Here is a 57671-nt window from a genome sequence, read left to right as displayed (position 1 = left end):
CGACTGTTCAAATCATTAATAGTTGGATCCATCACATACAGCTTGCGCGTATAATTGTTTACCCGATGATGTAGTGCATCTAAATTATCCTTATTTTCAGCACCGATATCTGTTGCTACCAGTTTTGCCATCGCGGTGGTAATGCTCATAGATTGACGACTGGTCGTACGTATTGCCACATCAATCCATTGCCCGACTTTTTTATTTTGTTTAAAAAATCTGGGATCAACCAAATTAAAACTACCGATATAACCGATGTATTCATCAATGACCACGATTTTGCGGTGATTGCGCAAATCAGAACGCTTAAAGAGCGTCTTAAACAAACCCACTGGCAGCGATTGATGGACGAAGACGCCTGCTTTTTCTAGCATACGATGTTCTTTGCTATTGAAAAAACTAAAACTTCCCACGCTGTCAGCCAATATATGGCATTCCACACCGCGTTGTGCAGCGGCTGATAACGCCGCTATCACGTCTAATGTCTGTCCTTTAGGATAAACGATATAGAACTCCATAAGAATAATACGCTGCGCTGTATTAATATCCTCAATCAATCCTTGAAAAATAGAGTTGGGATCAGTCAATAATTGCATTTTGTGTTCAGGAAAAACACCAAGCCCTGTCCAACGTGTGCCTATTTGACTCACACCGCGATAATTGGCTGGTAGCAACTCCTGCCCTTGATCAAACACCAGATGTTCACGCTTTGCCATATCGTTCATCATCATCCCTGCTTGATCCACTCGATTACGATAACGCCGCCCAATCATCGGCTCACCCAACAAGAGATAAGCAATAAAGCCAAAAAGAGGCAGGGTATAAAGCACAGCGACCCAAGCAATTGACACACCAATATTGCGCTGCACCGTCACAACTCTTAGCGTCATTACTATCATCAGAATGATATGCAGTACCAGACCTAGTCCAGCCACGTCTCCCAACGACCATGTAGTAAAAGTGTCTATGCTTGCCTCCGCTTAACAAGATAAAAGTACAGTGTGAATAATAAAGCATCAATAGTATAGTAGCTTTTGGCTACCGAACAACAGATGACATTTATAAACGTCATGGTAACCACCCTATCCATCGCAAACTTAAGTTATTGTAAATATTACCATTAGGTAAATATCTTCGATTATTTGCGAAAATATTTAAAATAGTGTTTGACAGCCATGCGTAATTCTATATAATACACACCCACAGCAAGGGGACTTAAACAACCCTAGCTGATTAAGTTAACTTAAGTGTGACAACTTATATTAACGAAGTAATATAGAAATTCTATTTAAAGAATTTTTCTTGCAGAGCTAAAAAAGCAATGCTTTTTTTATACGCTCTTCAGGGTGATTAGCTCAGTTGGTAGAGCGTCTGCCTTACACGCAGAATGTCGGCGGTTCGAATCCGTCATCACCCACCACTTATTAGCAAGTGTTTAAAGAAGCTAAAACGACCTAAGCAGCGGTAGTTCAGTTGGTTAGAATACCGGCCTGTCACGCCGGGGGTCGCGGGTTCGAGTCCCGTCCGCTGCGCCATATTTAAAACGAATTTAAACTGTCCAGTTTAAGCAAGTTTCGCCTCAAGTATTAGTTTACTTGAGGTTTTTTTGTGTCTGCTATATCATATTGGTTTTTAATATCTCTCTATTTATTATTTTTACTTCACAAAGAAGGCAATCCACTTTCTCTTTTCTTATCTTTGAAATCAACTGTTATATAAACGCTCTGCCTTTTAAATTGGTTGCAATGTTTTAACCAAAATTAATGAAGGTTAATTGCACTATCCCACTCTCTTTACACAAACCATTATTAATAAATTCAGCAATACGCTAAGAACAGCTTTATTAGATAATATATCCATTAAATATTTATAACGCCTTTCCACAAATAATAGAAAATAAGGAATAATGATGATTAACGCCTATGCAGCAACAGAAAAAGGTGGCAAGTTTGCGCCCTACCAATACGAACCTAGCGCTTTAGGTGATCACGAAGTAGAAATCGAAGTACATAGCTGTGGTATTTGTCACAGTGATCTATCTATGTGGCAAAACGAATGGGGCATGACTCAATACCCCTTTGTCGGTGGACATGAAGTGGCAGGAAAAGTGCTGGCAAAAGGTAAGCATGTGAAGCATCTTGAGCTGGGCGATAAGGTTGGCCTTGGCTGGCATAAAGGCTATTGTAACGTTTGCGACCTATGTATCGGTGGAGACCAAAATCTATGCCCTGAACAAGAAGGCACCATCATTGGCAACCATGGCGGCTTTGCGGACAAAGTACGCGCAAAGGACACCAGCGTTATAAAAATTCCTGAAGGCCTTGATTTTAATTCTGTAGGACCGTTACTGTGTGGCGGTGTCACTGTGTTTAACCCGCTTATGCAATACGATATCAAACCAACCTCTAAAGTGGCGGTTATTGGTATCGGTGGCTTAGGTCACTTGGCGCTGCAGTTTGCTAATGCTTGGGGATGTGAAGTCACTGCTTTTACCAGCAGCTCAAAGATGGAAGAAGCAAAAGAGTTGGGTGCTCACCATTCTTTAAATTCAAGAGAAGATAGCGAAATCGAAAAAGCAGCGGGCTCTTTTGATTTAATCATATCAACCGTGAACGTCGATATGAACTGGGATCTGGTGATCAAAACCTTGAAGCCAAAGGGTAAACTACACTTTGTTGGTATACTAGAAGCACCGCTAGAGATAGCAACGGCACCCATGATTATGGCTCAAAAAAGTCTATCAGGTTCGCCAGTTGGTTCACCATCAACCTTGCGAAAAATGCTGGATTTTGCCGCTCGACATAATATTCAACCAGTCACTGAAACCTATAAAATGTCTGAGATAAATGAAGCATTTGAAAGACTAGAAAGCGGCAACGCTCGCTATAGAGTGGTGTTAGAAAAAGACTAGCGTTGGCTGATATTTGCCAATCTTAATCAAAGTAGTGATAACTCATCTGATGGATGGCGTATCACTACTTTTTTTATGCGTCATAAATACAGTTAATTGACGTTAAAAACAAGACTGTGCGACTGGGATGAGTTTTTCGCAGTCTCTGTATTAGTAGCATGCAAGGAAATTTATACCAATCGCACGTAGCTATTAAAGTATCGATTTTACATCGTACTAACTCTAACGGATACCTTTACATACGCGGTCATTTCATTTTTAACCTGAGTGAAAAATAGCAATAGCTACACTGCAAACAAGGCATTTAAATGCTCTTGATACCTTGCAATATCACTATCAATAGTTGGGTTTTTGATGACATCATTATTCATAAAGGTTGTCAGCGGCTGCATACCCAAAAACTGATACGCCTTATGGGTAGCAAGATATACCCCATCTACTCCAACACCTTCAAAAAACTGGTTTGGATCGGTAAAGGCTGCCTCAGGTGCATTCCACGTTACTGACAGCATATACTGCTTACCTTGTAACAAACCACCAGAGCCATACTTATTTTCTGAATTATGACGAGAACGTCCATCACTTTCATAGAGACGACCATGTCCAATCGTAAAAATCTCATCGATATATTTTTTAACGATCCATGGCACGCCCATCCACCAAGCAGGTGTCTGCTGGATAACCACATCTGCCCATAGCCATTTTCTAATCTCTTCTTCTACATCATAACCTGCATCAATATTGGTTACTTTTACGTTATGGCTCAATTCAAGTAGTTGCTGCTCAGCGACTGTCGTCATGGTGTCATTAAGCTCGCCTGTTGAATGGGCGAAACGCTTACTTCCGTTTAATATCAATATATTCTTCATTATAAATTGCCTTTTACAAATTTTCCGATGAAAGCGAATGGGTTTATCAATTGTGATTGGCAGAAATTATATATAAGCTGATACTTGATAAGAAGGCACAAATATTCAAAATACTTTTGCGTAGGAGTCAATAATGAAAGTCACGATTAATGAGCTGGTCACTTTCATTAGTATTGTCGATGAAGGCACTATCAGTCAGGCAGCTGAGCACTTAGATGTCACGGTTTCGGCCGTCAGTAGAGCATTATCACGATTAGAAAAAAAGCTAAATACGGCTCTTTTTAGGCGTACTACAAGGCGCTTGGAGTTGACGCAAGAGGGTGAAAAGTATCTCGTGCGAGTACGCAGCATTCTAGAAGAGTTAGAAGCGGCCGAAAATATGCTGATCATGAATAAAGAAGTTCCCTCTGGCAAACTACGAATTGATGCGGCAACCCCTTTTATGCTGCACGTCATTGCACCATTAATTGATAAGTACAGCAGCGCTTACCCACAAATTGACATTGAGCTGATAAGCAATGAAAACTTAGTCGATTTGTTAGAACAGCGAACAGACATCGCTGTGCGCATCGGTGAGTTAAAAGATTCCACACTGAGCGCAACCCCACTCGGGTTAAGCCAGATTCGAATACTGGCCAGCCCTGCCTATCTAAAAAAACACGGTACACCTCAGAATCTAGAAGAGTTAACACAACACCAGTTATTGGGTTTTAGCTCGTTAGAAAAACTAAACGACTGGCCTATTTATGATGCTTTCAATAATTTATTTCATGTTGATACAAACATAAAAACCGATAGTGGTGAGACGCTAAGACAGCTTGCGTTATGCGGGACAGGTATCGTTTGTTTGTCAGACTTTATGACACAGCAAGACATTCGAGAAGGGCGTCTGGTGCAAATCTTGATTTCTAGTACGATAAAAATGCAGCAACCCATCAACCTTGTTTATTATAAAAATAGGAAATTATCAGAACGGGTTAGCTCATTCATTGAGTTTTTGAAGGCAGAAATGCCCTCTCACAAATAAGTTGGCTTTAAACATAAAGAAACCTATTCACCTTAACGTCTTCTTAACAGGCAACTTGTTACCGTAAGGACCTACATTCCTTATCACTCTGTTGAGAAGACCGTTTATGTCACTATCTCACGTGTTTATCACTCATACTGCGAAAGTTAAAGCCCCGACCAATAAAGGCGACATAAACAAATTCTATAATCGACCAGTCAACCTCAATCATTTGATTATAGTCGTTGCCCTCTACTTAGTAGCGACTGCAAATATTAGCTTTTTTAAGCACATGCTAACGATTTACCCTTTGAGTAATAACCTTGGTTTTCTGATTTCTACCGCAAGTTTACTATTTGCTTTGATATGGCTCGTCTGCCAGCTACTGTGTTACCGCCCAATAGCAAAAATAGTATTGATTGCCTTAGTATTGATTGCGTCTGTATGTAGCTATTTTACGGATGGCTATGGGACGATATTTGATCGCATTATGCTAATTAACAGCCTACAAACTGATCAAGCCGAAGTGATTGGACTGATGGCACCGAGTTTTTTTGTGCATTTGCTATTGTTAGGTGTCTTACCTGCTTTTGTGATCAGTCAAATTCGTATCAAACACACTACTTGGCGTCGAGCCATACTACAAAAAACCGCCAGTTTGGTAATGGTAATTGCACTGATAGGTCTTTGCCTACTTCCCTTTGGTGACCAATATGCCAGCTTTTTTCGGCAGCATAAAATGGTTCGAAGTTATGCCAACCCTATTATGCCCATTTATTCTGTTGTGAAGCTCGGTCTCGACTATGCCGATGAGCTGCGCCGTCCTGATACGTTGATACTGCATGCGACAGATGCGAAGCGAGTAACGCCCGTTGTTACCAGCCGTAAAGGTAAACCCAAACCCAAACTTATGGTGTTTGTCGTAGGTGAGACAGCGCGTGCCGACCACATTAGTTTCAATGGTTATAAGCGCAACACCATGCCATTACTTGCTCAGCAATCAAATATTTATAGCTTCACAAAGGCGACGTCTTGTGGCACCTCGACCGCTTACTCCGTACCTTGCATGTTCAGTTATGCCAATAGAGAAAACTATGACACTGATAACGCTGCCTATAACGAAAATGTCCTCGACACCTTACACAAGCAAGGCGTCAATGTGATTTGGCGAGACAATAATTCAAGCGCCAAAGGCGTCGCCGATCGAGTGACTTTTGAGGATTACAAAACGCCTGATAACAATCCTATTTGCGACAACGAATGTCGTGACATCGGTATGCTAAATGGCTTTGGTACTATCATTCATTCAGATGGCGCGCCCAAAGACACCCTTATTTTGTTACATCAAATGGGTAATCATGGCCCCGCTTATTACCAGCGCTATCCCAAAGCATTTGAGACCTTTAAACCTGTATGTAAGACCAATGAGCTGTCCAAATGCGATGCTCAGTCAGTTATCAATGGTTATGACAATGCTCTGCGCTATACTGATTATTTTTTGAATAGTGTGATTGAGACACTAAAGCCTTACGAGCAGACATATGATGTGGTGATGGTCTATATGAGCGATCATGGTGAAAGCTTGGGCGAAAATAATATTTATTTGCATGGTTTGCCTTATAGTATTGCACCCGATGCCCAAAAGCAGGTACCTTTGATTATCTGGTCACCTAGTGATAATGGTATTGATGCTAAGAGTAACGATAAGAGCAGCCTGACCAATATGATTAATCAGCCCGTCTCTCATGATTTTATTACCCCAACGTTGCTCAGTTTTTTTAATATTACAACGGACGAGGTAGCAGCAGCACCTACCTTTTTTAAGCCTACCACTTAAGCTTTTTTATCATCGCATTGCTAACACTGATGCACGAGACATTTATGTACAAGATACTCGTTATTGAAGATAACCCCGATATCGTAGCCAATATTTATGCTTTTTTTGAACCAAAAGGTTTTGAGTTAGACAATGCTCACAACGGTTATAGTGGACTGACACTGGCCTCGAACAATCGTTACGATGTCATACTGTTGGACGTGATGCTGCCTGGTATGAACGGCACGCAATTGTGCAAAAAACTTCGAGAAGAATTACACGATAAAACCCCCGTATTGATGCTGACAGCGCGTGATACTATTTTGGATAAAGTAGCAGGGTTTGATAGTGGCGCTGACGATTATCTTGTAAAACCCTTCTCTTTAGTTGAATTGGAGTCGCGTATTAAAGCTCTAATACGCCGACATCAAGACAGTCACTGTGAGCAAAGTCTCAATGTGGGTGGATTGTGTTTAAATATTGAAGAGCATACGGTGGTGCGCGAAGGTAAATCGCTTAAATTGACCCCCACTGGATTTAAGATATTACAGATACTGATGAGTGCATCGCCTAGGATGGTCAGTAAAAATGAGCTAGAAGAAAAGGTATGGGCTGATGATATCCCTAGTAGTGATGCGCTACGAACCCACGTGCACAGCGTACGAGCACAAGTCGATAAGCCATTTGCCAAACCTATGGTAATGACCGTGTCGGGCGTTGGTTATCAGCTTATTGATCCAGATAAAGCTTAAAATAAAATAGCAAATAGCAAATAGCAAATAGCAAATAGCAAATAGCTATCTTATCTCCTACCTCTCACTATGAAGTAAATACCATGTTCAGTATCGACTCCATTGCCAATAAGTTTCGACTGTCGTATTTTTTATTTGCCATACTGCTTTGCGCCACTTTCGTCAGTATTTTTATGTATGCTGAGGTTAGAATGGAGCAAGAGCTGGTCAAAGGTCGCTTGCTGCAACAATTAGAACTCAGTCAAGAAAAACAAGGTGAGCAGCCTATTTATATTGCTGATCCAGGTATTAAAATCTACAACTACGATAATGCCCCAGCGCATTTAAAAGCCGAGGCTACTGAAACGGTTCAAGAAATTCCTGTCACTGTGAATACTGACACAGGTAAAACGTCAACCAACCTGCATTTTTTTGTCTACCATCAAGACAACCAAAGCTACATTTTAACCTACTTAGAAGACACAAAAATGGTAATGGCCAACTACCCCGTTTTGGCCATCTTTGAGCAGTTAGAAGATATCTTTGCCAATGCGTTAAGAGTTGCTGTCATTTTGAGCCTACTCATCGCTGCTATTTTTTCTCAATTATCCTCTAGGCAAATCACCAAGCCTTTATTAGACTTAAAAAATGCTGTCGAAACAGATCATCAAAATCTCACTCAGTTAACGCATTTGCCCTCTGAAGTTGGCGTCTTGGCACGAGCCGTCGATGAAAAAAACCATAAACTTGAGCAATACTTAAGACGTGAGCAACTCTTTACAGGAGATGTTAGTCACGAATTACGCACGCCCTTAACCATTATTATGGGCGCATCAGAAGTGCTGGCATCACAATTACAAGATAACGAGCGTTTGAGCGAATTTGCCAACCGCATCAGTAACACTGCAAAAGAAACCTCTGAGATTATCACCGCTTTATTGTTGCTTTCTCGCTCACCTGAAAAGCTGGACGCACCGCCAACGTCTATCAACAACGTGGCTATCAGCGAGGTGAACCGCTTAACATACTTGCTTCGCCACAAAGCCGTAACATGCACCGTACTGGCTGATAAAGACTATGTGGCCAATGTCCGACCTGAGCTACTAAAAATGGCATTGGGCAATTTGATAAAAAACGCGTTTCAGTATACCGATGAAGGCGAAGTCACTGTTCGTATTGACGCAGAAAAAATCACCGTCACCGATACGGGTCTTGGGATTCCTGAGGACATGATGCCGCTATTGTATGAGAGATTTGAACGTTTAGAGCCACAAAATACTGACACAATTTTGCATACCAATGTATTACCAAGCGATAGCGCAGGCTATAAGATTGAAGGATCGGGTTTAGGGCTCAGTATTGTACAACGTATTATGGCTCATATGGATTGGCAATTAACCCATCAAACCAATGCATCAGGCGGTAGCACCTTTAGTATCTATTACAATAGCCGCTTGTCATAAGATAAGCCAAATACCCCTAAGTCTTAACACTTACCATGCCACCCTACAGCTCCAGTCATCCCTCCTGCCTTAACGCTTTCTTAATGCACGCCGTTTTATACTCAAAGCCTGGTAATCCCATTAGAGCCTTTTTAAATAGCTCGAAACTCTTGCCTACTTTGATATTAAGCAGTCACTATGAAAAAAATCCATTCTATTACGCTTAAAACCAAACCATATCAGGGTGATCCTCTACGCTCAGCTGCTCATAAAGACTCACTGTCAGCTGACAGTTTTGCGAGTCAAGCCAAAGGTAAAACAGGAATGTCTCGTATTATAAAAGCGGCGGGGTATTCACTAGACGGGTTTCGAGCTGCTTATCAGTTTGAGGCCGCGTTTAGACAAGTCCTTTGGCTCAACCTCATTTTATTATTGACACTGATATTCATGCCTTTTGCTATCAGTATAAAAATGCTGCTGATTATTGCCTCTTTTTTATCTTTGATTGTTGAGCTGCTAAATACTGGCATCGAAGCGTGTGTTGACCATACCTCAATGACAAAACATCCATTGGCAAAAATAGCGAAAGATGTGGGTTCTGCAGCACAGTTTTTGTCTTTGCTACTTCTATTTTCTTTGTGGACGATGGCGCTTTCAAGCCTTTTACGTTGAACCATTTTTAGACCTTCACAAATAAATGCCGTTTATGGAATGCCTCAATGAATACCAACCATCATGTGACTGACTGGACTTGGCTCAAACTCCTGTGCTCAACCATTATTGCGACAGTAGCATTGGAGCACAGTCAAATAGACCTACTTATCAGTAAGCTTTTTTACCTAAACGGTCAATGGCTTTTGGAGAAAGGCGCACAACCTTATGCACTCATATTTTATGATGCTCCCAAAGCGCTATTAATTTTATTTGCGACTTACTTGATGATCGTTTTAGCGATTAAATACAGAACGCCTTTGAATGCTGACTTTTCATTAAATCATTCAAAACGCAGCAAATATATTTTGCCTTTAGCTGTCCGTGAGATAAGCTACTTGCTAATTGTTATCATAATCGTCCCTACGACTATTGCTACCCTCAAAAGCGTCACTCACGTCAGCTGCCCCAACCATTTGATGCTATTTGGTAGTGATATGCCTTATCTTGATCTTTGGCAAAGCATCGTGGCGAAGACGCCAGCCAAATGCTTTCCAGCTGCACATGCCAGCGCAGGATTTTCCTTATATGGCTTAGCGTTCCTCCCCACATGGCGCAAGTATCGCTATAAAATTTTTGAAGCAGTGACCGCTTTGGGATGGACGATGGGACTATATAAAATGCTCTTCGGTGATCATTTTTTTAGTCATACCTTGGTATCAATGTTGCTATCATTGACCATTGCTTGCGCATTGGAACATATTTTTTTTAAGCGTTTTGATGAAAATAAAAATAGCCAATTTCACCCGACCAAACCTACCCTAGCAGATACTCAAAAACGATAACCCTTCTTCATCTTTATACTTTCTTTATACCTCGCCTTGTTATCTTGACAACACTTTTATACCTCGCTTGGCATACTGTTTCCATTAATAAACGATTAGTCAATGAACGATCAGTCAATGAATGCGTTGTCAGTGATAGAGAGCAAGATACAACCAAGCGATGATCGACACCTCCTACCAGTGAAGGTCATGCTAAGCCCTCCATTTATACCCTATCTTTACTGCTGACCAACGACTCATAGCCGATCTTCATTATTACTTTTGGAGCGTGTTATGGATGTTTTTGCAGGATTTCTTGCCTTCGGCTTATTCCTCTATTTGTTATATGTCCTGATTAAGCCGGAGACCTTCTGATGACCATGTATGCATTATCACAGCTGGTTATATACCTGCTTATTCTGTTTGTTTTGGGATACTTCCTATCAGGCTACATGCTTCAGCGCATGCAAGCACCTGTCTCTGCCCTTGAGTCACGCCTCTTTAGTGTGCTTGGTATGATCGGTCAAGACAGCAAGGGCAATCGTGCTTTTGGTATGAATTGGAAGCAATATGCGTTAGCCATTGTCCTATTTAACTTTATTGGGTTTTTGGCGTTGTTCTTTTTGCAGTTGGCGCAAGGGCGCTTACCACTCAATCCAGCAAACATGACAGGTGTTACGTGGGACTTGGCGATGAATACCGCCATCAGTTTCATGACCAATACCAACTGGCAAGCCTATGGCGGCGAGAGTAGCATGAGCTACCTGACGCAAATGATGGGCTTATCTCTACAAAACTTCTTATCTGCTGCCACCGGTATCGTGGTGGCTTTTGCGTTGATGCGGGGTTTGGTACTCAAGCAAAGCGCTCATCTAGGCAATGCGTGGATAGATTTATGGCGATGTAATATTTATATCCTACTGCCCATTGCTGCGATCATCGCTGTACTATTGATGAGTCAAGGAGTTATCCAAACGCTATCGACGTATATGGATGTACAAACCTTACAAGGCGACACGCAGACCATCGCTTTGGGTCCTGTGGCCTCACAAGAAGCCATCAAAATGCTAGGCACCAATGGTGGCGGATTCTTTAATACCAATTCCGCTCACCCGTTTGAGAACCCCACGCCTCTTTCTAACTTTATTCAAATGTTGGCCATCTTTTTGATTCCAACCGCGCTTTGTTTTTGTCTTGGCAAACTTAGTGGCAACCTAAAACAAGGCTTGGCTATTTTGGGCGCGATGACGGTCCTGTTCGTGGGCATGTATTCATTGACGGTAAGTAGTGAGCTTGCTGGCAATCCTTGGCTGGCAGCGCAAGTTCAAGGACTGACCGATGCCAGCGTGAGCGGCAACATGGAAGGGAAAGAAATACGCTTTGGTATTGTGGCTTCGTCGCTGTTTGCCACTATCACGACGGCGGCATCATGCGGCGCAGTAAATGCAATGCATGATTCCTTCACGCCCCTCGGTGGTCTTAGCACCATGCTACAGATGCAATTGGGTGAAGTGGTGTTTGGTGGTGTGGGCGCAGGCCTTTACGGTATGTTGCTCTTTGCTATTTTAGCTGTGTTTGTTTCAGGCCTTATGATTGGCCGTACGCCTGAATATCTTGGCAAAAAAATCGAACCTTTTGAGATGAAAATGGTGGTATTGGCCCTATTGGCCGCGCCTCTTATGGTGTTGCTCGGCACTGCGATTAGTGTGATGACGCCTTCTGGTCAAGCAGGTATTTTTAATCCAAGTGCTCATGGTTTTAGTGAAGTGCTCTATGCCTTTAGTTCGGCTGCCAACAACAATGGTTCCGCGTTTGCAGGCTTGGGCGCGAACTCCCTGTTTTATAACTTTATGCTTGGTCTTTCTATGTTGGTTGGACGCTTTGGTGTGATTATTCCTGTATTGGCTCTGGCAGGATCGTTGGTGCAAAAGCCTAGACTCGAAGTCAATAGCGGGACCCTACCCACCACCACGCCTTTGTTTGTCGGGCTTTTGGTCGGCACTGTCCTTATGATTGGCGCCTTAACCTTTGTCCCTGCTTTAGCACTTGGGCCCATCATAGAGCAGATTTGGATGCTGGGCGGCTAGCCGCTTTATATCGGCCAGCATCGAGTCATCTTATTCATCATAGATTGACTCTATACCTAGCAGTGAATCGCCCCATTTTTATGATTATGTGAGGAATACCAACATGAAGGTTATATCAGATCCTAACGAGCAGTCCACCAATTTGCAGTCACAACAAGATCCCAATCAGTCAGGCTCGCCCAAAAAACCTGCGCAAGGACTACTTGATCCTGCCTTGATCAAGCCAGCGTTAAAAGCCGCGTTACTTAAACTTGATCCAAGAGTCCAATGGCGCAATCCCGTGATGTTCGTGGTTTATATCGGCTCATTGCTGACCAGCATTTTAGCCATCACCATGCTGACTCAACCCCAATCAGGCGTTGGTTTTACGCTAGCCATTACTTTTTGGCTGTGGTTCACGCTGTTGTTTGCAAACTTCGCTGAGGCATTGGCAGAGGGTCGCAGCAAAGCGCAAGCCGCCAGTCTCAAACAAGCACGCCAAGATGTGCAAGCTCGCAAACTGACGAATGCTGATAGACACTCAGACCCATTGATGATTCAAGCCACAGCGCTAAATCAAGATGACATCGTGTTAGTCAATGCAGGCGAAATCATTCCTGCTGATGGCGAGGTCATAGAAGGCCTAGCCTCAGTAGATGAGTCAGCGATTACTGGTGAGTCAGCCCCTGTCATTCGTGAAAGTGGTGGTGATTTTAATGCAGTGACGGGCGGCACCAAGGTATTGTCCGATTGGCTAATGATTCGTATCACGCAAGCCCCGGGACAAGGGTTTTTGGATCGTATGATTTCGTTGGTAGAAGGTGCAAAACGTACCAAGACCCCCAATGAGATCGCCTTGACCATTTTATTAGTCGCACTGACCCTGATATTTTTGATGGTGTGTGTTACGTTATTGCCTTTTTCGCAATTTGCCGTACTGTCTTCAGGCACTGGCGAGCCGATATCTATCGTAGTTTTGGTCGCATTATTGGTCTGTTTGATACCGACCACCATTGGCGGTTTATTATCAGCCATTGGCGTTGCCGGTATGAGCCGCATGATGCAAGCCAACGTCATCGCAACTTCTGGACGCGCGGTAGAAGCAGCAGGTGATGTTGACGTCTTACTACTCGACAAAACGGGCACCATTACTTATGGCAATCGCCAAGCGGCGTTATTTGTTCCTGCCCAAGGCGTAACAGAAAGCCAGCTTGCCGAGGTGGCTCTCATCAGCTCTTTAACCGATGAGACACCAGAAGGTCGAAGTATCGTCAAACTTGCGCAAAGTCGTTTTGATATCGACGATGAGGTATGGAAAGCGCGTTCGTTTGACACGATTGAATTTACCGCACAAACGCGTATGAGTGGCACAGATATTGATGGTCGCCGTATTCGTAAAGGCGCTTTTGATGCAATCATAAAGTGGATTGAATCTCAAGGTGGCAAACTTCCCAACAATCTAGATCAACAAGTCGCAGAAGTCGCTCGCCGCGGTAGTACACCACTGCTTGTGGCCGACAGCGGACAAATACTTGGCATCATAGAACTAAAAGACGTCGTCAAATCGGGCATAAAAGAGCGTTTTGCCGAACTGCGTAAGATGGGCATTACCACCGTTATGATCACTGGTGACAACCCCCTAACCGCTGCCGCTATTGCGGCCGAAGCAGGCGTGGATGACTTTATGGCGGAAGCCACGCCAGAACAAAAACTGGAGAGAATACGCAGTTATCAACGTCAAGGCAAACTGGTCGCTATGACTGGCGATGGTACCAACGACGCACCTGCTCTGGCTCAAGCTGATGTAGCGGTCGCTATGAATAGCGGGACTCAAGCCGCCAAAGAAGCGGCCAATATGGTTGATTTGGACTCAAATCCGACCAAGCTCATTGAAGTGGTACAAACGGGTAAGCAGATGCTGATGACTCGCGGTGCCTTGACGACGTTCAGCCTTGCAAACGATATCGCCAAGTATTTTGCGATTATCCCAGCCGCCTTTGCCAGTACCTACCCAGCGCTTGGTGTGCTCGACATTATGCACTTGGGCAGTCCCAAAAGCGCCATTCTGTCCGCCATTATTTTTAATGCGTTAATTATTGTGTTTCTTATTCCCTTAGCGCTGCGTGGCGTCACTTATAGACCTGATTCTGCCATCAATCTATTACGTCGTAACTTAATGATATACGGCTTGGGCGGACTGCTTTTACCCTTCGTCGGCATCAAACTGATTGATCTTATTATTAACGCACTGCACTTGGTATAACCACAATACGGATGATAACGACTATGCAATCTAACCACTCCCTACCTTCTAGTAACGCGACGCAACCTGCTTCTCCTATGAACGCTGAACACTCACATATTGATGATAATCACAACGATAATGACAATGGTAAGGACAACGAAAGCCCAAAACTTGATCAGACGGCCACTCGCATGCCCATGCTCAAACCCGCGTTGTCATTATTTATCGTCTTAGCCATCACTTTAGGTTTATGCTATCCCTTATTAATGACAGGCGTCGCGCAAGTAACAATGCCGAACAAAGCCAACGGTAGCATGATAGAGCAAAACGGCAGCTTGGTTGGCTCTACGCTCATTGGCCAGACATTTGATCAACCAGAATACCTATGGACTCGCCCATCAGCCGCTGGAGATGGCTACGATGCGGCGCAATCATCGGGCAGTAACTTAGGTCCACTGAATCCTGAATTGGTCACCAATGTAGAGACGCAAGTACAAAAACTTAAAGCAGCCGATCCACAAAACACCACGCCCATTCCTCTTGACTTGGTCACCATGTCAGGTAGTGGATTAGATCCACATATCTCCCCTGCCGCTGCCGAGTGGCAAGTGAATAGAGTGGCACGTATACGAGGCATCAGTAGCGAGCAAGTACAAAAAGTGATTGATGCTCATACAGAAGGTCGTCAGCTTTATTGGCTGGGTGAGCCGCGCGTGAACGTATTGGCTGTCAACTTAGCATTAGATGAGATGTCTCGTGCCAATTGATTTACACTAAGCAATAAGCAACAGGCAGTGCGCGCGGTGATAAGTGGGCGCGATAATAAATGAGCGCCATGATAAGTGAGTGCCTTAATGACGAACATAGACATGAGTGATCAGCGACCCAATCCAGAAGATTTATTGCAGCAAATAAAGCAGCAAGAAGACACGCTGAGTAGAGGTAAACTAAAAATCTTTTTTGGATCTTCGGCAGGTGTGGGGAAAACTTATGACATGCTCTCTGCTGCTCAAAGAGATCAAGCGCATGGACTCGATGTCTTAGTCGGTATCGTAGAAACGCATGGTCGTAGTGAAACAGCGGCGCTGCTAAAGGGACTACCGATACTGCCATTACGCCAGATTGAGTACCGAGCCCAAACCTTGCTAGAGTTCGACATTGATGAGGCGTTGGCGCGTAGTCCTGATATTTTATTGGTGGATGAGCTGGCCCATAGCAATGTGCCAGGATCTCGGCACCCAAAACGTTGGCATGATGTCAATGAGCTCTTAAAAGCCGGTATCAGTGTTTATACCACGGTTAATGTCCAACATTTAGAGAGCCTAAACGATGTCGTGAATCAAATCACAGGCGTCGTGGTACAAGAAACCATCCCTGACTGGTTCTTTGATCAAGCAAACGAAGTGGTATTGGTTGACTTGCCAGCTGATGAGCTACTAGCACGGCTGCACGAAGGCAAGGTATATATTCCCAGCCAAGCAAAACACGCCATAAAAAACTTCTTTAGAAAAGGCAATCTGATTGCCCTTCGAGAGCTGGCCTTGCGTCGAACGGCTGATCTAGTCGATGCTGATATGCGTGACTATCGCAATCAATCTCGCATATCCTCTATTTGGAATACGACCGATCAGCTCTTGGTCGGTATCAGTACGCGCGAGCATAGCGAACGCCTTATTCGACATGCGGCAAGACTTGCCAGCAGCTTACATTCTCAGTGGTATGTCATTTATGTAGAGACGCCTAGAAGCCCTTATAAACGCGCTAAAAATAAACAAAACGTGTTAAATGCCCTACGCTTAGCAGATGAGTTAGGCGCAAAGACAGAGATCATCAGCGCTATTACCGTGGCTGAGGGCTTGGTCAGTTATGCACATCAATTTAATATTGGACGTATTATCATCGGACAAAACCAAGGTGCTTCTTATTTTAACGGCTCATTGGTTAAGCAAATCTCAGAGCAAGATTTGAATTTAGACTTAATACTGGTCAATCAAACCAAAAAGAAAAATAAGCTGACAGCCGAGCGCCAGCCACCTTTTTGGAACATCTCCGACTTATCTTCCACAGACAACCGTACGGGTTATTTGATGGCGATGTTAGGCTGTACGCTTGTCACCGTTAGCTTAGTCGCCCTGACGCGTTGGTTTGATTTGGCCAATGTGGTGATGCTCTATTTATTGGTTATTGTATTTATCTCCGTGCGCTTTGGCCGCGCCCCTGGAATATTTGCTGCGCTTTTGAGTGTGCTAAGTTTTGATTTATTTTTTGTGGAACCGAAGCTTTCTTTTAGCGTGAGCGATGTGCAGTATCTTGTGACTTTTGCCGTCATGCTCATTGTCTCTTTAATCATTAATAACCTAGCAGTAGGCTTACGTTTTCAAGCTCAAAATGCGCGTAAACGTGAGCAACAAGCCATCTCGATGAGTCACTTGGCACAAAACTTAAGTGCTGCTCGTAAAAATGACGAAATCATCAGTCAATCCATCGTGTGGCTGAACAAGCATATCGCCAGCAAAGCCCTCATGGTGATGCCAAATGCCGATGGTAAGCTGCTTCTTGTTTCAGAGACACACGCCCCAGCGGACTTTAATTGGACGGTATCGCAGTGGGTGTTCGATCACAATGAAAGCGCGGGGCTGGCAACCAATACCCTACCTGCCAACACCATGCATTATCGAGCGCTTGCGACCTCAAGTCGTGTGCTAGCGGTATTGGCATTGAAACCGACAGATAACGATAATTTTAATCAGCCCGAGCAACAGCGAACGCTCGATGTGGCACTTGCGCAAATTACGCTCGCATTAGAGCGCGTGCATTACGCAAAAGTTGCCCAAAACGCCCTTATCAGAGTGGAATCAGAGCGCCTGCGTGGCTCACTACTATCAGCCTTATCTCATGACATTCGTACGCCCATTACCGTACTGTCAGGACTTGCCACTTCGCTTGCCACCCAACCTTTAGCACTCGATGAACAAAAGCAGTTGGCAATCGACATCGAACAGCAAGCTCGTGTCATTCAGCGTTTGGTCATCAATATTTTAGACTATGTGGCACTCCAATCTGGCGGGATGAAGCTGAACAAGCAGTGGGTCAGTTTGGAGGAAATCATCGGCAGCAATATTCGTCAACTCGACCCCTATCTACAAAATCGACAGATTAAAATAGATATTCCTCATGCGGTAGATTTTATCTATACGGATGAGCTTATTTTGTCGCGGATTTTAAACAATCTATTGACCAATGCGATTAACTACACCCCAGATAGTGCGACTATTGAAATTCAAGCCACACTTGATCAACCATCACATATTCAAAGAAACCAAAACTCGCAACGTCATCAAAGCCCTCTACATAACCAAAACCTGCCCCACTATCAAATAACGGTAACGGATAGTGGCCAAGGCTTACCGATAGGTATGGAGGAAAAAATATTTGAACGCTTCACGCGCGGTGATACGGAAAGTAGTACAACAGGACTGGGATTGGGTCTGGCATTGAGTCGAGATTTGGTTAAACATTTAGGCGGCACGCTAAGCGCACACAATATCCAGCCGCATGGCGCACAATTTGTTATAGTGCTACCGTGGGAACCTTTATCAGAAAAAGATATGTTCGATGACAAGTTTGTACTCGACGCGTCAGAGATGACAGCACATTCAAAAAAATAAGGCACTATGAAGACCATTCTAATTATCGAAGACGAAGCTCATATTACCCGATTTATAAAATCTGCTATGGAGCAAGAAGGCTATCAAGTCTTCACAGCAGACAGCTCAAACAGAGGGTTGATAGAAGCGGCCTCTCGGCGTCCGGACTTGCTTATATTAGATTTGGGCTTACCCGATGCAGATGGTTGCGACGTAATCTTGGATATTCGAACTTGGTCATCGCTTCCTATATTGGTATTGTCGGCGCGCAGTGATGAGCAAGATAAAATCAAAGCATTGAATCTGGGCGCAGACGATTATCTGGTAAAACCCTTTAGCATGGGCGAGCTGATCGCTAGAGTAAACGCTCACATGCGGCGCTGGCAAGTAGGATATGAGACGTCCGTTGAGTTGACACTCGGCAACGTCAGTATTGACTTGGCGCAAAGACAAGTCAGTAAAAATGGTGACAACATTCATCTCACCCCGATCGAATATCGGCTACTGACAGTATTGATCAAAAATGCTGAAAAAGTCATGACACATCAGCAGCTACTGACAGAAGTATGGGGCAAAGGTCACAATCACCAAGAGCACTATGTGCGGATATTTATGTCCAACTTACGGCAAAAACTCGAAGACAACCCCTCTAGGCCAAATTATTTTTTAACCGAAATTGGTGTGGGTTATAAGCTTCATATTCCAAAGCCCTAATTTCTTGATACTTTGATATCTTGATGACGTGATATCACAAAAACTATGGTCTTAATGACGTCTAAAATAAAAGGATTGCTGTCCCTATTTCTCATCACGTTATCTTAACGAACGCTGACTCATGCGGCTGACACTCGCAATCAAAACCACCATAATAATGCCAACGATGATAAGAACACCTGACATCATGTGCGCGGCTTCATAATTAAGCGCCTCGACTTGCTCATATATCGCAATCGATACCACTTTGGTCTCCCCTGAGATACTGCCGCCGATCATCAACACCACACCAAACTCACCAATCGTATGAGCAAAGCTAATCAAGCTCCCAAGCACAATACCTGTGCGTGCCTGTGGTAAAACCACTCTGATAAAACGCTTTAGAGCGCTAGGTTCGAGTAAATAGGCCACGTCCATGACATTGCGTGGAATACGCAAAAACTGAGCGTATACAGGTTGAATATAAAAAGGCAGTGAGTAAATAATTGAGCCGATGACAAGACCTTCAAAAGTAAAGATCAATGAGCTGATGTTATGTTCGCTTAGCCACTGACCAATACCCATATTCGGGCTGAGTAATAGTAAAAGATAAAACCCGATGACAGTCGGCGGCAATACGAGTGGCATAGCAATGACACCCATGAGTAGAACTTTAAAACGTGCCACTCCTTGATTACGACTGGGTTTAGCCAGCCAATACGCCACAGGGGTCGCAAACAGTAATAAACACAGAGTAGTAATGCTGGCAAGCTTAATGCTTACCCAAAATGGACTCAGCATGTCTGACATAAGCGACTGATCTATCATAATGTCACTGCTCGTCTCATTGGTAGAGGTATTATTATAGGTGAAGGTTTGTCTTAGAAAACGGATCGTACCAGATGCAGCGGCTACTTAAACTGCCGTCATAAACCGTAAATGCAGCCCATTTCTGCTTAGTCTGCTTAGCTGTGATGACTTAGCCATTGTTGCTAAGCCATTTCGAGGAGTCTCCCTCATAATACTCTTGTTTCCAAACGGGGATATCTGCCTTGATGGTATCCAATATCCAGCGGCACGCATCAAATGCCGGATAACGATGCGCAGAAACCACCCCAACCCATACTGCCACATCACCAATCTCTAAAGCACCGATACGGTGTATCGCAATGGCATGCGTAATCTCAAAACGCTTTTTGGCTTCCTCTATGATCGCGCGACCTTGATTGAGTGCCAAATCTTCATAACCATAGTAAGTCAAACGCTCAACACTCTCAGCATTATTATGATTGCGCACGCGACCCTCAAAGCACACAAACGCACCACAACTATCATCATCAAGGGTGTTTTTGAGGCGATCTTCGTCAATGGCCGTGTCTAATAGCGCAAAACCATCACGTTCAGCAATCTGATAAACCTCATCCACACTGCGCTTGATGGTCATGGAATGGCTATGAACGTTGTCTGTCATCTCTTATCTCTACTTGCCGTTATATTAAACATAAAGCTTTTTTTATTGATTCACTCTATAAGCACCCTACTACTAGGACAAATTTTCCGCAGTAGCATAAGGCTATCTTCTTATAATTTTTTTGATGCTAATGTTGTCAAAAACTACCCACCAGCCACTGGGGTGATAAATACCACATTATCCCCATCAGAGATAGAATCTGTCCATTTTGCAAAATAATCATTAATGGCAACTCGCAGTTCTGACTGTGGACGACTAAAACGATGCTTTTGGCACAGATGCTCATACAATTCAATCAGTGACGTCGATTGCTGTACGGTGACCGTTTCTTGTTGACAATTGGCTTCGTCCGCTAGGCTCGCGAAATACAGAACGTTAATATCCATTGTCGCATCAGCAGAACTTGCCACGGCAGTATTACTCATAAATCCTTCCCTTCTAAATATCTATAGTCGATTCTAAATGACGACAGCATTTGGCTTTAAGTCTTACGGTTTTAAGTACGGTTGCTTTAAGCGTGGTTGTAATCTGATTTGCCGCCTGTCTTATTGATAAGGCGAACATTATCGATCACAATATCGTGCGACAAGGCTTTGGTCATATCATAAATGGTCAAACAAGCAACGCTGACAGCCGTCAACGCTTCCATTTCAACCCCTGTCTTATGCGTAACTTTTACCGTACCACTGACAATGATGCTATCAAGCGCATCATCATAATCAAAGGTTAAGCCAATCTTATCGAGTGGCAATGGGTGGCAAAGCGGTATCAAGTCATACGTACGCTTAGCAGCCATAATTCCCGCAATGTGCGCGGTTTGAGTGATACTTCCTTTTTTGGTCATCCCATCAGCCGCTTTGATTTGCTGATATATCACACTTGGAAATCGCACTTGACCGACCGCAGTAGCCTCTCGCGTCGTGGCAGTTTTACCACTGACATCGACCATAGTGATGTCACCATCACTGTCTAAATGAGATAAAGTCGATTGCCTGACTTCCTGATGGCTAGCTTCTTGAGGATTATTTGTCTGACTGTCCATATTCATTTATATTTCTCTTGATAACGCTGTATTTATATTTCTCAAAGCCTCGCAGGCATGCATAAACTCTGCGGGCGTATTAAAATTGGTTAAAGGCTGCCACTGTTTCAAAAATTGCACCGTCTGGACAACGGGATTAATAAATGACATGACTCTACGCTCACCACTATCAACATAAGCCTTTAAGTCAGGCTCAATACTGACTCGGTAAATGCCCAACAATGGGTACAAATGATTCTCATCCGCTAAGCAAATGACTTTTTTATCCCTAGCATTATCTATCAAGGACTGTAAATTCTGCCATAACTCCGTCGCGGGTATTAAGCTATCACAGCTGATCACCAGCAACCACGACGATTGCAATAGTAACTTGTTTTCTAAGGCAGCTGAGCTATTTAAAGTGATCAGTGTTTGCAATGCCGATTCAATCGCAACCAGTGCCCCGCCCGTCTTACTTTTTTTATTGTTCTTAACAACTTCATAATCAGCAATATGGATAATAGGCGGCTGTGATTCATTGTCCATTAGTACTGAGTCGACCTCAAGACCACGTTCATTGTCTGCAATCATTACAGGCACATGTAAATTTAACGAATGGCGGACATGATAATCGAGCAGCTGCTCATTCGTTGGTAATGTCAGCGTCGCTTTGGGTGTGCCCATTCGTATAGATGCACCGCCTGCTAAAATAACCACGCCTGCCAAGTTATCTTGAAAGTTTGAATAGTTAGTCATGGTCATGACTGGGGTTTTGTGCCATAAAGTGCGGTACAAAATTACAAGGACGCGTGCGGCTGTCGAACTGCTCTTTTAGGATATTTTCCCAGCCAGTACGACAAGCACCAGACGAACCTGGTAAACAAAAAATACCCGTGCCATTTGCCATGCCAGCCACTGCACGCGACTGTACGGTTGACATACCAATCTCATCTTTTGAGATTAAACGAAACATTTCGCCAAAGCCATCAATGGATTTATCAAACAGCACTTGCACCGCTTCTGGCATGCTGTCTCTGATAAAAAATCCTGTGCCGCCCGTGGTTATCACTGCATGAACGTTTGGATCAGCAATCCAGCCACTAATAACGGCCCTTATTTGATAAATATCATCCGTAATCAGCTGACGGTCTGCTAAATGGTGCCCCGCTTCGTTCAAGCTATCTGCCAAATACTGTCCCGATGTATCCTCCGCGAGTGTGCGACTGTCAGATACGGTCAATACAGCGATATTTAATGGCGTAAATTGTGCAGCGGGCTTGCTCATAGAGTTTCCTTTATAAAGTGCTTGTTCAGTAAAAAAGAGACAGTTATTAGTGATCTTGAACCAACCTAACCACCAATGATTGACAGATTGTGCATAATTCCACTATTAGCGTCATGTAGGTGATGATGCTCAGGTTTAATCGGCATAAAGCTGTGCAAAGTATTGACCAATCCTGCGACATCATCCTGCTGTAGATGCGGGCGAATATCATAATTGCCTTGGTCAAATAAGCACAAATGCACCTTACCTTGGCTACTCACCCGCAAACGGTTACAAGTGTCGCAAAAATGCGCAGCATAGGGCGCAATCATACCGATACGACCGACATAATCTGGATGACTATATTCGACTGCTGGCCCATCGGAATGGCCTCGCTCATTTGGCTGCCAGCCATGCGCCAATAAATAATCGATAATGGTGTCAGACTGAGCGTGCTGCGCAAAGAACAAATCACTATTATCGCTTGTCTGCATAAATTCGATAAAACGATAAGTGACCGCTCTGTCTTTGACATAATCAATGGCTTGCAATAGATTTTCAAAGGCAGTTTCCGCCATCAAAATACTATTGATTTTAAGTTTGATATCTGTGGTTTCTAACAGCTCATCCATATCTGCAAGGAGTTGTGGCAACGTATTAAAACCCGTCATCTTATGAAAGGTCGCCGCGTCAAAACTGTCCATGCTGATGTTTAGCTGATCCAATCCCGCGGCTTGCCAACTGGCCAAATGCTTACCAAGCTTATAACCATTGCTCGTCATAGCAACGGTTTCTATACCTTTGGTTTGTTTGACCGTTTTAATAATATCAACAATGTCACGGCGGATAGAAGGTTCACCACCCGTAATTCTGACCTTTTTGGTGCCGACTTGGGCAAATCCGCGAATTAATGTGGCAATCTCCGGCACACTCAACTCATCATCAGGACGTTTGCCTTGATAACCATTTGGCAAGCAGTACTCACAGCGAAAGTTACAAAAGTCCGTGATGGATAGACGCAAATAAGTCAAACGACGAGAAAACCCATCAGTCAAAGGCTCATAGGATTCGACTGCCTGATCGGTAGGTGCCATTATAGACAACGATTGATAAGTCTCAACCGTATCTACAGCAGACACTGAGGTAGGCGAATACCACTGGGTACTGTCTAATTTGACGCTATTATCACTCATATTTTATTGCCATTAGCAGTGCTGATTGGCAACACTGCTTTATTATTCGCGTTTAGCTTACCATTGTAAGGCTGATTTTCTATTTTTCCTCAGTTTTTCTGTAGTCATCTTATAGCAAATTAGCAACCGATGAATTAGCGATACAGCCATGGAAAAGGTTGTACAGTCACCATATTATTTGCTGAAACACTGCCACTGTCTTTATCTAAAACAACAAAACAATTGGCACGGCTGAGCTGCTTGATTCTATGAGATTGTTGACCCGAAAAACACTCAACTTGATAATCGCCTGCTTCATTTTGAGACAAAAAACCGCGCTGAAAGTCTTTGCGGCCAGGCGATTTTTTGACATCATTGGTCAGCGTCGCTTTTACATTCAGTACCATAGGCTGCTCTGCCACGCCTGCTCCTGACATCTGCCACAGTGCCGGTATGACAAACTGTAGTGCGCCAACGACCGTAGACAAAGGATTACCTGGCAATCCAAAATACAGTACAGGTTTATCAAGCCCTTGATTCAATTCGCCAAATACAAACGGCTTACCTGGTTTCATTGCTACTTTATAGTGATTGATTTGGCCCAGTGCTTCAATGACATTGGTCAAAAAATCATAGTCGCCAACCGATACCCCAGCTGTGGATATCAAGACATCACAGTCTTGCATGGCTGTATTTACAGCAGCCGTTGTCTGCGCCAAATCATCAGGAATAATGCCGTAATCGCGAATACTGATAGGTATATCTGACAGTAAGCTCTTAAGAGTTGGGGTGTTAGAGTTGTATATTTGTGCCAAGCTTGTCAGCTCTTTGCCAATAGCAACGAGCTCATCACCAGTCGCCAAAACACCTACTACCAGTGGCTGAAAAACACGGACTTCACTGACACCCAAGTTGGCAAGTAAGCTGATATCAGCAGGATTGATACGTTTGCCTACCGCTAACACGGCTTCACCCGACTCAATCTCTTCGCCCTGTTTACGAATATTGCTATCAGTCTGAGCCGTTTGTTTGAGTGTTATGGCATAAGGTTGTGACTTATCGATTGTGTCTCTGATTTCTGCAAAGTTGGTATTCTCTTGCATAATCACGGTATCACAACTGTCTGGTACAACAGCGCCCGTAAAAATACGAACCCCTTGACCCGCTGTGAGATGACCGGTGTACGCACAGCCCGCTTGTGATTCGCCAATAATGTCGATCGAGCTGTCTTGAGTAAGCTCGCTACCTTGACTAATCGCATAACCATCCATGGCAGACACATTTTGTCTTGGTACATCAAACGGCGAGACAATATCTTGAGCCAGCACTTGATTACAGCTGTTCAATAGCTCGCAGGTGTTGGTCGCTCTAACGTGTAACGGAAAGTCATTATTATTATAGTTCTCTATGCGCTGCTTTATCGCAGATTGTAATGCTTCCATGGTAATCATAAAGGTATACTCTTCTAGTTATTCTCATTATCAATTTATCAAAATCATCTTGTTTAGAGTGTAGCATTCACAGATCAAACTTTCTTGTACCAATACTGTCTTTAGCGTTTGACAGGGATAATCGTCTTTTGAAATTGGCATAACCATTCACGCATCTACTTTTACTCTAATCAGTTTAAGCACATTTCTAGTTTAAGCACATCTCGACACGGTTATTTTGGCAATTTTAATAAATGCCCAAAAAGTGGTTATAGAGTAAAGCAAAAAAGCACCCGAATAAGGTGCTTTTTTGTTGTCGCTACGAGGCCACAATTTTTATAGTAATCATTGAGCCTTGATGACAATTCTAACTTTTAAAAACAAAGCTGTTCAACCAGCCATGATATCAATCTACTTCACCATGAGGCTAATGAAGAGGCACTACGCTGCGTGATAAAACCGTCTGGCGTTTGACCATTGTCTGCCTGCCAGCGCTGAAATGCCTTACGAGTATTCGTACCAACAATCCCATCAGCACCTTTAGTATCATAGCCTGAGCTGGTCAAACGCTGCTGTAAATTGCGCACTTGAGCAGTCGATAATGGACGCTCATAACGCGGCCAAGCGGTTCGCAATCCACTTTGTCCAGCAAGCGCTTTACCAAGCAAGCTAACTCCTAACGCATAACTTGAAGAATTATTGTAAACCTTAATCACATCGAAGTTTGGGCTGAGTAGTAATACTGGGCCATCCTTGCCAGCCGGTAGCCACAACTCCATCTGTGTGTTGGCATCCAAATAGACATCCGCTATGGTGTCCACACCCATGGCCGCCCATCTTGCTGCTGGCTGTTTAGTGCCCACCACTGAGTAATCAAATGAGGCAGGAACCGTAACTTCATAAAATGGCGCTAAGCCACGAACCCATCCTGAATTACTAAGATAGTTTGCGGTAGACGCTAAAGCATCTGATGTTGCCCAAGGGTTACGATGTCCATTGTTATCGCCATCTACGCCCTGTTTGAGCCATGTATCAGGAATAAACTGTGTTTGCCCCATACCGCCTGCCCAAGAACCATCAAGCTGCGACCAAGATACATCGCCACGCTGTAACAAGGTTGCCAATGATAATAATTGAGTTTCGGCAAACTCTTGACGACGACCATCATAGGCAAGACTGGCAAGAGAGCTTGGTATACTGCTGTTACCCGTCACTGCTCCATAAGAGGACTCCATACCCCATATTGCCGCGACAATTTCTGCATTGACGCCATACTGTGACTCTAACTGCGACAAAAACGCACGTTGCTCAGCAAATTTTCGTTTACCTGTACTTACTCGACCGTCTGATACAGCAGAGTCCACATATTCCCAAGGCATTTTAGAGAATTCTGGCTGTCCTGAGTCCAACGAGATAACCTGTTGATTCAAATACGCAGAATCTAAAAGACGACGAACTGTCGCAGCATCATGGCCTGACGAGATTGCTCGCATTGAGAAGTCTGACTTCCAATCAGAAAAGCTGTTGTAGCTTGGCTTGGCAACGGGCTGAGGCTTGACAACGACTGGACGTGGCGTTGGTTTTACCTGAATGGTTTGAGTCTGTGTGATCTCAACATTGCCCTGGCGTACAGGTTTGCTTTGTTTCTGCATGGCCTGTTGGCTCGTACACCCGACCATCACTAGGGCAGGAAAAAGAGCGACATAATGCTTTTTTATAATCATAAAAATTCTCAGGTGTGAATAAGTAAACTGACTCAAATAAAGCAACATCATCAAAAACGTTAACATCAACCCGTTTTAAATACGTTGCCAAATCAACCAAGCCATTCAAAATATCAGGTTGAACTTAACGCCCTAATACTGCACGCGGGTCAATAGGATTGCCATTTAAGCGTACTTGAAATTCCAATCCTACTTGATTGGTTTGACCACTGTTACCCATATTGGCAATACGCTGACCTTGTTGTACCGTATCCCCTTCTTTAACCAGTAGTTGGCTGTTATGAGCATACGCCGTGATATAATTATCGCTATGGCGAATCATAATGAGATTGCCATATTCTGGCAGACCACTACCTGAGTAAAGCACAGTGCCAGCTTGACTGGCAAGCACAGGATCACCAACATTACCAGCAAACCACATACCCATATTGCCAGCTGCTGCGTCAAAGTTGCGAGTCACCTGATTGCGACTTGGATACTCATAACCTGAGGTTGAGTTCGCAGTTACCTCATAGGCAGGACTTGATGAATTATTTGTAGGCACGTTCGTAGCGGGTGGCGTATAGGTATAAGCTGGTTGTGAGACAGTCGGCGTAGCGGTATTGTAGCTATTGTTGTTACGAGGGTTGTTACCTGCTGCTTGATTTCCTTCCCATAGCTTGAGCCATTGCCCACTATAAATCGTATACTTACTGTCTAGACCATTCATTGCGCCAATTTGACGATAACTGAGGCGATAACGCTCGGCAATCTGACTGACCGTATCACCACGTTGTACGCGATGATAATTGGGAACGCCTTGAGCATTGGTGATGATTTTAGGCCCAGCTTGGTTGGCTGCTTGGTAAGTAGGTTTTGTAGCACAGCCCACCATCGCAAGCGTCGCCACTGTCATCGTACCAATCAATGCCGCTGTTGCAAAGCGCGATCCCGCCATAAGCTTTTTCATACAAAATTTCCTATTCTTTGTGTTGCTCACAAATGCCTTGTGTGACTCAAAAAGCATTTGTTAACTGTTATACCGTTTAGTATTGAGTAAGTACCACCATGATAATTTTATAGCCGGTACCCTTTCTCAGCGTTCGCTATCAATAAGGCTGTACATATCTGATATCGTCTATCTACAAAGCCAATGCCGAAAGTCTATCCAAAGCGGCACTTGGCGTATGATGTAGGCGTACGGGCGACAAACTAATGTAACCTTCTGCCACCGCTTCATCATCTGTCAATGGTATAGCAAATGACTGATCTTTTTGGTCTAGCTCATCTTTAGCAGATAGTGATACATTTTCACTGTCTGCGAGCACTTCAGGTGGGGCTTTACGTAAAGACAACCAATAAGCATCTCGCCCGCGTGGGTCAATCAAGGGATGTACAGGACGTGCAACTTTCCTGTGACCCAAAGACGTTATTTTTCGGCCTTTGATATCATCGACGCGCCCAACATCAGGAATATTAACGTTTAATACGTGATAGGGCAAATTTTTACACTCACTCAATATCGAGGTTTCTACCAACAACTTAACAATTTCATCGGCAGCTATTCGATAATGACTGGCTTCTTCTTGCTGACTTCCTTTACTACCACCGCCCACTAGTGAAGTTGCAATTGCTGGTATCCCAAAAAGCTGCGCTGTTAACGCTGCGCCAAACGTACCAGAAAATAATACATCTTGACCAAGATTGGCCCCTGAATTGATACCTGTAATCACACAATCAAATGGTGTATCACGATATAACTCATGCAATGCTAAATAAATACAATCGGCAGGTGAACCATTAATAGCAATAAATCCTGAATCTAGCTGATGCGTATGTAATGGCATTGAAATACTCAATGCACTAGCACAACCACTATGCTCCGTCATTGGCGCGACCACCACGACCTCTCCGATAGTAGACAGTGCCTGATATAAGGCCAATAAACCTGGAGCGTACACTCCATCATCATTACTGATTAAAAATTTCATTTGTACTCAATATATTTATAGTTGACCGCTCGTCCACTTCTGAGTTTTATCATCATAGAATTGCTATAATCTGACCTGCAAGCAGCCGTAGTAGACTTCTACGGATTTTAATAAATAATCATTAACCCGATTTGTCAAAACAGCTACTACCAGTAAAGTTAGCTCAAAATCTAAGAAAAAACAATTGCACAAACCTTGTAATACAGCCTTCTATTTGCTCGAAAAGGTCATTTCAAAACCCCTATTAGAGCGAATTATACCTGAATAGTCGGTTCACACGAACCCTGTCTGCATTTAGAGTTTTTTTGATATTTTGAGTCTCAACAATGCTTTTTTGGTGACCATAGTGTGCTGATAGCAGTGAAATGACGAGGTATAACGTTACAATAGGCAATAACCTACAACAATGTGGACAGTTGCTTTTATACTGAAGTAACGTAGACATATATGCTACTGGTATGTTGCTAAAATAGGGCTCTGGCTCACAAGATATCTACACATAAATCAATATTTTATGTGACTTTTGTTTTTTTACCCATTAACATATGACCATTAAATAAAGATAAGTGAGTGTAATACTGAATGAAAAATCAATCGATATTATCTATAGCTTCTGTAATAGCAAAGACCGCATCAAAAGTTGGTTTTGCAGGACTGATAACGTCTGTTGCCATGTTTTCTCAAGCTTCTCTTGCCGCAAATAATCCTGCGACAACTATCCCCTTAGACATGTCTGGTATCAACATAACCAAACATGAAATTGCGGTTATGCAAGTGCTCTCAGAGATATGTCCACAGATGCTCAACGGTAAGCAGAAGCAGCGTTTTTACAAATCTTACAATGTTCAGCTTCATGAATTGATGCCCTCTTTAGAAGACCCAAAAGCGGCTATCCAATATCTGTCAACTCAGCAAGATTACCGTCAAATTCTACAAGGTATTCGTGGCTGGACAATGGGATTCTCAAAGCAAGAGAATAAAGCATTGTGTGAAGACTTAGCGGATGCTCAATATCAATAACCACAAGTAACAAGTAAGCTTTATCAAGAATATGTTTTGATGAGCTTACCTGTATCGCACTTAAGATATCTTCTTAGAATGTATCATGACCCGCTTCTAAAGAATAATGCCTACTAGAATCAACGACAATAAAACAATGGCATTATGAATTTTTAAGCGCTAAGTGATACGATAGATCAAATAAACTCGATACTGGTTTGTTGAGTTTACTGAATCAAGAGCTTGCTGTATGTTCGTTTTCAATAATGGACAATACAGCAGGCTTTTTTGTGGTTGTCAGATTTTGCGTATTAAAATACGGTAAACTCTTAGTAAGAGTAAACGTTTGATAATTATTAGACTTTGTTTTTAATTTGGTTCTTTTTTTTGCATTAACTGATTCCCCATCGGTTGGCATTTTGCTAAGATAAGGCGTTAATTTTATGTCTATCGCTTAATCATCACTACTCTCTCTCATAATTTATTTTGCAACAGAATTATTAATTCTTGTTGTCTAAAATAACGGCTGAGCGTCAATGTTATGCATAAGCGATAGATACATTTGGTTTCATGATGCGGTGTAACGATATATGACAGTAAAGCGTGTAAAAAACCAGTTCATACAACTGGTAGTTGGTGTAAGTATCTCTATGAGCGCAGTGATGGCAAACGCAGCCATTCAGCCACCTGAGATGGATAATACCGCTTATGTATTAATGGACTTCAATACTGGCGAGATTTTGGCACAGAAAAACGCCAATGAGTCACTTCCGCCAGCGTCTTTAACAAAAATGATGACCAGTTATATCATTGAGCAACGCTTAGCATCAGGTGATCTCAAAGAAGACGACCAAGTATTGATGAGTAAAAATGCTTGGTGCCGTGGCAGTAGCAGTCAGTCTTGCATGTACGTACCGGTAAATAAAACGGCCAGTGTCATCGATATGCTACGCGGCATTATCATTCAATCTGGTAATGATGCTTCAAAAGCAATGGCAGAACATATCGCTGGTAGCGAAGCCTCATTTGCTATATTAATGAATGAGCAAGCAGAAAAGATTGGTATGACCAACTCGCATTTTGTCAATTCGACAGGCATGCCTGATGAAGGCCACGAAGCATCTGCCTTAGATTTGGCAAAGCTTTCTCGCGCTATCATTAAAAACAGCGGTGAATATTACAGCATTTATTCTGAAAAAGAATTCACTTATAACGGTATCACGCAAGGCAACCGTAATGCTCTACTAGCCACTGACTCTACGGTTGATGGTCTAAAAACAGGCCATACTGATGCTGCAGGCTACTGCCTAGCTGCCTCAAGTAAGCGTGACGGTATGCGCCTCATTTCTGTCATTATGGGCACAGAAAGCCAACAAGCTCGCGCCGATCAGTCACGTGAGCTGCTTAACTGGGGTTTTGGTCATTTTACAACAGTCACCAAAGCGCCTGCTGGACAATTCGTTAGCAAGATTCCAGTATGGTTTGGTGAAGCAGACGAAATGGAATTGGCAACTGGTGACAGCTTACAAATTCTAACCACCAAAACACAAAAGAATAAAATCACCACTGTGGTTGATATTCCTGAAAGCTTGGAAGCACCAATCAAAAAAGGTCAAGAAATTGGCAAGATGATGGCGGTTATTGATGGCAAAGCAGTGGCGTCAGTGCCTATCGTAGCGACGAGTGATATCGAGCAATCAGGCTTTATGAGCCGCACGTGGGAACACGTAGTACGCTGGATAAAAAATCTGCTTTAAGCGAATGCTTATTCATTTAAAAACTGTTTAGCAAATTACTCATTTGATAAAACAGTTTATCTCATAAAAAAGACGCCCAACATAGGGGCGTCTTTTTTATGTCCATACCAACCAGCGCTTAAGCAAGTCGCTCAATGCTTTATCCTTATAAGTCGAGCTTTGACAATAATCGACGCCCGCTGCTTTTAAGAAGCGCTCAAAACTGTCTAATTGTCTTGCTTGGTGCTGAGGGTACCAATATATCAATAACGCACGATGCTCACTTTCAGATTGACGGATTTTTTTTGCCAACAACTCAGCTTTACTGGGAGCGACCCCTTCGGCAAACATGACCATATCAACCTTTCTCATATTAATATCCTCTAGCACCAGTTGTTCGTGCTGACGATAAATAACCGTAGCTCCCAAACGTTCTAGCTCTTTGCCTAAAGAGCCAACCTCATGAGAGTAGTAGTAAATAATGGTCTTTTTAGCCAAAAAATGCTTCTGTCGGGACTGACTCTGACTGGGCATCGCTACAGTCAGTACAAACTCCGTACCTACCCCTAATGTACTCTCTACTTCTATCGTAGCGTCCATAAGTTGTGCCATTTGCTTAACGACTGGTAAGCCCACCCCTGATCCTTCATATTGACGAGTCTTTGAAGAATCCACCTGAAAAAATGGATTAAAAATATCGTCAATATAATTGCTATCGATACCAATGCCTGTGTCTTTGACACTGATTTGCCAACGATTACTTTTATCAAAATGGGTCAATTGTGAGGTAATTATCACTTGTCCCGCTGGCGTAAATTTAATGGCATTACTAAGAAGGATGGCTAGTATCTGTTGTATTTTCTCCGCGTCACCTTCTAAATTATAGTCTATGTGATGGATATGACTGATTAATGTAAGCCCTCTTTTTTGAGCAATAGGTTCAAATGTCGCCAATAGATCCGCTAGCAACTGTAGAGGTTTGAACTCACTAAAAGTGACATTCATTTGACCTCTTTGTATTTGATTCAGCTGAATAATATGATCAAGCGATAGTACTAGCTTGTCGCTACCATTTCTAATAATTTGGACAGCATCTTTTTGCTCTATATTTAGAGTTTCATGGTCTAACAGTTGTAAGCCACCCACAATGGCATTCAGTGAGGTTTTTAACTCATGTGTGATCATGCTTTGAAAGTTATGAAGCTGCACATCGAGAGAGATATCTTTTTTATGTAGTTGCTGCTCAAAAACCGCAATCTCCTCATACTCTTGTCGCGATTTTTGTAAGCGACTAAACAACTTAATAAATGTCTGTTTGATCTGTAGCAATTCTTGGAAATCGAACTGTTGAGAAATGGTTGGTAGTTGTTTAAGATCTGAGGTCTTCAAAACAATGTCACATGCGTCAGTCAGTGTCTCTATGTCTCTAATCGGCCAATTGAGTTTGCGCAGGATATAAAAGGCACCAAGCACAGTCAGTATAGTAGCAATCAGCCAATATAGTATTATATTTTGGAACCAATATAAGCGCATTTTATCTACATCCAACGTGATGTTGATGTAACCCACTAAGGCACTGTTATCGGCGGCTGATGAGATACCTCGATTTGATAAAGCCGCATCTAACCGCTGACTGGCGTCTGACGCTCGAGGCGCTCTATCGTTACTGATGTAGTTACTAACCACTGGGTAGTTGAAGCTGACTGTGTCTGCAAATAAAGCATTTTTCCAATCGCCACTGGATTGATTAAGCCCATCAATTGGTTGAGGCGTTGAATAAAATAAAATGCTTTTGATGCTGGGTTCACTGTTTAACAAAAACGTCACTTGCTGCGCCACAATATCTGCGCTATCAGCTGTTGAAGCGCTTATGGTTAATAAAGTAGCAAACTGCTGGATGTTGTGGCGCTTCTCTTTATAGTGATGCAATAAACCATAAATAAAAGAGAACAAAAAGCCTGCCAACACCGCAAAGATGATGGCTTTGATGACAGAGCGCCAGATAAGTATAGAGATAGTTTTGGAAGGACGGTTGTTCATATCACTCAACTGAGTCAAGACAACTTTTATGTATATTACAGGTATTTTTGAGATGTGATAAGCGAAACTTGTAGATATTTGCCTAGTTTATCTCATGACAGACAAAACTATGGTAGTAAAGGGGCGTATTATTTACTTTACCGTACTCTTTGGCACGATAAAGTAAATAAACCGTTAAAAAACCTACTAATTAGCGTGGTTTTTTATCTTTGGTAGTGAATTTTTTCGCTCGATTGCGCTCACGTTGACGCAGCTGCTGCGTTTTGGCCTTGGTTGGCGTATCGCTTTTGGTTGCGTAAGGGTTATCATTTTGCTTAAAGATAACGTTAAGCGGCGTACCTTCCAGCTTAAATACTTGGCGGAACTGGTTCTCTAGGTAACGCTGATAGCTCTTAGGAAGCGCGCTGGTTTGATTACCATGGATCACAATCACAGGTGGATTATGACCACCAATATGAGCGTAGCGCAGTTTGATGCGACGACCAGCTACCGTTGGTGGCGGATTGGCTGTAACAGCATCTTGTAAAATTTGGGTCAAGCGATTGGTTGATACTTCAAACATTGAAGATTTATAAGCGCGCAAGATAGACGGATATAAGTTGCCAACGCCTGTACCATGTAGCGCTGATATTAGATGCACTTTCACATAAGGTATAAAGTTGAAGCGGCGATCCATCTCAATTTTAATATAGTCTCTTTGATCCTGCGTCAGACCATCCCACTTATTGATCGCAACTACCAAGGCACGACCAGCATCCAGTGCGTAACCAATCATATGCAAATCTTGATCGACAATACCCTCATGAGCATCAATCACAATAACGGTCACGTTTGAGTCTTCAATCGCTTGTAATGTTTTAATAACCGAGAACTTTTCTACTTTTTCATCGATTTTTCCGCGGCGACGTACGCCAGCTGTATCGATCAGTACGTAGTCTTTACCATCGCGCTGATAAGGAATATAGATACTGTCACGTGTGGTGCCAGGCATGTCAAAAACCACCACTCGGTCTTCGCCCAATAGACGGTTGACCAGTGTCGACTTTCCAACGTTTGGACGACCAATGATGGCAAGCTTGAGACCTCTAGGCTCTACGATATTCTCTTGCGCAGGCATATCTGCGGTCAACACTTCAAGCAAGTTCCCAACACCGCGTCCATGACTGGCAGCCATTGGATACGGTTCGCCCAATCCTAACGCATAGAACTCAGCAGGTGCGGCATCATGTACGCCATCAACTTTGTTGGCAACGACGTAAACAGGTTTGCCAAGGGTATGTAAGAATTTACCAATTTCGGCATCGGCACCAATCATACCAGCACGGGCATCCACGACAAACACGATAATATCGGCTTCATGAATGGCTGTATGGGATTGCTCAGACATGTAATCGTCAATGTTACCACTACCGTCATCTGCTTCACCAATACCACCAGTGTCAACCACGATGAAGGATTTGTCTTCATAAGTAGCATCGCCGTATTGACGGTCACGAGTCAGTCCTGACAAATCAGCAACCAATGCCTGCCGACTTTTTGTGAACTGATTAAATAAGGTAGATTTACCGACGTTTGGACGACCAATTAAGGCGACCACAGGCTTGATACTCATGGGTTACTCTCAGTGAAGGGCACAATGACGGACGGTACAGTGGCTCTGATAACAGTAGCGACAATGCTGTACTTGACCGTAAATTAAAATGAATGATAAAAATAAAACAATAGCAAAAATGATAGTGGGTTATATTGCGATTAGCAAATAGTATATAGGCCGTCTATATTATATATAAACACGCTACTCAGTCCAAAATAAAAGGCCTACCCTTGAGGTGGCGTTGTTTTAAAATGAATCGACTACCCTACCATATATGAATCACGCCTACGGCGTATCGGTCGCATAGAGTACGCGAAAGCCTGCGTTTAAACAAGCAGTTTACACAAAGCACTAAACGCTGACCAAGCAGCGTTTATATCTACATTTCACAATATTATCATCAATCAATTGGCTTTCTAAGGGTAGCAAAACAAACTTATTGATTCACTTCCGGCCAAAAAATTTAGCGCGCCAACTGCCAAATAGCCACTTGACCTGAAGTACTTTGTGTCATCAAACGACTGCCTTGTACTTGCAAGCTACTCAAAGCGCCTTTGGTCTCTACGCGGCTAACGATTTTTCCACTGGCTGGGTCAAATAGATGAACAACCCCATCCAAATCACCAACGGCAATATAGTTTCCAATCATCACAGGGTTGGTTAGATGACGGTACGCCAACTCTTCACTTTCCCAAAGCATCTCGCCCGTGTTTCTATCATAGGCCGCGACTTTACCATCCAAACTTGTCGCGATGACTTGTTGGTTGTTTACCGCAAGCGCTTTTAAGCTCGCCATTTCTTTAACGAACATTACTTGACGCGAGGCCAAATCAATACCGAGCAACTGGCCACTGTAGCTGACAGCAAATAACTGGTTTTTATCCACGATAGGCGTACCATCGACATCGCTCATACGCTCGACTTCGCTACTACCTGTGCCAACGCCGACGCGTCTTGACCACTGCGGCAGACCACTATCCGTCGTTACCGCATGCAATCGACCATCAGCAGTCGCCAATAGTGCCGTTTTATTGTCTAATAACGTTGGGGCCGCACTACCACGTACACTGATAGCAGGTACTTGTGTAGCAAACTGCCATACAGGTTGGCCAGTTTGTAACGACAATCCATGCAAAAAGCCATCATTTGCAGAGAGAATCACACGGTTATTGGTGATAAGTGCTGACGTTAACACTGTGCCTGACAACTGCTGCTGCCAGCGTTTAGCACCAGTCGTGCTGTCAAACGCCATGATCTGACCATTACGCGTACTTACAATTGCTGTCTGACTCAATGCGTCTAGCGCCACACCGCCCGTGATTTGGTCGCCTGCTTGGACTGACCATACACGTTCGCCTGCACTGTTAAAGCCTGTTAAATCACCGCCACGTGAAGCAGTAACGATCTGTCCATTGGCATAACCCACTTGCAAGTCTAGCGGATCTTTTTTGCTGGCTTTTTTATTACCAACATCAGTGCTAAACACAGGTTGTAGAACACTGATAGGTTGCGCAATTTGCACCAATTTTACTGGCTCATTGACCACCGGCTTGATGCCACGATTACACCCAATCACTGCAGTGCTCATCACTGCCAGTACTGCTACATGCATAGCCGTCGTTTTGAGGGTTTTGGCTTTAAATATTTTGCTAGAGCGAATAGATTGAGTCATTATAGGTTCTCACTACAAATAAATTATTAATAATTAAGTAAAGCGCCAATGCTATTATTAGTCAATAGCGCTCATTACTATACAATTACGGTGTAACCTCGGCAGCAGCATTTTGTGCAGCGCCATCTTGTACCAATGGCTGTTCTGGTGCCGCTGACTCTTGAATGAGGCTTGCTTGCTCATCGATAGGCTCAGGCACAATCCCCAAACTCTCCATCTTTAACGCCAATACTGCACGCGTTTCCTGACGATTGCGTAACAGCTCCCAAGCATTATTGTACGATTTAACGGCTGAGTCTTTGTTGGCTTGCGCCAAATAGATATCACCCAGTAATTCTTGTTGACTCGGCTCAAACGAGCTTGGCATGTCTTTACTGGCTTCTGTCAATGCACCGTCTGCATCACCTGCGGCCAACAACGTCGCTGCATAGCGCAAACGCGTGATTGCTTCTAAACCTGCATCACCCAAGTCGATTGTCAGTGCTTTTTTGAGTGTCTCGCCTGCTTCTGCAAACTCATCATTATCGACTTGTTGGCGAGCTTTAATCATTAGCGCCTGCCAAGCATAGACAGAATCTCCATGCTTACTCACTAGCGCATCGATATCTTTATTAAGTTGCGTACGACTCTGTGTCAGTGCGTCTTGTGCCTCTGCTTCTAAATCTGGGTTTTGCGAGGCCAAACTGACCTCTTCGTTTAGTCGCTGTATGTCTGCATAGTGATCCGCTGCCACGGTATCTACCCGCGCATGGTTATTCTGCCAATAGGTCCAGCCAAAATAAGCGGCCAGTGCCAATAGAATCGCAGTGACAATATAGCTGCCATATTGCTTTAACGCTTGCATTGAATTGTCTGCATTTGGCGAATTAGGTGTCAGAGCCATACATATTTACCTGATAAAATTGATATTAAGTTGCTGCTGCGAACGTCAACGCCAATAATATATTGGCATTGACGGTTGACGCGATGAATGAACACTCAGTTGCGAGAAAAATTGTCTTTGTTTACAAGCCAATCTTGCGCAACTGTTTTTTGCTCACCTGTCTGCATGTCTTTAATGCTGATGGTATTATCATCGAGCTCTTGTTGCGCGATAATAACCGTCAATGCAGCCCCTGACTTATCGGCTTTTTTCATTTGCGCTTTTAGACTTGTCGCACTTGCCATTTTGACTCGTATGTCTGGACGGCTATAACGCAGGCCTTGCGCATAACCAATACCGGCGCTATACACTTCTGGATGAGCAACCACGAAAACATCACAAGCTGGCACGTCAGTAATTGGTGCTACGGCTTCCATCAGCAGTAATAAACGCTCAAGTCCCATGGCGAAGCCAACCGCTGGCTCAGATTTAACAGGCTTGCTGCCATCCGTACCTATAGACTTTAATTGTCCTACCAGACCATCATAACGACCGCCTGCACACACAGTAGCTTGGCTACCAAGTTTGTCCGTGACCCACTCAAAAACTGTTTTGTTGTAATAATCTAGTCCGCGTACCAAGTGTGGGTTGATATCAAACTCAATACCAAGCGCACTTAAGTAGCTTTGCACTTGCTCAAAATGTGCCAGACTTTCTGCCCCTAAGAACTCAGCAAGCTTTGGCGCATCTGCTAAGATTGTCTGCGTACTCGCCTCTTTACTGTCTAAAATACGGAGTGGATTGGTGGTTAAGCGGCGTTGACTGTCTTCATCAAGCTGATCTTTTTTATCCGTCAAATAAGCAACCAACGCTTCGCGGTATGCATGACGCTCATCCAGCTCACCTAAGCTGTTGAGTTGCAAACGCATCTCATCTCGTAGACCCAGCTCTTGCCACATCAAATGCGTCATCGCAATCAGCTCAGCATCAGCGTCGGGCAATGCACTACCGAAACTCTCTACACCCAGCTGGTGAAATTGACGATAACGCCCTTTTTGTGGACGCTCGTAACGGAACATTGGACCGATATACCACAATTTGGGTGTATCACCACGCAATAAGTTGTGTTCGATAACAGCGCGTACTGCCCCTGCCGTTCCTTCAGGACGCAACGCCAATGGCGTTGGTGGCTCAGACTTGTCAGTAAAGCTGTACATCTCTTTTTCAACAATATCTGTTGCGCCGCCAATAGCACGGGCAAATAAGTCTGTTTGCTCAACGATTGGCAAACGAATATGTTCATAACCGTATCTGCCAAGCACATTCGCCAATATCGCCTCTAAATGCAGCCACTTTGCAGACTGTTCTGGCAAAATATCATTAAACCCTTTAATCGCTTTAATCATGGTACGGTCATATCCTTAAAATTTCGAACAAGTGTCTCTATTATTGTTGTTTTTGCTCACAGCTGAGCATCATTTTTCATGCAGTACTGAGTCAATACTACGGCGCTATTATCAGCCACCATACGGTATCTCGACCTATTTGACTCGTATAATCTCATTCTCGCGCTTTTTGGCCAAATCTTCTGCATGAGCTCGCACCATGCCTTCTATCTCATCAACCAAGTTATTGGTATCGATCAAATGGCTCTTATTGCCCATGCGATATACCAATGATTTTGGCGCGGCTCCCACGATACCAATATCAGCTTCTTTGGCTTCGCCTGGACCATTAACCTTACAGCCAATCACAGACAGATTCAGCGGCTCACGAATGTCTTCTAAGCGCGACTCCAATGCAGTCATGACTTTGATCACATCAAACTCTTGACGTGAGCAGCTTGGGCAAGCAATGAAATTGACACCGTTAGAGCGAATGTTTAGTGATTTTAAAATATCAAAGCCAATTTTGATTTCTTCTTCAGGCTCAGCGGCAAGCGAGATACGAATGGTATCACCAATCCCATCTAACAATAAACCGCCAAGAGCAATCGCAGACTTTACAGCGCCTGTACGATATACGCCTGCTTCTGTGACGCCCAAGTGTAGTGGATTATCAATTTCTGCCGATATCAAGCGATACGCATCCATGGTCAAAAACACATTGCTGGCTTTGACAGATACTTTGTATTGATCAAAATTCAAGCGTTCTAATATATCAATATGACGCATCGCTGATTCAAGCATCGCTTCGCCAGTTGGCTCAGTGTATTTACGCTGAATGTCTTTTTCGAGCGAGCCTGCATTGACGCCAATACGAATAGGAATATTGTAATGCTTGGCACACGCAACCACTTCACGTACTTTGGCATCGCTACCGATATTGCCTGGATTGATACGTAAACAATCCGCCCCTGCTTCTGCAACAGCCAATGCAATTTTATGATCGAAATGCACATCGGCGATTAGTGGTACGCTGACCAATTTGCGAATTTCACCAAAAGCTCTGACAGAATCCATGGTTGGCGTCGATACACGCATCAAATCAGCACCTGCTTCAACGCAGCGCTCAATTTGTGCGACCGTTGCTGCCACATCACAGGTATCTGTATTGGTCATGCTTTGTACACTAATCGGCGCATCACCACCAATCGCGACATCACCGACATATATTTTTTTGGTAAGACGACGGTTAATAGGCGCTGACGTTGACATAGACTAACCCTTTATTTGGAGCGAAAAAACAAAGAAAAAAACATACTCATAGCAGCTTTTAATAGCTATCAATCACAGCTCTACCGTTAAGGCGCGAGCTCAAAGCTGGCTTTTTTATCAGTGGCATAAGTGTCCAAAGCCACTGTTTCTTGATTGAGCATTAAGCTGACATTATCGATATTGTCAATTTGCACATTAAATGGTGGCGTACCTGACAAATTATAACTACCAGAGGTTTGGGCATCTGTCATAAGATCATTACCAGTGGCATCTGTGATTGTCACGTTGGCTGTATCAGTCACGGTGACGACTAAAGCAGCCTCGCTTGCATTGGCATCACCCAAATTGAGTGCCGAGCCCGACGAGCCAATACCACTAGTATTGCTGATCGCCGCACCTTGCGCTTGTTCGCTGGCTGAAATGTCTTCGACTGTAGATACAGGCTCTTCATTGTGTTCTTTACTTGCATTACTGACCATACGGAATAAAAATACGGCTAATACAATAACCCCAATAACCGCTAAAATCAGTAAAGGATTGAAACGAATACGATTGTGCGTGTCACGCTGTAATGTACCCATTGGACGCAGCGGTGTGTCTGTACTATTTGACGCTTGCACCTTCAGTTCATTAGGATAAGCAGCATCGAAGCTACTGGCGATCTTTATCGGATCCAAACCCAGATATTTGGCATAATTGATGGCAAAACCACGCGCAAACGCTGGTTGTGGCAAATCAGAGAAATTCTCATTCTCTAAAGCTTGCAAATGACGCTTCAAAATAAATAGCTCAGCCGCTGCCTCATCTATACTGACTTTTTTATTTTTACGGGCTTGCTGCAACGTAGCACCAAATGATCCCTGAGCGTTAGATTGAGTGTTTGATGATGGGGTGGTCATTTCCATGGTGCCTCTGGATTATTAAGCCAAATCTTAAGTTGTTTTGCTTCATCACTTAGTGGATAAGCGGATAAAAGCTGCTGTGCCAATTGCTGGCGGGTTTTTATGTTATTTTGCGCAGCAGCCAGTTTGATGCCTTGTATTAGCAAGCGCGGGCTAATACCTTGCCCCTGTACCAATATCAATGTTTCATCATAAAGCCTTTGTGCTTGTGGGACACGCTGTTGCTCCAGCAATAAATCTACCAGCTCGATATGAGCAATGATACTATTTCGATTGCCATCAAGCGCACGTAAAAAAGCTTTAGCAGCAGCATCGCGCTCACCCAGCTGAAGGTAGGTACGCCCTAAGTTTTCCAAAGCGCCAATACGACCTTCATATCCTAATGCCGCACCTGCAATCTCAAACTGCGAAGCAGCCTCACGATAGCGTTTGGTCTGTGACAAATAAACGCCGTAATTATTGTTGGCTTGCACAAACTCTTTATCAAGCATGATCGCTTTTTTAAAATATTGATCGGCTTTTTGAAGATTGATGCTGCTGCCCTCTTGTTGCAGCAAAACGCCCATCATATCATAGGCTGGCGCGTAACGGCTATCAGCAGCAAAGGCTTTTTCAAGCTGCTGCTGTGCCGTATCAAGCTCGTTTTTTCGGATATATTGCGCGGCAAGTGAGGTACGTACGCGGGCAATTTCTTGTTTGTCTAAGTTACGATTGTCGTTGGGACGCGTTGACGTTTGATAGGAGGTACTACCAGTCAAATCGTTGGTAGGCGTACTTTGGCAACCAGCCATTAGCAGTCCTGCTAGGGTTGTCGCCAGTACCATACGCTTTGGCAACGCTGTTTGAACTGTCACTATATGTGACGCTTTATAATCTTGAGAAAATGGTTTTTGATATTTGAACTGACAAGAATTTTTAGAAGTCATCATAGCCGCCATCATAAAACTGCGCTTCAGTGCGTTCGATCCTCGAGGCATCAGTTTAATAGATTTAGCCCCTATAAGTACAATTTAGTTGTGATTAATTGCTGTACTCTGCATTACTTGTCATTATTGATACATTTTTATTACCGTTGTGATAGATAGAAGACAACTAATATCCTATATCGGTTATTTATCAGTGGCTATGGGTACACAAAGTACCCTTTTAGATTATGGAGTACATAAATACGTCTTAAACACTTTCACGGTCTTTAATACTTTGTTGCCAAGCCGCCGAGCGGCGAGTACGATCAGCGACCTGCCCTACCAATTGGCCACAAGCGGCATCGATATCATCACCACGAGTTTGGCGAATGGTACAAACAAAACCGGCTTCACTCAAGATATTGCTAAACGCATGAATACGGTTGTTGCTTGACTTGTCATACGGCGCGTGCGGGAAAGGATTGAATGGAATCAGATTGATTTTGCTTGGCAACCCGTTCAACAAGGCAACCAGCTGCTGTGCGTGGTCATTACTATCATTGACGCCATCCAGCATAACATACTCAATCGTCACATGTTTTTTGTGGCGCGGATTGACGTCATAGACGTAGTTTTTTGCAGCAGCGATCAGCTCATCTAACGGATATTTTTTATTAATAGGCACCAATTCATTACGCAACTCATCATTAGGTGCATGTAATGAGATAGCTAAAGCCACATCAATGTCTTGTGACAACTGATACATTTTTGGTACGACGCCTGACGTCGATAACGTCACACGGCGTTTTGACAAGCCATAAGCATGGTCGCTCAGCATGATTTCCATTGAACCAACCACTGGCTTGTAGTTCAATAGTGGCTCACCCATACCCATCATTACAACATTGGTCACGTTATTTTCCCATAAACTGTGGTCAACGTTTTCTAAGCTGTCATTTTCATCTGTCATATAAGAGGCATTGGCAACCCAAAGCTGACCGATAATTTCAGCCGCACTCAAGTCACGCTCAAACCCTTGTTTACCCGTACTGCAAAAACTACAGTCTAGTGCACAGCCCACTTGTGAGGAGATACACAATGTCTTGCGGCCGTTCAACTTACTATCATCTGCTGGAATCAATACGGTCTCAACCAACGAGCCGCCCGTCACTTCAAACACCCACTTACGCGTGCCATCATCACTGTACTGACGGTGAATCACTTTAGGTGGAACGACACACGCATTGAGTGATAATTTGTCACGCAATGATTTGCTCAAATTGGTCATTTGCTCAAAATCTGTCACGCCATGCTGGTATATCCACTTGATAACCTGAGTGGCACGAAATGGCTTCTCGCCGATACTCTTGAAGTAATCAGCAAGTTGCGCTTGGGTCATGCCGAGTAGATTGGTTTTTGCCAGCGCCTCATCTACCAATTTGATGCTATCTGTAAGCTTCGCAGGAATATGCTGGGTCGGTGTTTGTACAGTTGACATAATAGATAACCTTTTTGCATGAGCGTGAATGATCGATGCAATTATTAATATAAACGTTGCTGTATGCGATGCATGAGCAATCCGTTATCAGCGCAGGCTTTATTGATTCGCATCCTAGATGATAAAAACTCAATAAAGTTATACTGCTAAGGGATTGATAACGCTAGTGAAATATAATAATGAGGGAGATAAGCACTAATTTCAATGAAACCAGTCATTATTATAATCGTTAAAACGGCTTATACCCATAAGATATAAGCCGTTTTGCGAAACTAATTATTAATAGGGACTGAATCAAACAATAGTCCATATCAATAATTGCCGCTATTAACGCGTACGTGCACATACTTCGTCATCGTTGAAGAAGTAGCTGATTTCACGTTTGGCTGATTCAGCTGAATCTGAACCATGAACAGCGTTTTCATCGATGCTGCTAGCGAAGTCGGCACGGATAGTGCCTTCAGCTGCTTCTTTAGGATTGGTTGCACCCATGATTTCACGATGCTTAGCGATGGCGTTTTCGCCTTCTAATACTGATACCAATACTGGACCTGACATCATGAACGATTTTAGATCATTGTAAAACGGACGCTCTGCGTGCTCTGCGTAAAAACCGCCTGCTTTTTCATCATCAAGTTGTAGCATTTTTGCTGCAACGATTTTTAGACCAGCTTCTTCAAAGCGGCTGTAGATAGCGCCGATATGGTTGCCAGCAACCGCGTCAGGCTTGATGATAGATAGAGTACGTTCGTTAGCCATGAAAAGCTCCTAATAAATAATAAACTTAATAATAACTGAAATAGTTACTGCTTTGTTTTGTCTGTAGCCACTATATTGGCATGTGCCGATTCAATCGACTTAAGGCTTGGCAATCAAAAACATGAACGCCAACTTGGCCAATCTAGGATTGCTGCCTATTATAATGATTAAGGCTATAAATGATAGGGTTAATTTATGATTGTATCTTTCATAACGGTAAATTCGGTAGATACAGATTGTTCATAAAGTCATGATATTCCACATAAACGAAAACCCCAGTGTCAAGCACTGGGGTTTTCGGAATCAATAGATACTGATCTAAACGCAAATATTGTTACGCGTCGTACGGGTCACGTAATACGATTGTCTCAGAACGATCAGGACCGGTTGAGATAATATCAACAGGACAACCAATCAAATCTTCAATACGCTTGATATATGTCTTGGCGTTTTCTGGAAGGTCATCATAGTTAGTGATGCCAACGGTCGACTCACTCCAGCCTTGCAGCGTCTCATATTTTGGTGTAACTGACTCATAGAATTCTGCATCGTGAGCGCCTGCACACTCAGTTTCTGGTAAGTTGTAACCCACACCAATGAGCAACTCTTCTAAACCGTCTAATACGTCAAGCTTGGTTAAACAGATGCCAGATAGTGAATTTAGTACCACGGCACGGCGTAGTGCTTCGGCATCAAACCAACCACAGCGACGCGCACGACCAGTCGTTGCACCAAACTCATGACCAACTTTGGCCAAATGCGCGCCAACATCGTCGAACAGTTCGGTTGGGAACGGACCACTACCAACACGTGTGGTATAGGCTTTGGTAATGCCAAGTACGTAATCTAAATACAATGGACCAATACCTGTACCCGTTGATACGCCACCAGCAGTTACGCTTGAGCTGGTAACAAACGGATAAGTACCATGATCGATATCTAGTAACGTGCCCTGAGCACCTTCGAACATCAAGTTTTTGCCAGCAAGACGTAACTGATTCAAGTCTTCAGTAACATCCGTCACCATGCCAGTGATCTCAGCTTTCCACTCTTGGCAAAGCTTAAACGTTTCATCAAAATCGATTGCGTCAACTTTGTAATACTGCGTCAATTGGAAGTTGTGGTATTCGATTAGGTTACGTAGCTTTTCTTCCAAATCTTCACGGAACAAGTCAGCAAGCTTAATAGCACGACGAGCCACTTTGTCTTCGTATGCAGGCCCAATGCCGCGACCTGTGGTACCGATTTTGCCAGTACCACGCTTGGCTTCACGTGCTTGGTCAAGCGCGACGTGATACGGCATGATAAGTGGGCAATTAGGTGAAATACGTAGACGCTCACGGACTGGCACATTGTTGTCTTCAAGCTCTTTCATTTCTTTCAATAATGCGTCAGGTGCTAACACCACGCCATTACCGATAAAACAAGTAACGCCTTCACGCAAAATGCCCGATGGGATTAGATGTAGAACAGTGGTTTTGCCATCGACAACCAACGTATGGCCTGCGTTGTGACCGCCTTGAAAGCGAGCAACTGCTGATGCTTTTTCGGTAAGTAAATCAACGATTTTACCCTTACCTTCATCGCCCCATTGGCTACCCAAAACTACGACATTCTTACCCATGATCAATCCTTACCTTTATGTATTGAGGTGTGCAATAATGGTTTAAAAACCACGATAATTTTAATAACAGTAACGTTTATAACGTCAAAAACTCATGATAACTTCAAAATGAATGAATCATATTTGGTGTATATTTGGTCAATCAATGACTCAGCCAGACCTTAAGCACCTACCTATTTTGTGCTTACAAGGTCTGTAGTTGCCATTGATCATTCACAAAATTAAGCTGATGCGTCACATTGGTGGGACGGTCTTCTGCATTCAATGGCACAGTGACGCGATAACCTTGCTGACGCAAACTCTCAACTTGTTGCAATAGTAGCTGTTTTTGCTCATTGTCAATGGTCTGTGATGCCTCATAATCCACCAATACGATGGTTGGCGTATTAAGCTGAGTATGAGCCAGTAAACGACTGACATCCATACTAAAACCAGTTGCGTCACGTGGCTGATGTCCTGCTAATTGACTGCCACTTTGCATACCATCAAAGCGACCACCACGAACCAGTGGCTGGGTCTCACTATTAATATAACCATTGAAGATGATGCCCGTGTGATAATGATAGCCTGACAACTCTGTCACATCGATACTCACTGCGCATTGCCACTGTTCTTGTAAATGGGTCTTTAGTCGTTGTAACTCGTCAATTGCCGTTACAATTTGGCTGTCTTGTTGAGCAGTTGCAGACAGCTTAGCCAATAGGTTATCAATATCATGACCAAAGCGTGCTAAGACGTAAAAATCATCACCCATTGGCAAGTTCTGACAGACTTTTTTGAGCTCTGGTAGATTCTTATTGGCATATAAATGCATCAACTGTTCGGTATCAACGTCTTGCAATTGCGCCAGCTGGGCCAAGCGCTTAAAGATTGCTACATGACCCAAATCAATATGTAGAGCAGCTCTCATATTCAGCGTATTCACCATAGTGAATAACACATCGACAAGCTCGATATCTGCAGCAAGTGACGCGCAGCCAAATATCTCAGCACCAAGCTGTAATGGTGTACGCGAGCCAAAAAGTCCAGAAGGCAAGGTATGAATCACATCACCAGCATAACAGTATCTGGCAATACCAGTACCGCCCCAATGCGCATCAATACGCAAAATTTGCGGCGTGATATCAGCGCGTACACCCATCAAGCGACCTGTAAGCTGATCAATAATCTTAAAAGTTTGGCGCTTCAAATCTTCTGAGGCGTCACTTAACAAAGACTCAGTAAACTCAATCATTGGCGGATTTACCAGCTGATAGCCATGTGTAATGAGCTGCTGAGTCAATCGGTGTCTAAGCACTTCTTGCTTATGGGCATCTTCAAACAACACGTCCACCACCCCATCAGGCAACAACCAACTATTGGCAACGTCATTGGCAAAGTTGCTAAAAGAGCGGTTTTGATTGGATATCGCATCACTTGTAGCAGGATGCGTTACCGTTTGATTGGTCGTATTTGACTGGGTGAGTTTCGCAGAATCAGAACTGACAGACACAATAAATCCTTGTTTGGCGTAGCGCTTACCAAAAAACGCGATGCTAATGCGGTACTAAAAATTTGTCTTTATAATGGCAATAATGCGTAGTACTTTTTATTTTTTAACACGCAACATCATTGACCCAATTATTTATAAACAAACTAGGTAGCCGCAAAAGGGTGAGTAATAAGTATAATTTAGAATGATAAGACGAGTATTTTTATACACCGATAAATAGCGATAAGCTAATAGAGCTTGATAAACCGCCAAGGCACTTTACGCTTTAGTTTAGCATAGCAGTTTGGGTTCGCCTAGTGACAATTCGCCACAATCACTATCTAATTGATTCTCTTCAATGTTACAGACCAGATGATTGAAATGCCTCATATCGATGAGTTTGATTAAGGTTAATCTTGCGTGTAAAGAACACTATCAAAGTGTTTAGAACAGCGCCTTCAACCCAGACTCATGTTACACTAACGCATATTTTTATCTCGGAAGCCTCATGTCGTCAGATTATCACCCAAACCCAGCCAACAACCAAACCAATGTACTAGGGACAGCGCTTGCCAGCTGCTGCTTTGACCCGCTTACTGGCTACTATCGCAACGGCTTTTGTCACACTGGCAACCATGATGTCGGTCAGCATACGGTGTGTGCCAAAATGACCAGTGAGTTTTTAAACTTTTCTGCCAGTCGCGGCAATGATCTTATTACACCTTTGCCAGAATATGGCTTCGCTGGTCTTAAGCCTGGAGATTACTGGTGTATTTGCGCCCTACGCTGGGTTGAAGCGCTAGATTTCGATATTGCACCGCAAATAAAGCTCGAAGCTTGTCATGAAAGCTTGTTAAGTTTAGTCGATATTGAAACATTGAAAAGCTATGCACTTTAGTAGCTCAAATTATAAGTTTTGATTATTACAGACCTTTTACTTTATTAAGGGAGGGTGTATGGAAAACAATAACGATCCGTTGATTAAAGAAACAGCGCGTATTGCACCTAACTCCAATGTCACTCGTATTCACGCAAATATGAATGACAAACATCTTTATTTGGATAATGACGACAGTTATATCTATGGCGATGCAGATGCCACAAACGAGGAAACGATCGAGACGATGACTGTCTATGATCCAGACTCAGAGCGTTATGAAGATATTGACTTATCTAGCTCTGGAGAAGTCGTTAACTGCTACTCTTATTCGCGTAAAACGGGTCAAAAACTGGATCAAGTTGCGCTCACTGATGTCAGTCGTGCTTTGAGCAATAATGGTCAATTTATTTGGTTGGGTCTTTATGACCCAAGCTTAGAGACCATGGTCAAAGTCAAAGAAGCTTTTGAGTTGCATGAGCTGGCTATCGAGGATGCCTTCGCCGACCATCAGCGCGCCAAAGTTGAAAACTATGACAATGACATGGTGTTTGTCGTGCTGCGTACGGCGAAGCTTGAAAACAACATTATTCGCTATGGCACCACAGCGATATTTATGGGTAAAAATTACCTGATTACTATTCGTAACGGTCCATCGAACTCTTACGCGCCTGTCCGCGAGCATTGCCACCGTCGTCCTGAAAAGCTGCGCATGGGGCCAATCTTTGTGCTACATGCTATTCTCGATTTTATCGTGGATAACTATATGCCGATCACGGATCGCTTGGGTCGCTATTTGCGGGAGCAAGAACGCTATGTATTTACCTACGAATTTGATAAAGGCACGTTAAAAAACCTTTATGAGTTGAAGTCGCAACTGGTCCATATGCGCGCTATTATTTTGCCCGTACAAGACATCTGTAGCTTTTTTATCAATCATAAAAAAAGCGAGCTGGTGTCTGGTTTTTCTCAGGCGGCCAAACCTTATTTTCGCGATGTCAATGACCATCTTTTGCACTCTTTAGATGCAATCAACGGTCTTAATGAGATGCTGAGCGTGGTGATGAATACCTATATGGCCATGGTCAATATGGGACAAAACGAGGTGGTACGTAAGCTTGCTGCTTGGGCAGGTATCTTGGCGGTACCAACGGCTATCGCTGGTATTTATGGCATGAACTTTGACTTTATGCCTGAATTACACTGGAAGTATTCCTATTTGGTTATTATGATCTTTATCGGTTCGTTGTGTGGCTATCTGTATTATAATTTTAAGCGATTAAAATGGTTATAACTTATGCTCAAACACAAGTTATAACCATTTTGACAGAAAACAGTCTCGTCAAAGAAGCTGTTTTTTAATTGATAATGATTCTTACTTATAATATGATTCATCGCTATTATTAATGGCTTGCTATCACTCACATCCTATCATGTCAAAAACTAGGCATCAGACTTACTTTTGCCTTACTTGCCCCTCTAGTTTTTGACATGATAGTGCTTTACCTCTATTAAGGTTCTTATGCGTTCATCCTCTCTCATGCAGGCAATGGCAATGGTGGTCATAGCCTTGCTTTTGACTGCTTGTGGCCATGACTCTGATACTGTTGCCGCCATAACGGTTATTGATAGGACACCGCCGTTACTAACGACTGATAGTGGGTTTGTGGATGGCTATACTGCCGTGGCTGCCGTTTTTGTCTCAGGACAAGTACAGGATAGCAGTGGTATAAAGTCTTTGACTTACACACTGAATGAAGCCCCCGCGCAAACATTAACAGTCGATGCTAAAGGGTATTTTGACGATCGAATTTTGTTGTCCTTAGGCAATAACAAGTTAACGTTAGAGGCCACCGACAATGCGGGCAATATGATGCGCTCAACCAAAACCCTGTATCTTGGTAACACGGTCGCCGCAGGAGGCTCGCATACTGGAGCGCTGCGCGATGGGCAACTCTATGCTTGGGGACGCAACAATTATGGTCAAATTGGTCTTGGTTTGACGACCAAAACGACCGATGTGATGGGTCATCCAGACACCCCCATGATCGTAAACCATGCGCCAAAAAATTTGATTTCTATCAATTATAATCAAAACCATTCACTGGCAATCGATCAAAAAGGTCAGGTTTATAGCTGGGGTGCTGATAAGTACGGTCAATTGGGTCGCGGGAAGATAGGCCGCGATGACTGCAGAGAAATCGAAGATTGCCGCCTCGATATCAGTCCTATTGCAGGCATTGATGATGCAGTCATGGTAGCGGCAGGTTATAAGCACAACTTGGTACTTACCAAAGATGGTAGTGTTTGGTCGTTTGGTGCCAATACTCAAGGACAACTGGGTACGGGCTCAAGTGCTTCTAGCAGCACCCCTATTCGTGTAGATTTTTCTAACGCAAATGATGTCGGGCACATTGTACAAGTGGTCGCTAGTGCCAATAGTTCTTATGCCTTGGATGATAAAGGTCAGGTCTGGGGTTGGGGCAGCGATGCTTACGCCAATCTTGGAGACGGCAAAACCTGTACCGCAACCAACTCTTGTCTCAATATTCATGCCACACCTACACGCATACAGGTTCTTGATAACAATCCTACCAAATCCAATGCGACTCACTATAAAGAAAAAGTCATTCAGCTTGCTGCTGGTCGCGACCACGTCCTTGCCTTGACTAATACAGAATCCGTTTACGGTTGGGGATTAAATGATACCAGTCAATTGGGCTATAACGGCCAAGCATCCAAAGATACCAAAGATGCGTGGACAGATATTATTGTCACACCGACCAAACTGCCTTGGTTTACTAATAAAGAGGTTCGCCGCATTTATGCCAATGGTCATGCCAGCTATGCATTATTAGACAATGTATCGATGGGTACTGATTCAAAAGCCAATGGCGTTGTCTACGCTTGGGGCGCATTTGGTGAGACTAATAGCACTGGCAAAACTGTCTATAACAATTTAGATGAGCCTACCAATAAACTGCTTCATTTAAAGAATATTGACACCATGGCCGTGGGTATCATGCATCTGATTGCTCATGAAAAACCGAGCTCTCAAAACGGTATTAGTAATTCCAAAAACGGCTCTTTCTTGACTTGGGGCTGGAGCTTTGAAGGTGCATTGGGTAATAAAGACACCACTCATATTTGGATGTACAACACACCCACACCCGTACATTTACCGAGCCAAATCTGACAGGCAGCCTATTTTTATTACGCTAATCCAATTAAGAAAAACGACCTTAGGTTCTATGCTTGCCATATCAATTCGAGTAGCGAACCATAACATTTAAGCTTCCACAAAAAAAGGCTACCAACCGTAGCCTTTTTTCGTATTAATAAACTAGCCTTATTAATAACTGGCTAGGCTACTCATCGTTGCTCAGACCTCCTGATTTTTCAGCCGCATCAACCGTTTGGCGAATGAGTGTATTAATAGTCATTGGACCCACACCGCCTGGTACAGGGGTATAAGCGCTGGCGATGTTTTCCATACCCTGCATTTCGATATCGCCGACACCGCCGTTGTCTGTTGGGTGGAAACCTGCATCGATGACGACTGCCCCTGTTTTGATCCACTCTGCTTTAATCAACTCTGGCACGCCAACTGCCCCAACTACAATATCTGCGCGCTTAATATGAGCGGCCAAGTCTTCAGTTCTTGAATGACAGATAGTAACGGTACAATTGGCATTCAATAGCATCATTGCCATCGGCTTACCCAAGATGGCACTGCGTCCAACGACAACCGCTTCTTTGCCTGATAGCTCGATGTCGTAATGCGCCAATAGGTGCATGATACCCTGAGGCGTGCATGAGCCATACGCTGACTGCTGCATCGCCATACGACCAAAGCCCAAACAAGTCACGCCATCGACATCTTTGGCTAATTCAATCTGCTCAAAGCAGGCACGCTCGTCAATATGCTCGGGCACTGGATGCTGAAGCAAAATGCCATGTACATCAGGGTTATTGTTCAGCTCATCTATCTTTGCCATCAGCTGTTCGGTCGTCGTTTCGCTCGGCATCTCGACCCGAATAGAATCCATACCAACTCGTTTACAGGCATTACCTTTCATACGGACATAAGTTGCAGACGCTGGATCGTCACCGACCAAAACCGTCGCCAAGCTCGGTGTACGTCCAGTTTTATCCTTAATGGCATCTACGCGTGTACGTAGTTGCTCTTCTATTTGTTTGGCAAGTGCTTTGCCGTCCAAAACGATGGCTGACTCTTGGGCAGTAGACTCGATAGACATATGAACTCCAATAGAGGGGGCGGTATAAAAAAATAAAGACAGCGCTCGCCAATACTTGCGTGCCTGCCTTTTGTGTCGTCAACCTTTGACTGATAGTAATATTGTACCTGTGTACGCTAAAAAATCCTAGCGTGTGATAAAACTTGATACTCAGAAGCCGCTGAAACCTTAGGCTTCTGATTGATGTATTTTAGTGAATACAAGATCGATCGCTTTTACTGTTTTTTCTATCTCTGCCGCTGTAAGCGTAGGATGAACTAACAACATCAAGCTGGTCTCGCCCAATTTTTTTGCCACTGACAATCTAGGCTCCGGGCGCAAACCTGTATTATCGAATGCTTTTTCTAAATAAACTTCAGAAGCTGAACCTGAGAAACAAGGCACGCCTTGCTTATTCATTTCATGAATAATACGGTCGCGCGACCAGTCATCAGGTAGGTTCTCTGCCTGTACATAAACGTAGAGTTTATAATAGGCATGTTTAGAATCCGAAAATAGAGAAGAAACCTCTAACCTCGGTACTGAAAGATAGCCTTTTTTTGCTTCCCATTTAGTACATGCGTCCAATATAGCATGCGCATTGGCAGTACGCTTGGCAGTCCAATCGCTCATTCTCTCTAACTGAATACGGCCGATCACGCCTTGCATCTCAGTCATGCGCCAATTGGTGCCAAAGCTCTCATGTAGCCAGCGATAGCCAGGTGGATGCTCAGTTTCATAGACAGCAGCGTAGCTTTTGCCATGGTCTTTGTACGCCCACATCTTGCGCCATAGCTTCTCATCATTGGTGGTGACCATGCCACCCTCACCGCCTGTGGTCATAATCTTGTCTTGGCAAAAGCTCCAAGCACCAATATGACCAATACTACCAACGCTACGGCCTTTATAAAGTGCCCCATGAGCCTGCGCACAGTCCTCAATGACATATAAGTTGTGCTGCTCTGCCAGCGCCATGATGCCATCCATATCACAAGGCCAGCCAGCCAAATGGACACAGACGATACCTTTGGTTTTCTCCGTCAATACCGCAGCAATCGATTCAGGCGTGATGTTACCCGTTGCTTCATCAACATCAGCAAAAACAGGCGTTGCGCCAGCATTAATCACTGACGAGATACTAGCGATAAAGGTGCGGGGCGTCACGATCACTTCATCACCCACGCCAATATCTAACGCTTGCAAGGCAACATCCAATGCCAATGTACCATTACCCATAGCAATCGCATAGCTGCTATCTGCCCATTCAGCAAACTCGGCCTCAAACTGACGACACTCTTGCCCTGTCCAATAGTTGACCTTATTGGATAATAATACTTGGCTGACAGCATCGGCCTCGATTTGAGTAAAACTGGGCCAAGGTGAAAACGGGGTGTTTAGCATAGATGTCTCAGTAGTTTTATGATGAATGATGATGCGTCTTTTATTGTTTAAGAAGTGGGCGTGCAGGGTTGCCCACCACTACCGCTCCCGCTGGTACATCTTTGGTCACTACTGCACCCATCCCCACGATAGCGCCCTTACCAATAACCAATGGCTTGTCAGGTGTACCCTGCTTAATTACCGCTCCTGCACCAATATAGGCATGATCATGAATATGAATATTACCGTTACAGCTGACTCTAGGTGCAAAGGTAACATAATCGCCAACGATGCAGTCGTGCTCGACGTAGCTATATAGATTGGCATGAAAGCATTTACCAATCGTTACGTTAGCAGCGATAGTAACAAACGGACTGAGCGCGGCTCCAGCACCAATGCTCACTTCGTCCATAATTAGAGTAGTTGCTCCCTGCACTGTCCACAGTGAAATATCATCCTTCAGCAACCTATCTGCTATTACTTGACGAATACTACTACTAGCAATGGCTATAAGGACGAATTTATTATCATGCTCTAAACTTTTAAATCTTTCATAGTTCATGGCAACATAGCCATTTACGCTAGAGTCTTGAGTTAATGCATCATCAATAAATATAATTTGGCTCATATTCCCCAAACTATTTAACTGCTTAGCAGCGACTGGCATAAGGCTGCGCCCACAACCAGAAGCACCATACACCGCAAAGACTTCACTCATGGCTGTTGTCTACAATAGGATTATTCTTGGAGCCTGTGAACTTACTCATGGTGGCTTCGCCATCGGCACTGATACCATCTTTGACCAATACTTTTTTCACCGTTTTAAATAGTATTTTGATATCAAGCCACAATGACTGATTGTCCACATACCAAGTATCTAGCTCAAATTTCTTATCCCAGCCGATAGCATTACGTCCATTTACTTGTGCATATCCTGTAATACCAGGACGGACCAAATGGCGTCGTTTCTGCGATTTATTGTATAGTGGTAGATACTCCATCAATAACGGACGCGGGCCGACTAGACTCATATCGCCTTTTAGTACATTCCATAGCCCAGGCAACTCATCCAGACTACTATTGCGTAATGCTTGACCAAAAGAAGTCAGACGCTCGCTATCAGGTAACGGATTACCTGCTGTATCTATCGCATCCTTCATAGTCCGAAATTTAATCATCTCGAAAGGTTTGCCATTTAAGCCAGGACGAGTCTGACGAAACAGGACTGGTGATCCTAAGTTCTTGCTGACTTTATAAGCAGTGATCGCATACACAGGAGATAGAACAACCAAGGCTGTCGTTGCGGCGATGATGTCAAATAGGCGTTTTATCATATCCAATCCTAAACTTATCTTATATTTAATTTTCAGAATCGCTGTGTATTATTAGTTTACTTGCAGCAAAATTTCTTTCAAAGAAGTTGCATGATACTGAGGCGTTAACTCTTCAAGCATATCAGGAGAAACGTTAAGCTCAGGTAATGGATCTTTCTCTAGCTCATGAAATAAACTGACTAGCGACTCTACATTAGGCTCAGCAACATAACCAAGTTTATTAGTATCTACCCATTCAGCAACACTAGTACCTTTGCCACAAATAGCCACTATCTGACAGCCTGCGAATACATAAGATGAAGATTTGCTTGGAAAAGCATACTTGGTAACTTCATCATCAATTGGCATTAATCCAAAACTATATTGACGTAATAACTCAGAGGCTTCATTTGCAGGTAGAACGCCTAGGTAAGTCACGTTTTCAAACCTAATTGCTAATTGCTCAATTTCGCTGCTATAGACTCCACCACCCGCAAATACAAAGGGTAAACTCCCTCCATTATTGATATAACTTTGGATAGCCTCTATTAGTAATGGTATTCGCTGTAATCTTCCAGCGTTGCCACAATAAACAAAGCCTTTAATTCTATCGTGAGTATCATCAGAGGTTAATGAAGCAGCCTTTACAGAAGGATTATTTAGTAGTTTTATAGGCAGCTTACTACTGGCTCTCTTGGTTAAGTAGGATTTCATTTGTTCAGTTAAAGTAATAATCGTGGAAGCTTTTTTTACCGTTTTATTATCAATTGATGAGATAAGTCGGGTGATAACATTACGTTTACCAGTAACAATAGAAGTTATCTCTGGATGAATATCTTGCAAATGATAGACATAATCCTTACCAAATAATTCGCAGTACCAGCGTACCGCCAAAGGCGTAAAAATAGGTGGGTTTGTCGCAACATAAACTTTATCAGGGCGATGATACAACAAACTAGTAAAAGTAAAACCGGTGAATAGTAGCAATTCTAAGATCCTAAAAACAATATTGCTAGATGAGTCCGTTAATGCAGGTAAAGTCGAAAATGTAACCCCTCGACCTCGCTTTTCTTTTTGAAGTTTGTTTAAGAAGTTTTTACCAACTTGTGTAATCACTAGAGACTGTTTATCTTCGACTAATATCTCTGACAACAATAATAAAGCCTCTCCAATCGCAGGGCTTTCTGGCCAAAAACCACGGCTGACAATCGCTATCTTCTCTTTTTTATTACTCATTAGTATTTTTTCCACACTACACGGTTGATATAGTCGGTATAACTCAAAACGATACGCACTATTTTTTCACTGACATTGGGCATACTATAATCTTCAACCAAACGTAACGTTCGATCTATTCCACGTTTCTGAGACTCTAAGATATCAAGACCTTGTAAAATACGTTCAGCTGTTAGCCCAACCATCATGACAGCCGCTTCTTCCATACCTTCAGGGCGCTCATGTGCTTGGCGCAAATTCAATGCTGGGAAGTTTAAGATAGAAGACTCTTCATTGATAGTCCCACTGTCTGACAATGAGGCTTTAGCGGATAATTGCAGCTTATTATAGTCACTAAACCCAAGTGGCTTAAGCAACTGCACTAAAGGGTGAAAATCAATATTCAGTGCTTTAATACGATTCCGTGTTCGCGGATGAGTTGAGACGATCACTGGAAACTGATACTTTTCTGCTACCGCATTGAGCATGTCAACCAAATCTAAAAAGTTCTGATCTGAATTAATATTTTCTTCCCGATGAGCGCTGACAATGAAGTACTGATGCTCTGTTAAATCTAAAGTTTCTAGAATATTAGATGCTTCAATCTTAGCTTTATAGTGATGTAACACCTCGAACATAGGACTGCCTGTTTTGACCACTAAATCAGCGGGTAAACCCTCAGCAAGCAAGTAGTCACGAGCAATAGTACTGTAGGTCAGGTTCATATCAGCAGTATGATCAACGATACGGCGATTAATCTCCTCAGGTACGCGCATATCAAAACAGCGATTACCCGCTTCCATATGAAAAGTAGGAATTTTACGACGCTTGGCAGGGATAACCGCCATACAGCTATTGGTATCACCAAGTACAAGGAGTGCCTCTGGCTGTACTTCTTCTAAAACTTTATCTACCCCGATGATGACATTGCCAATAGTTTCAGCACCTGTCGTACCCGCAGCATTCAAAAAATGAT

At 43.4% G+C, this 57671-nt stretch carries 49 protein-coding genes and 2 tRNA genes (2 of these 51 running past the window's edge); 20 read left to right on the top strand and 31 right to left on the bottom strand.

Going from position 1 to position 57671, the window contains the following annotated elements; genetic code table 11:
• Nucleotides 1-968: the 5' portion of a cardiolipin synthase gene (locus A3K91_RS03965; protein WP_062844092.1), read on the bottom strand. Its footprint begins 640 nt before the window's first position; the window shows 968 of its 1608 coding nt (coding positions 1-968); the start codon lies at nucleotides 966-968; its stop codon lies off the left edge, out of view.
• 376 nt (nucleotides 969-1344) lie between these two features.
• Between A3K91_RS03965 and A3K91_RS03960 the strand changes: the two genes are divergently transcribed.
• From A3K91_RS03960 to ahr, 3 genes are all read left to right on the top strand, one after another.
• Nucleotides 1345-1420, top strand: a tRNA-Val gene (locus A3K91_RS03960).
• A gap of 38 nt (nucleotides 1421-1458) precedes the next feature.
• A tRNA-Asp gene (locus tag A3K91_RS03955) sits at nucleotides 1459-1535 on the top strand.
• Nucleotides 1536-1909: 374 nt separating this feature from the next.
• Complete coding sequence (gene ahr, locus A3K91_RS03950; RefSeq protein WP_062844091.1) at nucleotides 1910-2911, top strand: NADPH-dependent aldehyde reductase Ahr; 1002 nt, start codon at nucleotides 1910-1912, stop codon at nucleotides 2909-2911.
• A 284-nt stretch (nucleotides 2912-3195) separates the two neighbouring features.
• Here ahr and A3K91_RS03945 read toward each other — a convergent pair whose 3' ends face one another.
• Nucleotides 3196-3780, bottom strand: coding sequence for an NAD(P)H-dependent oxidoreductase (locus tag A3K91_RS03945; protein ID WP_062844090.1), 585 nt, complete (start codon nucleotides 3778-3780; stop codon nucleotides 3196-3198).
• A 133-nt stretch (nucleotides 3781-3913) separates the two neighbouring features.
• Between A3K91_RS03945 and A3K91_RS03940 the strand changes: the two genes are divergently transcribed.
• The 12 genes from A3K91_RS03940 to A3K91_RS03890 all read left to right on the top strand — a co-directional run bounded on the left by A3K91_RS03940 (nucleotide 3914) and on the right by A3K91_RS03890 (nucleotide 18922).
• Nucleotides 3914-4807 (top strand): LysR family transcriptional regulator, encoded by an 894-nt coding sequence (locus tag A3K91_RS03940; protein ID WP_062844089.1) that lies wholly within the window; start codon nucleotides 3914-3916, stop codon nucleotides 4805-4807.
• 106 nt (nucleotides 4808-4913) lie between these two features.
• Complete coding sequence (locus tag A3K91_RS03935; protein ID WP_084387252.1) at nucleotides 4914-6623, top strand: phosphoethanolamine transferase; 1710 nt, start codon at nucleotides 4914-4916, stop codon at nucleotides 6621-6623.
• A 44-nt stretch (nucleotides 6624-6667) separates the two neighbouring features.
• Nucleotides 6668-7354: a response regulator transcription factor gene (locus A3K91_RS03930; protein WP_062844088.1), complete on the top strand. Its 687-nt coding sequence runs from the start codon at nucleotides 6668-6670 to the stop codon at nucleotides 7352-7354.
• 83 nt (nucleotides 7355-7437) lie between these two features.
• On the top strand, nucleotides 7438-8796 hold the full coding sequence (locus A3K91_RS03925) for a sensor histidine kinase (RefSeq protein ID WP_062844087.1): 1359 nt from the start codon (nucleotides 7438-7440) through the stop codon (nucleotides 8794-8796).
• Nucleotides 8797-9099: 303 nt separating this feature from the next.
• A complete protein-coding gene (locus A3K91_RS03920) occupies nucleotides 9100-9447 on the top strand; it encodes a diacylglycerol kinase (RefSeq protein WP_228139939.1) in 348 nt (115 codons plus the stop codon).
• Nucleotides 9448-9494: 47 nt separating this feature from the next.
• Nucleotides 9495-10271, top strand: a complete 777-nt coding sequence (locus A3K91_RS03915; protein WP_084387250.1) for a PAP2 family lipid A phosphatase — start codon at nucleotides 9495-9497, stop codon at nucleotides 10269-10271.
• Between the two features lie 273 nt (nucleotides 10272-10544).
• Nucleotides 10545-10625, top strand: a complete 81-nt coding sequence (gene kdpF / locus A3K91_RS14340) for a K(+)-transporting ATPase subunit F (RefSeq protein WP_084387249.1) — start codon at nucleotides 10545-10547, stop codon at nucleotides 10623-10625.
• The gene (kdpA, locus tag A3K91_RS03910; RefSeq protein ID WP_099046690.1) at nucleotides 10625-12337 is read left to right on the top strand and encodes a potassium-transporting ATPase subunit KdpA; all 1713 of its coding nucleotides are present in this window, start codon (nucleotides 10625-10627) and stop codon (nucleotides 12335-12337) included. Before kdpF ends, kdpA begins: the two co-directional genes overlap by 1 nt.
• A 103-nt stretch (nucleotides 12338-12440) precedes the next feature.
• Nucleotides 12441-14579: a potassium-transporting ATPase subunit KdpB gene (gene kdpB, locus A3K91_RS03905; RefSeq protein WP_228139905.1), complete on the top strand. Its 2139-nt coding sequence runs from the start codon at nucleotides 12441-12443 to the stop codon at nucleotides 14577-14579.
• A 23-nt stretch (nucleotides 14580-14602) separates the two neighbouring features.
• Complete coding sequence (gene kdpC, locus A3K91_RS03900; RefSeq protein ID WP_228139904.1) at nucleotides 14603-15328, top strand: potassium-transporting ATPase subunit KdpC; 726 nt, start codon at nucleotides 14603-14605, stop codon at nucleotides 15326-15328.
• 87 nt (nucleotides 15329-15415) lie between these two features.
• Nucleotides 15416-18229, top strand: coding sequence for a DUF4118 domain-containing protein (locus tag A3K91_RS03895; protein WP_228139903.1), 2814 nt, complete (start codon nucleotides 15416-15418; stop codon nucleotides 18227-18229).
• A 6-nt stretch (nucleotides 18230-18235) separates the two neighbouring features.
• A complete protein-coding gene (locus A3K91_RS03890; RefSeq protein ID WP_062844085.1) occupies nucleotides 18236-18922 on the top strand; it encodes a response regulator in 687 nt (228 codons plus the stop codon).
• 99 nt (nucleotides 18923-19021) lie between these two features.
• Here the strand turns inward: A3K91_RS03890 and modB are convergent, their stop codons facing one another.
• The 11 genes from modB to surE form a co-directional block, all read right to left on the bottom strand.
• Nucleotides 19022-19729, bottom strand: a complete 708-nt coding sequence (gene modB, locus A3K91_RS03885) for a molybdate ABC transporter permease subunit (RefSeq protein ID WP_062844084.1) — start codon at nucleotides 19727-19729, stop codon at nucleotides 19022-19024.
• A gap of 151 nt (nucleotides 19730-19880) precedes the next feature.
• Nucleotides 19881-20372, bottom strand: coding sequence for a molybdenum cofactor biosynthesis protein MoaE (locus tag A3K91_RS03880; RefSeq protein WP_062844083.1), 492 nt, complete (start codon nucleotides 20370-20372; stop codon nucleotides 19881-19883).
• Nucleotides 20373-20515: 143 nt separating this feature from the next.
• A complete protein-coding gene (locus A3K91_RS03875; protein ID WP_062844082.1) occupies nucleotides 20516-20797 on the bottom strand; it encodes a MoaD/ThiS family protein in 282 nt (93 codons plus the stop codon).
• An 86-nt stretch (nucleotides 20798-20883) separates the two neighbouring features.
• Entirely contained in the window at nucleotides 20884-21414 is a 531-nt protein-coding gene (gene moaC, locus A3K91_RS03870) for a cyclic pyranopterin monophosphate synthase MoaC (protein ID WP_062845849.1), read from the bottom strand.
• Between the two features lie 6 nt (nucleotides 21415-21420).
• Nucleotides 21421-22155, bottom strand: coding sequence for a molybdenum cofactor guanylyltransferase (mobA, locus tag A3K91_RS03865; protein WP_228139902.1), 735 nt, complete (start codon nucleotides 22153-22155; stop codon nucleotides 21421-21423).
• Entirely contained in the window at nucleotides 22142-22678 is a 537-nt protein-coding gene (gene moaB / locus A3K91_RS03860; protein ID WP_062844081.1) for a molybdenum cofactor biosynthesis protein B, read from the bottom strand. Before moaB ends, mobA begins: the two co-directional genes overlap by 14 nt.
• A gap of 65 nt (nucleotides 22679-22743) precedes the next feature.
• On the bottom strand, nucleotides 22744-23850 hold the full coding sequence (gene moaA, locus A3K91_RS03855) for a GTP 3',8-cyclase MoaA (RefSeq protein ID WP_062844080.1): 1107 nt from the start codon (nucleotides 23848-23850) through the stop codon (nucleotides 22744-22746).
• A gap of 134 nt (nucleotides 23851-23984) precedes the next feature.
• The gene (locus A3K91_RS03850) at nucleotides 23985-25280 is read right to left on the bottom strand and encodes a molybdopterin molybdotransferase MoeA (RefSeq protein ID WP_062844079.1); all 1296 of its coding nucleotides are present in this window, start codon (nucleotides 25278-25280) and stop codon (nucleotides 23985-23987) included.
• A 395-nt stretch (nucleotides 25281-25675) separates the two neighbouring features.
• The gene (locus tag A3K91_RS03845) at nucleotides 25676-26983 is read right to left on the bottom strand and encodes a lytic murein transglycosylase (protein ID WP_062844078.1); all 1308 of its coding nucleotides are present in this window, start codon (nucleotides 26981-26983) and stop codon (nucleotides 25676-25678) included.
• Nucleotides 26984-27107: 124 nt separating this feature from the next.
• A complete protein-coding gene (locus A3K91_RS03840; RefSeq protein ID WP_062844077.1) occupies nucleotides 27108-27932 on the bottom strand; it encodes a LysM peptidoglycan-binding domain-containing M23 family metallopeptidase in 825 nt (274 codons plus the stop codon).
• A 172-nt stretch (nucleotides 27933-28104) separates the two neighbouring features.
• Nucleotides 28105-28953, bottom strand: a complete 849-nt coding sequence (surE, locus tag A3K91_RS03835) for a 5'/3'-nucleotidase SurE (protein WP_062844076.1) — start codon at nucleotides 28951-28953, stop codon at nucleotides 28105-28107.
• A 582-nt stretch (nucleotides 28954-29535) separates the two neighbouring features.
• Between surE and A3K91_RS03830 the strand changes: the two genes are divergently transcribed.
• Both A3K91_RS03830 and A3K91_RS03825 read left to right on the top strand, forming a co-directional pair.
• Nucleotides 29536-29973: an MCR_0457 family protein gene (locus tag A3K91_RS03830; protein ID WP_062844075.1), complete on the top strand. Its 438-nt coding sequence runs from the start codon at nucleotides 29536-29538 to the stop codon at nucleotides 29971-29973.
• A gap of 569 nt (nucleotides 29974-30542) precedes the next feature.
• On the top strand, nucleotides 30543-31709 hold the full coding sequence (locus A3K91_RS03825) for a D-alanyl-D-alanine carboxypeptidase family protein (RefSeq protein WP_062844074.1): 1167 nt from the start codon (nucleotides 30543-30545) through the stop codon (nucleotides 31707-31709).
• Nucleotides 31710-31805: 96 nt separating this feature from the next.
• Here the strand turns inward: A3K91_RS03825 and A3K91_RS03820 are convergent, their stop codons facing one another.
• From A3K91_RS03820 to A3K91_RS03765, 12 genes are all read right to left on the bottom strand, one after another.
• Nucleotides 31806-33728: a sensor histidine kinase gene (locus tag A3K91_RS03820; RefSeq protein ID WP_062844073.1), complete on the bottom strand. Its 1923-nt coding sequence runs from the start codon at nucleotides 33726-33728 to the stop codon at nucleotides 31806-31808.
• A gap of 190 nt (nucleotides 33729-33918) precedes the next feature.
• Nucleotides 33919-35340, bottom strand: a complete 1422-nt coding sequence (gene der / locus A3K91_RS03815; RefSeq protein ID WP_062844072.1) for a ribosome biogenesis GTPase Der — start codon at nucleotides 35338-35340, stop codon at nucleotides 33919-33921.
• Between the two features lie 445 nt (nucleotides 35341-35785).
• A complete protein-coding gene (gene bamB, locus A3K91_RS03810) occupies nucleotides 35786-36994 on the bottom strand; it encodes an outer membrane protein assembly factor BamB (RefSeq protein ID WP_062844071.1) in 1209 nt (402 codons plus the stop codon).
• Nucleotides 36995-37079: 85 nt separating this feature from the next.
• Nucleotides 37080-37877, bottom strand: coding sequence for a YfgM family protein (locus tag A3K91_RS03805; protein ID WP_062844070.1), 798 nt, complete (start codon nucleotides 37875-37877; stop codon nucleotides 37080-37082).
• Nucleotides 37878-37972: 95 nt separating this feature from the next.
• Nucleotides 37973-39262 (bottom strand): histidine--tRNA ligase, encoded by a 1290-nt coding sequence (gene hisS / locus A3K91_RS03800; protein ID WP_062844069.1) that lies wholly within the window; start codon nucleotides 39260-39262, stop codon nucleotides 37973-37975.
• Between the two features lie 135 nt (nucleotides 39263-39397).
• Nucleotides 39398-40513 (bottom strand): flavodoxin-dependent (E)-4-hydroxy-3-methylbut-2-enyl-diphosphate synthase, encoded by a 1116-nt coding sequence (ispG, locus tag A3K91_RS03795; protein ID WP_062844068.1) that lies wholly within the window; start codon nucleotides 40511-40513, stop codon nucleotides 39398-39400.
• 86 nt (nucleotides 40514-40599) lie between these two features.
• On the bottom strand, nucleotides 40600-41412 hold the full coding sequence (locus A3K91_RS03790) for a helix-turn-helix domain-containing protein (RefSeq protein WP_062844067.1): 813 nt from the start codon (nucleotides 41410-41412) through the stop codon (nucleotides 40600-40602).
• Nucleotides 41409-42344, bottom strand: coding sequence for a type IV pilus biogenesis/stability protein PilW (gene pilW, locus A3K91_RS03785; RefSeq protein ID WP_228139901.1), 936 nt, complete (start codon nucleotides 42342-42344; stop codon nucleotides 41409-41411). The genes A3K91_RS03790 and pilW overlap by 4 nt, the downstream gene beginning before the upstream one ends.
• Before the next feature lie 244 nt (nucleotides 42345-42588).
• Nucleotides 42589-43818: a dual-specificity RNA methyltransferase RlmN gene (gene rlmN / locus A3K91_RS03780; protein WP_062844065.1), complete on the bottom strand. Its 1230-nt coding sequence runs from the start codon at nucleotides 43816-43818 to the stop codon at nucleotides 42589-42591.
• A gap of 327 nt (nucleotides 43819-44145) precedes the next feature.
• Nucleotides 44146-44577 carry a nucleoside-diphosphate kinase gene (ndk, locus tag A3K91_RS03775; protein WP_062844064.1) on the bottom strand — a complete coding sequence of 144 codons (432 nt, stop codon included), beginning with the start codon at nucleotides 44575-44577 and terminating at the stop codon, nucleotides 44146-44148.
• Nucleotides 44578-44911: 334 nt separating this feature from the next.
• Entirely contained in the window at nucleotides 44912-46201 is a 1290-nt protein-coding gene (locus A3K91_RS03770) for an adenylosuccinate synthase (protein WP_062844063.1), read from the bottom strand.
• Nucleotides 46202-46385: 184 nt separating this feature from the next.
• Nucleotides 46386-47693 carry an ATP phosphoribosyltransferase regulatory subunit gene (locus A3K91_RS03765; protein WP_062844062.1) on the bottom strand — a complete coding sequence of 436 codons (1308 nt, stop codon included), beginning with the start codon at nucleotides 47691-47693 and terminating at the stop codon, nucleotides 46386-46388.
• A gap of 487 nt (nucleotides 47694-48180) precedes the next feature.
• Here A3K91_RS03765 and A3K91_RS03760 point away from each other — a divergent pair, with 487 nt between their 5' ends.
• From A3K91_RS03760 to A3K91_RS03750, 3 genes are all read left to right on the top strand, one after another.
• Nucleotides 48181-48570 (top strand): DUF2237 family protein, encoded by a 390-nt coding sequence (locus tag A3K91_RS03760; protein ID WP_062844061.1) that lies wholly within the window; start codon nucleotides 48181-48183, stop codon nucleotides 48568-48570.
• Nucleotides 48571-48628: 58 nt separating this feature from the next.
• Nucleotides 48629-49843, top strand: coding sequence for a magnesium/cobalt transporter CorA (gene corA / locus A3K91_RS03755; protein WP_062844060.1), 1215 nt, complete (start codon nucleotides 48629-48631; stop codon nucleotides 49841-49843).
• 228 nt (nucleotides 49844-50071) lie between these two features.
• Nucleotides 50072-51745, top strand: coding sequence for an RCC1 domain-containing protein (locus A3K91_RS03750; protein ID WP_062844059.1), 1674 nt, complete (start codon nucleotides 50072-50074; stop codon nucleotides 51743-51745).
• A 172-nt stretch (nucleotides 51746-51917) separates the two neighbouring features.
• On the opposite strand, the gene folD is transcribed toward A3K91_RS03750, so the two are convergent.
• From folD to wecB, 6 genes are all read right to left on the bottom strand, one after another.
• Complete coding sequence (folD, locus tag A3K91_RS03745; protein WP_062844058.1) at nucleotides 51918-52808, bottom strand: bifunctional methylenetetrahydrofolate dehydrogenase/methenyltetrahydrofolate cyclohydrolase FolD; 891 nt, start codon at nucleotides 52806-52808, stop codon at nucleotides 51918-51920.
• Nucleotides 52809-52976: 168 nt separating this feature from the next.
• Nucleotides 52977-54188, bottom strand: a complete 1212-nt coding sequence (locus A3K91_RS03740) for a DegT/DnrJ/EryC1/StrS family aminotransferase (protein ID WP_062844057.1) — start codon at nucleotides 54186-54188, stop codon at nucleotides 52977-52979.
• Between the two features lie 40 nt (nucleotides 54189-54228).
• Complete coding sequence (locus A3K91_RS03735; protein ID WP_062844056.1) at nucleotides 54229-54885, bottom strand: acetyltransferase; 657 nt, start codon at nucleotides 54883-54885, stop codon at nucleotides 54229-54231.
• Nucleotides 54878-55501, bottom strand: coding sequence for a sugar transferase (locus tag A3K91_RS03730; RefSeq protein WP_062844055.1), 624 nt, complete (start codon nucleotides 55499-55501; stop codon nucleotides 54878-54880). The genes A3K91_RS03735 and A3K91_RS03730 overlap by 8 nt, the downstream gene beginning before the upstream one ends.
• A gap of 51 nt (nucleotides 55502-55552) precedes the next feature.
• On the bottom strand, nucleotides 55553-56716 hold the full coding sequence (locus A3K91_RS03725; protein ID WP_062844054.1) for a glycosyltransferase family protein: 1164 nt from the start codon (nucleotides 56714-56716) through the stop codon (nucleotides 55553-55555).
• On the bottom strand, nucleotides 56716-57671 hold the 3' portion of the coding sequence (gene wecB / locus A3K91_RS03720) for a non-hydrolyzing UDP-N-acetylglucosamine 2-epimerase (RefSeq protein ID WP_062844053.1). The gene runs 175 nt beyond the window's last position; the window shows 956 of its 1131 coding nt (coding positions 176-1131); its start codon lies off the right edge, out of view; its stop codon occupies nucleotides 56716-56718. The genes A3K91_RS03725 and wecB overlap by 1 nt, the downstream gene beginning before the upstream one ends.

Source organism: Psychrobacter alimentarius (assembly GCF_001606025.1).
In the GTDB taxonomy this organism is placed as follows: Bacteria; Pseudomonadota; Gammaproteobacteria; order Pseudomonadales; family Moraxellaceae; genus Psychrobacter; species Psychrobacter alimentarius.
Note: the sequence above shows the minus strand (reverse complement) of the source record. Positions and strands in the feature narration are given on the sequence as shown.

Excerpts from the sequence above, each read along its gene's own strand:
- kdpF (WP_084387249.1), top strand. The coding sequence starts at position 10,545 with ATGGATGTTTTTGCAGGATTTCTTGCCTTCGGCTTATTCCTCTATTTG.
- A3K91_RS03935 (WP_084387252.1), top strand. The coding sequence starts at position 4,914 with ATGTCACTATCTCACGTGTTTATCACTCATACTGCGAAAGTTAAAGCC.
- der (WP_062844072.1), bottom strand. The coding sequence starts at position 35,340 with ATGAGTATCAAGCCTGTGGTCGCCTTAATTGGTCGTCCAAACGTCGGT.
- ahr (WP_062844091.1), top strand. The coding sequence starts at position 1,910 with ATGATTAACGCCTATGCAGCAACAGAAAAAGGTGGCAAGTTTGCGCCC.
- A3K91_RS03805 (WP_062844070.1), bottom strand. The coding sequence starts at position 37,877 with ATGGCTCTGACACCTAATTCGCCAAATGCAGACAATTCAATGCAAGCG.
- A3K91_RS03945 (WP_062844090.1), bottom strand. The coding sequence starts at position 3,780 with ATGAAGAATATATTGATATTAAACGGAAGTAAGCGTTTCGCCCATTCA.
- A3K91_RS03790 (WP_062844067.1), bottom strand. The coding sequence starts at position 41,412 with ATGACCACCCCATCATCAAACACTCAATCTAACGCTCAGGGATCATTT.
- A3K91_RS03760 (WP_062844061.1), top strand. The coding sequence starts at position 48,181 with ATGTCGTCAGATTATCACCCAAACCCAGCCAACAACCAAACCAATGTA.
- ndk (WP_062844064.1), bottom strand. The coding sequence starts at position 44,577 with ATGGCTAACGAACGTACTCTATCTATCATCAAGCCTGACGCGGTTGCT.
- bamB (WP_062844071.1), bottom strand. The coding sequence starts at position 36,994 with ATGACTCAATCTATTCGCTCTAGCAAAATATTTAAAGCCAAAACCCTC.
- A3K91_RS03915 (WP_084387250.1), top strand. The coding sequence starts at position 9,495 with ATGAATACCAACCATCATGTGACTGACTGGACTTGGCTCAAACTCCTG.
- A3K91_RS03895 (WP_228139903.1), top strand. The coding sequence starts at position 15,416 with ATGACGAACATAGACATGAGTGATCAGCGACCCAATCCAGAAGATTTA.
- A3K91_RS03880 (WP_062844083.1), bottom strand. The coding sequence starts at position 20,372 with ATGACAGACAACGTTCATAGCCATTCCATGACCATCAAGCGCAGTGTG.
- rlmN (WP_062844065.1), bottom strand. The coding sequence starts at position 43,818 with ATGTCAACTGTACAAACACCGACCCAGCATATTCCTGCGAAGCTTACA.
- A3K91_RS03930 (WP_062844088.1), top strand. The coding sequence starts at position 6,668 with ATGTACAAGATACTCGTTATTGAAGATAACCCCGATATCGTAGCCAAT.
- kdpA (WP_099046690.1), top strand. The coding sequence starts at position 10,625 with ATGACCATGTATGCATTATCACAGCTGGTTATATACCTGCTTATTCTG.
- A3K91_RS03740 (WP_062844057.1), bottom strand. The coding sequence starts at position 54,188 with ATGCTAAACACCCCGTTTTCACCTTGGCCCAGTTTTACTCAAATCGAG.
- A3K91_RS03920 (WP_228139939.1), top strand. The coding sequence starts at position 9,100 with ATGTCTCGTATTATAAAAGCGGCGGGGTATTCACTAGACGGGTTTCGA.
- kdpC (WP_228139904.1), top strand. The coding sequence starts at position 14,603 with ATGCAATCTAACCACTCCCTACCTTCTAGTAACGCGACGCAACCTGCT.
- modB (WP_062844084.1), bottom strand. The coding sequence starts at position 19,729 with ATGATAGATCAGTCGCTTATGTCAGACATGCTGAGTCCATTTTGGGTA.
- corA (WP_062844060.1), top strand. The coding sequence starts at position 48,629 with ATGGAAAACAATAACGATCCGTTGATTAAAGAAACAGCGCGTATTGCA.
- moaB (WP_062844081.1), bottom strand. The coding sequence starts at position 22,678 with ATGAGCAAGCCCGCTGCACAATTTACGCCATTAAATATCGCTGTATTG.
- surE (WP_062844076.1), bottom strand. The coding sequence starts at position 28,953 with ATGAAATTTTTAATCAGTAATGATGATGGAGTGTACGCTCCAGGTTTA.
- kdpB (WP_228139905.1), top strand. The coding sequence starts at position 12,441 with ATGAAGGTTATATCAGATCCTAACGAGCAGTCCACCAATTTGCAGTCA.
- A3K91_RS03730 (WP_062844055.1), bottom strand. The coding sequence starts at position 55,501 with ATGATAAAACGCCTATTTGACATCATCGCCGCAACGACAGCCTTGGTT.
- A3K91_RS03925 (WP_062844087.1), top strand. The coding sequence starts at position 7,438 with ATGTTCAGTATCGACTCCATTGCCAATAAGTTTCGACTGTCGTATTTT.
- A3K91_RS03770 (WP_062844063.1), bottom strand. The coding sequence starts at position 46,201 with ATGGGTAAGAATGTCGTAGTTTTGGGTAGCCAATGGGGCGATGAAGGT.
- A3K91_RS03830 (WP_062844075.1), top strand. The coding sequence starts at position 29,536 with ATGAAAAATCAATCGATATTATCTATAGCTTCTGTAATAGCAAAGACC.
- A3K91_RS03850 (WP_062844079.1), bottom strand. The coding sequence starts at position 25,280 with ATGATTACCATGGAAGCATTACAATCTGCGATAAAGCAGCGCATAGAG.
- A3K91_RS03735 (WP_062844056.1), bottom strand. The coding sequence starts at position 54,885 with ATGAGTGAAGTCTTTGCGGTGTATGGTGCTTCTGGTTGTGGGCGCAGC.
- moaC (WP_062845849.1), bottom strand. The coding sequence starts at position 21,414 with ATGGACAGTCAGACAAATAATCCTCAAGAAGCTAGCCATCAGGAAGTC.
- ispG (WP_062844068.1), bottom strand. The coding sequence starts at position 40,513 with ATGTCAACGTCAGCGCCTATTAACCGTCGTCTTACCAAAAAAATATAT.
- moaA (WP_062844080.1), bottom strand. The coding sequence starts at position 23,850 with ATGAGTGATAATAGCGTCAAATTAGACAGTACCCAGTGGTATTCGCCT.
- mobA (WP_228139902.1), bottom strand. The coding sequence starts at position 22,155 with ATGACCATGACTAACTATTCAAACTTTCAAGATAACTTGGCAGGCGTG.
- A3K91_RS03890 (WP_062844085.1), top strand. The coding sequence starts at position 18,236 with ATGAAGACCATTCTAATTATCGAAGACGAAGCTCATATTACCCGATTT.
- A3K91_RS03875 (WP_062844082.1), bottom strand. The coding sequence starts at position 20,797 with ATGAGTAATACTGCCGTGGCAAGTTCTGCTGATGCGACAATGGATATT.
- A3K91_RS03940 (WP_062844089.1), top strand. The coding sequence starts at position 3,914 with ATGAAAGTCACGATTAATGAGCTGGTCACTTTCATTAGTATTGTCGAT.
- A3K91_RS03840 (WP_062844077.1), bottom strand. The coding sequence starts at position 27,932 with ATGAAAAAGCTTATGGCGGGATCGCGCTTTGCAACAGCGGCATTGATT.
- A3K91_RS03725 (WP_062844054.1), bottom strand. The coding sequence starts at position 56,716 with ATGAGTAATAAAAAAGAGAAGATAGCGATTGTCAGCCGTGGTTTTTGG.
- folD (WP_062844058.1), bottom strand. The coding sequence starts at position 52,808 with ATGTCTATCGAGTCTACTGCCCAAGAGTCAGCCATCGTTTTGGACGGC.
- A3K91_RS03750 (WP_062844059.1), top strand. The coding sequence starts at position 50,072 with ATGCGTTCATCCTCTCTCATGCAGGCAATGGCAATGGTGGTCATAGCC.
- A3K91_RS03845 (WP_062844078.1), bottom strand. The coding sequence starts at position 26,983 with ATGATTATAAAAAAGCATTATGTCGCTCTTTTTCCTGCCCTAGTGATG.
- pilW (WP_228139901.1), bottom strand. The coding sequence starts at position 42,344 with ATGATGACTTCTAAAAATTCTTGTCAGTTCAAATATCAAAAACCATTT.
- hisS (WP_062844069.1), bottom strand. The coding sequence starts at position 39,262 with ATGATTAAAGCGATTAAAGGGTTTAATGATATTTTGCCAGAACAGTCT.
- A3K91_RS03825 (WP_062844074.1), top strand. The coding sequence starts at position 30,543 with ATGACAGTAAAGCGTGTAAAAAACCAGTTCATACAACTGGTAGTTGGT.
- A3K91_RS03820 (WP_062844073.1), bottom strand. The coding sequence starts at position 33,728 with ATGAACAACCGTCCTTCCAAAACTATCTCTATACTTATCTGGCGCTCT.